This is a genomic window from Sphingopyxis sp. USTB-05 (genome assembly GCF_023822045.1).
In the GTDB taxonomy this organism is placed as follows: Bacteria; Pseudomonadota; Alphaproteobacteria; order Sphingomonadales; family Sphingomonadaceae; genus Sphingopyxis.
The window spans coordinates 4,339,022-4,394,189 of record NZ_CP084712.1; the positions used below are offsets into that span (position 1 = coordinate 4,339,022).

The following is a 55,168-nucleotide window of genomic DNA, read 5'->3' on the forward strand; positions in this document are numbered from 1 at the left end:
CAGCTCCAATTCGCTGACGGCGAGGTGCCGGTCGCTGTCGGTGCGGGCGATGGCGCGCCGCCGCCCACGCCCACGCCCAAGCCGGTGCGCAAGCCTTCGCCGGCGGAGCCCAAACGGGGGCAGGGCGAGCTCTTCTGAGCTTCCGGGGGTGGCTGCGCGGCGCGATGCTGTTATAGTCGCGGGAAAGACGTAACGCCGAATGGATAGAGAATCATGTTGATCGCCAGCCGCAACCGCCTTGCCCGTCTGCAGTACGGACCGAACGGTTTTCGCGTCCTCGCGCCCGGCGACCATGTGTTGTGCGCGGTGAGTGGCGCGCCGATCGGGCTCGACGAGCTGCGCTATTGGTCGGTCGCGCGGCAGGAGCCTTATGCCACTGCCGAGATTTCGGTGCAGGCCGAACTGGACGCCGCGCGCAAGGCATGAGCTTTGTGAGGGACTGGCGACGGCATGGGGCGGCGCTGACGCTGATGGTCGTTGCTGCCGGATGCGTTCCGGCCGCCGAAACGGACGCCCGGCCCGCGCCGCGCCCCGCGGCCCAGCCCGTAACGCCGCCATCCTCTCCGCCCGCGCCGTCCCGCGCGCCGGTTCGTGCAGATTTCGCATTGGCCGGTCTTGCCGAACAGGGCGCAGTGATGGTCGGAAAGGTGCCGAGCGACACGCGCGCGCTCACGCTCGACGGCAAGGCAATTCCCGTCGCGGCCGATGGCGGCTTCCTGATCGCTTTCGACCGCGACGCTCCGACCAGCGCGCGGCTCGTTGCGACGCTGGGCGACGGGCGCACGGTCGAACGCCCCATCGTGGTTGCGCCCGGAAGCTGGCGGTTGGAGCATATCAACGCGCCTTATCGGGGCAGCGCGGCGAGCGACGCCGATTTCGAACGGCGCCGGCCGGCCGAGCTCGCCCAGATCGCCGCGGCGCGCAACATGGAGGTCGTATCCGACGGCTGGCGTCAGACGTTCCGCTGGCCAGTCACCGGCCGCCTGTCGGGCTTCTTCGGCGCGCAACGTATTTATCAGGGCAAGCCCGGCACCTATCACAGCGGCACCGACGTTGCGGTCCCGGCCGGAACACCGTTCGTCGCACCCGCCGACGGGGTTGTCGTGCTCGCTGCCACCGCCCCATTCACCCTTGAGGGCAATTTGCTGATCGTCGACCATGGCATGGGGTTGTCGAGCGCTTTCCTCCATTGCCAGCGGCTCGACGTGAAAGTCGGCGACCGGGTTGTTCAGGGGCAGCAACTCGGTACGGTCGGGCGGACGGGGCGCGCGACGGGGCCACATATGCACTGGGGGTTGAAGTGGCGCGATACCCGCCTCGATCCCGGAAAACTCGCGGGTCCCATCGGCACTTGATACTGGCAAGGTTGCCGCCGAATTCGTAACCGATGAAACAAAATGTCGCGAAAGCGGCCCTTTTCGCGCATTGTGTTTCGCCGTCTGCCTCGCTTGTTGCAAATACGTCACAATGGCCTTTGAAACGACGGAAAGCGGCGGGAATTCCCTTTACTCACGATGAACGAACAGTCATCCCGCACGCTATCGGGGCATTTACGTGGCGACTTTTGTCGTCGCGTCGGGGGTCCAGGTAGTTCATCCATCAGTAGCAAGGGACTGCACTGTGAAGAAAACTCAATATTCAAAGCTGAAGCTCGGCGCCGCGCCGCTCGTTATGAGCGTGGCGCTGGTTTCGGCTCCTGCCTTCGCGCAGAACGCGCCGGCGGAAGACACCGCCACCACCGGCGAAATCGTCGTCACCGGCACGCTGATTCGTAACCCGAATCTCGAAAGCTCGTCGCCCGTCGCCGTGATCGGCGCGGACGAAGTCGCGCTTCGCCAGACCAACAACGCCGAACAGCTCCTCCGCGAACTGCCGGGCGTGACGCCGAACCTTGGCGGCAACGTCAACAACGGCACCGTCGGCAGCGCACGCGTCGACCTTCGCGGCCTTGGCGCGAACCGTAACATCGTCCTTCTTGACTCGCAGCGCCTCGCGCCGTCGAGCTTCTCGGGCATCGTCGACCTTAACAACATCCCCGTCGCGCTGATCGAACGCGTCGACGTCCTGACCGGCGGCGCTTCGACCAGCTATGGTGCGGACGCTGTCTCGGGTGTTGTGAACTTCGTCACGAAGCAAGATTTCGCCGGCCTTGACGCCGTCATCAGCGAACAGATCAGCGAACGTGGCGACACCAACGTGTTCCGCGCCGACCTCGTCCTTGGCGCGAACTTCGACGATGGTCGCGGTAACGCCGTGCTGGCGCTCAGCTATCAGGAAGCCGACCCGCTCTATTTCGGTGCGCGTCCCTTCGGTGAATTCACCCTCTCGTCGGCAACCGGCGTGGCTTCGGGTGACTCGTTCACCTCGTCGCCGACCGGTATTTCGACTGCGACCGACGATTTCCAGATTGCGCCCGATGGCTCGAGCCTCGTGCCCTTCTACAACGCGTTCAACTTCAACCCGTTCAACGTCTACACGACGCCGTTCGAGCGTTTCAGCTTCTACGGTAAGGCGCGTTACGAAGTTTCGGACAAGCTGGAAGTTTATGCCCGCGGCCTCTTCTCGAAGAACCGCGTCAGCTCGATCATCGCAGCTTCGGGTATCTTCGGCACCGCCGGTCTGACCGTTCCGGGCCAGAACCCCTATCTGAACTCGACGATCCGTAACCAGCTTTGCGGCTTCGCCGGCATCGCCCTGGGTCCGACGTGCGACAACAATCCCGCCATTCCGCTGCAGACGGTGTATCGCCGCTCGGTGGAACTCGGGCCGCGCATCAGCGAATATGTCACGACCTTCTTCGACTATTCGGCTGGCCTGAAATATTCGTTCAACGACTCGCTGAAGCTCGACGTCTATGGTTCGTACGGTGAAAGCGAAAACGCCGAAACCCGCACGGGCTATGTGGCGAACTCGCGCGTCCAGCAGGCGCTGAACGCGACCAACACCACGACCTGCCAGAACACGTCGAACGGCTGCGTTCCGCTCAACCTGTTCGGTCCGCAGGGCAGCATCACGCCGGAAATGGGCGCGTTCATCGGCGGCATCACCAGCACGATCGTCAACCGCACCTCGCTGGCGCAGGTCCATGGCGTTCTGTCGGGCGACTTCGGCGGCGCGACCGTGCCATGGGCATCGGAACCGGTTTCGTTCGCAGTTGGCGGCGAATATCGCAACTACACCGCACAGCGCGCGCCCGATAACCTGGCCTCGATCCCGGGTGAACTCGGCGGTGCCGGCGGCGCGATCCTTCCGCTCGACGGCGGCTTCGACGTCAAGGAAGCGTTCGGCGAACTTATCGTTCCGCTCGTTTCGGATAAGCCCTTCTTCGACGAACTGACCTTCGAAGCGGGTATCCGTTATTCGAAGTACAAGATCGACGCAGCGGGCGATCCGAAGTTCAACGCGACCACTTACAAGTTCGGTTTGAACTGGTCGCCGGCTGATGCGATCAAGTTCCGCGGTAACTTCCAGCGCGCGGTTCGCGCCCCGAACATCGGCGAACTCTTCGCACCGGTGGCAACGGGCCTGACCAACCTGCTGGTCGATCCTTGCGCCGGCGCGGCTCCGACCACCAATGCCAACCTGGCAGCGGTCTGCATTGCCCAGGGTGCGCCGCTGGCCTCGATCGGTTCGATCCAGAACCCCAGCGCGGGACAGGCAAACGCAACGGGCGGCGGCAACCCGACCCTGCGTCCGGAAAAGTCGGACTCCTACTCGTTCGGTGTCGTGCTTCGCCCGCAGGATCTGATCAGCGGTCTCACCGTCACCTTGGATTACTACAACATCAAGGTGAAGGACGCGATCACGGCCGCAACGCCGGGTGACGTTATCGGGGCATGCTTCGGCAACATCACGGCTGCTTCGGCTACCGATCCGGCCTGTACGGGTATCCGTCGTAACGCGATCAACGGTCGCCTCAGCGGTACCTCGACGGCGGCGAACCCGATCCCGGGTCTGCCGACGCCGCTCACCAACAACGGCCGCCTCTGGACCGACGGTATCGACCTTACGGTCAACTACCGCACCGACCTTGGCTTTGCCGAACTGCAGCTGAACTTCGCTGGTAACTATACCATGAGCTCGAAGTTCCAGGCGTCGCCGGGTTCGTTCGCACGCGAGTGCACGGGCTACTACAGCACGAACTGCGGTATCTCGAACGGTCTGACCGTCGGTTCGCTGCAGCCCGAATTGTCGTGGACCCAGCGTACGACCCTCTCGTTCGACAAGATCGATATCTCGCTCCTGTGGCGCCATATCGACGGCATGAAGTATGAAGGTCAGGCCAGCGATTATCTCGATCGCGGCTTCACCGACGCCTCGCGCAACCTGTTCAGCGGCACCATCACGGGCCGTGGCGAACTGGTTGGTCGCCAGGTCAACTTCAACCGCATCAAGTCGTACGATTATTTCGACCTGACGGCGCGCTTCGCTTTCTCGGACAATGTTGACCTGACCCTGTCGGCGTTCAACCTGTTCGACAAGCAGCCCCCGATCGTCGGTTCGAGTGCCGGTTCGACCTCGTTCAACGGCGGCAACACCTATCCGTCGACGTACGACACGATCGGTCGCCGCTACGCTGCTTCGGTGCACTTCAAGTTCTGATCCGCACCGATCGGACGAAAAAGGATGGGGCGGTCTTCGGACCGCCCCATTTTTTTGTGCCGACTATTTTATCGAAGGCTGTGGTGGAGGATTAGCCGAGCAACGGCGCGGGCAATGCCATGTCGATGCCCGCCGATGCCGCGACGGCCTCGGCCCAACTGCTGACCTTCTCGATCTCGTCGGCATGAAGCGCCTCGGCGGCGGTCTGGTCCGCGGCGCGCTGGCCGCTCGCAAAGGCCTTTCCGCTCTTTGAATCGCGCGCGAAGACGTCGGCGACGGTCGACGCAATTTGCGCCTCGGTCAGCGCAATCCCGAACAGGCTGGCCAGCGCCGCAAATGCTTCGCCGGGCCGAGCGACCAGCGTCTCGCTGTCGAGTGTCCGGATCCGGTCGGGCCATTTCCGCGCCATGTCGCTGAACAGGCGATGCTGCGCCAGCCAGCCGACGGCTGCAGCCTGAAGATCGGTGTGCAACAGATAGTCGCGCGGTTCGAAACCCAGGTCGACCATGCCCTCGGCGAGTTGGCGCGAGAGTAGTTCGCGAACCCACAGCCGCCCCCACATGCCCTTTCGGGCGATCGATCCGAGAAAGAGCCGCAGCGGCGCGTGGAGCAGCACGGCCTTTGCCTCGGGGCGGATCGACAGGAGTGCCGTGGCAAGGCCGTTGACGACATTCGATGGCTTGATGACGGTCGCTTCGCCCTCGACGAACGGACGCGCAAGCAGTTGGAGCGCGCTGTCGGTGACCATGCCGATCTCTGCCGGGTTGCCGCCGCGATGTCGCCAGCCGACCATGTCGTTCAATATCTGCGGCTCGCTTAGCGAATGGGCGGCACCGGGAATGTCAAAAGCCTGTGCGAGCAGGGTCGAACAGCAATAGGCCGAATGAAAGATGAAATGCGTTTGCGACGCGCCGCGCGCTGCCGCCAGCGCATCGCCGCGCTTCCATATCGTCGGGGCGTCGGTCGCTTCCAGATATTCGTCGGTCAGGAACGGCACCGAACGGCGCAGCGCGCGCGGCGCGCTCACAAAATGGACGGCGTCATTCCCTTCGTCATAACGGTGGGCAAGCCATTCCGGCGTCATCTTCATTTGTCCCTTTCGCCGGCACCCAATGCCTTGGGTTCCGTCTGCAACGATATCGCCCCTGCTTCAACAGTCGCCTTCGCTTGCGCCCGCGCGGCTAGTGGATTAGCCGGTCCTATGACCATCGATATCCAAGCGATCGAACAGGTGCTGGCGACCGCCATACAGGCGCGGCAACGCGGCGATGCGGCAGCCGAACGTCAGATTCTCGACGACGCCCTGGCGCAATATTCCACGGATCCGCGGCTGCACAACGCACGCGGAATGCGCGCGCTCGCCGACGGCGATTCCGGACAGGCGCAGGCGAGTTTCGCCGCCGCCGCCGCCGCCGATCCGAAAGAGCCGGCGCTGTGGCTGAACCTTGCGACCGCGTGCCGTGCGGCCGGCGATGACGAGGGTGAGCGGCGGGCGCTGCAAAGCGCGCTCGATATCGATCGCCGGCATTTCATCGCGCTGCTCCGCATCGCCGAACTGCACGAGCGGCTGGGCGAGGAAGCCGAGGCGGCACAGCGGTGGAGCAATATCGTGCAGATGGCGAGCGCGATGACCGAGCGGCCGCCGCGCGTCGAAGAGGCGCTGCAGCATGGACGCGCCTTCCTCGAACGCCACAATGGCGCGATCGCCGACGCCGTCGACCGCGAACTGGGTGCCGAGCTGGCCGCCATGGGCGCGGCGGGGCGCCGCTTCACCGCCTGTGTCGACAACAGCCTCGGCCGCCGCCGCATCTATCAGAACGAATGCGCGGGTCTTTTCTATCCGTTCCTGCCCGCCGACGAATTTTTCGACCGGTCGCATTTTCCATGGTTCGCCGAAATCGAGGCGCGCACCGACGCCATTCGCGGCGAGGCGCTGGCGCTGCTCGCAAACGGCAATGACGCGATCCGGCCCTATGTTCGGCAGGAGCCCGGCACGCCCGAGAATAAATGGTCGACGCTCGACAATTCGCTGAACTGGAGCGCCTGCTTCCTATGGGAATATGGCGAGAAGAATGAGAGTGTCTGCGCACTTTGCCCCGAAACGGCGGCCGCGCTCGACGCGATCCCGCAGAACCGCGTTCCGGGCAAGGCGCCGTCGGCCTTTTTCTCAATCCTGAAACCGGGCGCGCATATTCCGCCGCACACTGGCGTCACCAATACGCGCGCGATCGTCCATTTGCCGCTGGTGGTTCCGTCCGATTGTAGCTTTCGCGTGGGCGGCGAGACGCGCGAATGGCGTGTCGGCGAGGCGTTCGCCTTCGACGACACGATCGAGCATGAGGCGTGGAATCGCAGCGCCGAGCCGCGCGTCGTGCTGATCCTCGACGTCTGGAATCCCTATTTGTCGTCGGCGGAGCAGGATCTGCTCGCACGCTTTTTCGACATTACCTCGCGCGATCGCTAGGCTTCCCTTGCCGGACCTTCATCCGCCATCCATGGCCGCCAGCGCTTCCCGGATGGATGCGAGTTCGGTGGCGTAATTTTTCCAGCGTCCCGACGACTGGCTGTGGATCGCCGAGCGTGCTTTCCAGTTGCTCGGGGTGCGAATGACGGGAGCTGCTCCCGTATCCGCAGCCGCCGGATCGATCGGGGGCAGGCCCAGGTCGCGAAACGCATCGGCGATCACCGCATCGGGTGCGTGGACGAGCCTGTCATATTCGACCGTGATGATGTCGGCCCCAAAAATCTGCTCCCAATGCGCCATCAGCCGGCGATATTGACCGACATAGTGGAGCGCATCGTCGAGCCGGTCGCTGTAATTGATCGTTTCGGCAAAGTTCAGGAAGAAGATCGACAGGATATTGTCGAGCGTCTCGCGCCGCGTGTGAACGATGTGTGCCGCCGGGAACAGCGTCTTGATCAGGCCGATATGCAGGAAATTGTCGGGCCGCTTATCGGTGACATAGGCGGCATCGGGGAAGTTGGTGCGGATCGTCTGCAGATATTGGCCGCGCAGTTCGTCCAGCCCGGCGGCGGTCAGGTCGCCGATCGCTTCCGGATAGGGCATCAACCGCTCGTGGACCATCGACGGGATGAGGTCGAGTTCGCCCCCGATCCGGACAAGCGGATGGCGGCCGAGCAATTGTTCGATCACGGTCGAGCCCGACCGGAACATGCCGCAGATGAAGATCATCCGCTCGCCTCCGTCGGCGCCGCCGTCGGCGTCCGTGGCGGCGTTCGGGCGATCGGGAAAGGCGGCGATGAGCTGGTCGACCAGCATTTCCTGCGCGGCGCGATTGTACCGGCGCGGGGCCGGACGGATCGATTCATTGATCCGGTTCGCCTCGGCGACCACCGCGAATGCACGGTCGTAACGGCCGACCGTATCGAGCGCGTTGCCGAGCGCAAAGAGAAGCTCGGCGGCATCGTTTGGACTGTCGGCGCCGCCTTGCAATCTCTCCTCCAGATCGCGGATCGCGGGTTCGACCTCGCCCTTGTGGACGCGGATTGCTGCGAGCCTGCCGCGCGCATGGCCGTTCCCCGGCGCGATGCGCAGCGCCGCGCGGTACGCGTCGGCGGCGGCATCGGCCTTACCGATATCTTCCATCAGGCCGCCAAGGTTGAGCCACGCCGGCAGAAATTTGGGGTTCCGATCGAGCGCGGTGCGAAGTTCGGTTTCGGCCTCGGCCGTCCGCTCCATATATTCGGACAAAATCGCGGCGCGGTTGACGTGTACCGCCTCGGGCCTTGAAACATTGCGGCGCAGCGCTTCGGCATAAGCCTCGAGCGCCTCGGGATAGGCGCGCATCTGGCGCAGCACATAGCCGAGATTGAACCAGCCATCGGCATGATCGGGCCGGAGCACGGTCGTCTGCCGGAGCAGCGCGGCAGCCTCCGCATGGCGCCCCGTTGCAATGCTTCGCCCTGCGGCGGCATCAAGCCGCGCCCACTCATCGTTCACGCAAACCGCTCCTATGCTGGCGCGAGTTTCAGCGCGCCGTCGCCTTCGTCGACCTTGATCGTCGATCCGTCCTTCACTTCGCCTTTCAGGATCAGATCGGCAAGCGGATCCTGCAGATATTTCTGCACCGCGCGTTTCAGCGGCCGCGCGCCATAGACCGGATCATAACCGACACGCCCAAGCCAGGCGCGCGCGGCGTCGGTCAGGTCGAGCGTCACCTTGCGGTCGGCGAGCAGCTTTTGGACACGCGCGACCTGGATGTCGACGATGCCGCCCATATGCTGCTGCGCGAGGCGATTGAAGAGTACGATCTCGTCGAGCCTGTTCAGGAACTCGGGCCGGAAATGCGCGCGAACGACTTCCATGACCGCAGGCTCGGCCTGTTCGACCGGGGCGTCGTCGGGAAGCGCGGCGATCGCCTGGCTGCCAAGGTTCGAGGTCAGGATGATCAGCGTGTTGGTGAAGTCGACCGTGCGTCCCTGCCCGTCGGTAAGGCGCCCGTCGTCGAGCACCTGCAACAGGATGTTGAACACGTCGGCGTGGGCCTTTTCGACCTCGTCGAACAGCACGACCTGATAGGGGCGGCGGCGCACCGCCTCGGTGAGCGTACCGCCCTCCTCATAACCGACATAGCCCGGAGGCGCGCCGACGAGGCGCGCGACGCTGTGCTTTTCCATGAATTCGGACATGTCGATGCGGACCATCGCATTGTCGTCGTCGAACAGGAAGCGCGCGAGCGCCTTGGTGAGTTCGGTCTTGCCGACGCCCGTGGGGCCGAGGAAGAGGAAGCTGCCGAGTGGGCGGTTCGGGTCCTGAAGCCCCGCGCGGGCGCGGCGGACCGCGGTCGAGACGGCGCGGACGGCTTCGTCCTGGCCGATGACGCGCTGCTCGAGCGTGCTCTCCATGCCGAGCAACTTCTCGCGCTCGCCTTCCATCATGCGGTCGACGGGGATGCCGGTCCATTTGCTCACGACCGCGGCGATATCGTCGGCGGTCACTTCCTCGCGCAGCATCGCATTGCCCGCGGCCGCCTGCGCTTCCTCCAGCCGTTTTTCGAGGCCGGGGATGGTGCCATAAGATAGCTCGCCCGCCTTCGCGAGATCGCCGGCGCGCTGCGCCTGATCGAGCGCCGAACGCGCGGCGTCGAGCTCTTCCTTGATCTTCGCCTCGGCGTGGATCTTGTCCTTTTCGGCCTGCCATTTCTGGGTGAGCCCCGCCGACTGCTGCTCAAGGTTTGCAAGCTCGGCCTGCAAACTCGCCAGCCGGTCCTTCGACGCGGCGTCGCTTTCCTTGCCGAGCGCCGATTCCTCGATCTTCATCTGGATGATGCGGCGGTCGAGCGTTTCGATTTCCTCGGGCTTCGATTCCACTTCCATACGGATGCGGCTCGCCGCCTCGTCCATCAGGTCGATCGCCTTGTCGGGCAGGAAGCGATCGGAGATATAGCGGTTCGACAGCGTCGCGGCGGCAACGATCGCGCCGTCGGTGATCCGCACGCCATGGTGCAGCTCATATTTCTCCTTGAGCCCGCGCAGGATCGAGATCGAATCCTCGACCGTCGGCTCGCCGACGAACACCGGCTGGAAGCGCCGCTGAAGCGCGGGGTCTTTTTCGACATGCTTGCGATATTCGTCGAGCGTGGTCGCGCCGATACAGTGGAGTTCGCCGCGCGCGAGCGCGGGCTTCAACAGGTTCGAGGCATCCATCGCGCCCTCGCCCTTGCCCGCGCCGACGAGCGTGTGCATCTCGTCGATGAACAGGATGATCTCGCCCTCGGCGGCCTTCACATCGTCGAGCACGCCCTTCAGCCGCTCCTCGAACTCGCCGCGATATTTGGCGCCCGCGATCAGCGCGCCCATGTCGAGCGACAGCAGGCGGCGGTCCTTCAGGCTGTCGGGGACGTCGCCATTGGTTATGCGCAGGGCTAGGCCCTCGGCGATCGCGGTCTTGCCGACGCCGGGCTCGCCGATCAGCACCGGATTATTCTTGGTCCGGCGCGCAAGGATCTGGATCGTGCGGCGGATTTCCTCGTCGCGGCCGATGACCGGATCGAGCTTGCCTTCGCGGGCGACTTCGGTGAGGTCGCGGGCAAATTTCTTGAGCGCTTCATAGCGGTCTTCGGCCGAGGCCGTGTCGGCGGTGCGGCCGCCGCGCAGATCGTTGATCGCGGTATTCAGCGCATCGGCCTTCACGCCGGCATCGGCAAAGGCTTTGCCGACCGGGGTGCCCGCCGAAACTACCATCGCGAGCAGCAGCCGTTCGACGGTAATATAGCCGTCGCCCGCCTTCGACGCGACCTGTTCGGCCTGATCGAGCAGGCGCACGGCGTCATTGTCCAGGCCCGGCGTCTGCTGCGCGCCCGAACCCGACACGGCGGGAACCTTGGCGAGCAGCGCGTCGATGCCGGCAACCGCGCGCGCGGCGTCGCCGCCGCTCTTGGCGATCAGGCCCGCGGCCATGCCTTCATTGTCTTCGAGCAGCGCCTTGGCGATATGCTCGGGCGAAATCCGCTGATGGTTCATGCGGATCGCGATCGTCTGCGCCGCTTGCAAAAAGCCCTTGGCGCGGTCGGTAAATTTTTCGAGGTTCATTCAGAAAGCCCCTTTCTTGCCCAGCAAGATAGTGTTGCCATTTGGCAACACAAGGGTTGTTGAGGTGGCTAAAGATGCTGGGACAGAAAAGGTTCACGCGGAGACGCGGAGACGCGGAGCGGAAATTTCTCGCAGAGGCGCAAAGGACGCAGAGAAGAAATAGTGGGCGGCGTAGCCGCCGATCTCTTTTTCTCCGCGCGCTCCGCGCCTCTGCGAGAATTTTTTACTCGCTCGACCGCGCGAACCGGTCGAGCAGGCGTACGCCGAAGCCCGTCATGCCCTTGGGGACGAGCGAGGTCGCCTTCTCCGAGCGGTTGACCCCGGCGATATCGAGATGCGCCCACGGGGTCGCCTCGTCGACGAAGAAGCCGATGAAATGTGCGCCCAAGCTGGCGCCGGGACCTTGGCCCGTCGCGGAGTTGCGGATGTCGGCGATGTCGGACTTCATCCGCTCGGCATAATCCTTATGGAGCGGCAGGCGCCATAATTCTTCGCCGCTTGCCGTGCCTGCGGCGGTAAGCCGCGCCGCGAGTGCTTCGTCGCGTGCGAAGAGACCCGCATAGCTGTTGTCGAGCGCGCCGACGACCGCACCGGTCAGCGTCGCGATATTCACGATCGCCTTGGGTTTGTAGGTCTTTGCGACATATTCATTGGCGTCGGCGAGGACCAGGCGCCCCTCGGCGTCGGCGTTGACCATTTCGATCGTCTTGCCCGACATGGTGCGGGTGACGTCGCCCGGACGCTGCGCATTCCCGTCGGGCATATTCTCGGCAAGCGCCGCGACACCGACGACATGTACCGGCGCGCGCGATTTGGCGAGCGACACGACCGCGCCGATTGCCGACGCGGCGCCCGACATATCGCCCTTCATATTGCCCATCCCGGCGCCGGGTTTGAGGGACAGGCCGCCCGAATCGAAAGTAATGCCCTTGCCGACGAAGGCTGTCGGTGCGTCGGGCGCGTTCGCGCCGCGATAGCGGACCAGCAGCAGCCGCGACCCGCGCGGGCTGCCCTGACCGACGCCGACGAGCGTGCCCATGCCGAGCTTGCGCATCGCCGCTTCGTCCAGCACTTCGATGCTGACGCCCGCGACGCCCGCAAATGCCTTGCGCGCCTCGGCGACGAACGTCTCGGGATAGATGACGTTCGCCGGTTCGTTCGCGAGGTCGCGCGACAGGCGCACGCCGTCGGCGAGCGGTTTCCAGCGATTGGTGAAGGCGGCTTCGGCGCCCGACGGATTGGCGCCGACGAAGGTTACGGCGCCGGTTGCCGGGACCTTTTTGCCGACTGTCTGATAGCGGTCGAACCGATATTGGCCGAGCGTGAAGCCATAAGCGACATCGGCGGCGGAGGCGTCGCCAAAGGCGCCCGCGATCGCCACCGGCTGCGCTTCGCTCTTGAGTTCCTGCGCCGCCTTGCCGCCGGCCTCGGCGAGCGCAAGCGACGAGGGCGTGGGCCCTGCGCCGACCAGCAGGATGCGGGGATGCGCGCCGATGCCGCGAAGCGACAGGGTCGATCCCGGCTTGCCGTCGAAGCTGGCTGCGGCGATCGCCGTGGTGATTGCCTGCCGTTCGGCGGCGTTCAGCGATACGCCGTCGAGCGGCGGCAAGGTTGCGTCGGTCATCACGACAACGAGGGCAGCGCCTGCGGGCGCATTCGCGGCAAAGCCGATCGCGCGCTCGGCACTGTTGCCGACAGTTGCGGGAACGACGCCCGATCCGGCGATGTCCTGTGCCATCGCGGCCGGCGCGATGGTGAGCGACAGGCAAGCGGAAAGGAGCAGATGTTTCATGCGCATGGTTCGATATTCCCCGTTGTTCAATGACCTGCACCCTGCATAGCGGGGGAGCGCGCGCCCGCAAATCCGGCTCGACGAACGACAGTCGCTTGCCATCGGACGACATGGCGGTCACATAGCCCTGCGGGCCAAACCGTAAGAGGACCAACAATGCTGCGACGGATTTTTCTGGGGTTCCTGTTGCTGCTGGCGGTTGCCGCCGTATCGCTCGCTTTCTGGGAACCGCTGACTGCCGAGGCGCCCGCAGCGCCTGCCTTCAAGCCCAGCGACGTCCGTATCGCGCGCGATAAATTCGGCGTGCCGCATATCTTCGGCAAGACCGACGCCGATGTGGCCTATGGCGTCGCCTATGCCCATGCCGAGGACGATTTCTCGACCTTGCAGGAAGTGCTGGCGATGACGCGCGGCCGTGCCGGCGCGATGCTGGGCGAGGATGGCGCGAAGATCGACTATGCGGAGGCGCTGCTGGGCGTGCGGGCAACCACCGCGCGCGACTGGCCCCGCCTTCCCGCCGATGTGCGGGCATTGTTCACCGCTTATGCCGCAGGGCTCAACCATTATGCCGACAAGCATCCGGGTGAGGTGCGCCTGTCGGGGTTGTTCCCGGTGACCGGCGAGGATGTCGTTGCGGGCTTCGTGCTGCGTTCGCCCTTCTTCTTCGGGCTCGATTCGGTGCTTGGCTCGCTCGTCGAGGACAAGGCTCTGGCGCGTGAGGGCGGCCCGGCGCTCGACGCGACGGGCAAGCTCGTTCCGCGTGAATTGACCCCGGTCGGCCGCGATCCGGCCGACAATGGATCGAATGGCATGGCGGTGGCGCCCGCGCGCTCGACCGACGGCGCAACGCGGCTCGTGTCGAACTCGCACCAGCCGTGGACGGGCGGCGTCGCCTGGTACGAACTTGTCGTCCATTCGGAAGAGGGCTGGGATTTTGCGGGCGCGAACTTCCCCGGCTCGCCCTATCCCTTCCTCGGGCACAATAAATATCTCGGTTGGACCAACACCGTGAACCGGCCCGATTTGATCGACGTGTACAAGCTTGCTCTCGACGACAGCGGCAAGAATTACCGCTTCGACGGCCAGTGGCGCCCGCTCGAGGAAAAGCGCATCTGGTTGAAGGTCAAGGTCGGCCCCTTCGTGCTGCCCGTGCCGCGGACCATATATCGCTCCGTCCACGGGCCGGTGGTAAAAAATGAAAAGGGCGCTTTTGCGATCCGCTATGCAGGGATCGACCAGGCAAATATGGTCACCCAATATTACCGCCTGAACAAGGCGAAGAATTTCGCCGAATGGCGCGCGGCGATGGCCGGGCAGGGTGTGCCCGCGACCAATTTCATCTACGCCGATGCGAAGGGCAATATCGGGCTTTTCTATAATGCGATGTTCCCCGACCGGCCCGCCGGATTCAACTGGCGCGGCGTGCTGCCCGGCGACACGTCGGCGGATTTGTGGACGAAGACGCTGCCGTTCGACCGTGTGCCCGCGCTGGTCAATCCGCGCTCGGGCTATGTGATGAACGCGAATAACACGCCTTGGGTCGCGGCGGGCCCTGGCGACGAACTTGATGCCGCAGCTTTTTCACCGCTGCTCGGCATCGAGGATGATATGACCAATCGCGCGACGCGGCTGATCGAACTGTTCGAGGCATCGGGGCAGATCGACGCGGCGCGGCTGAAGACGATCAAATATGACACCGCCTATTCAAAGACGGGCTATGCAAAGGCGTGGATGGCCCGGCTGCTTGCGCTCGATACAAAGGGCGATCCTGCGTTGGCGCAGGCGCAGAAACTGCTCAGCGAATGGGACTGGAATCTCGATGGCCGGGGGAAGGGCGATGCGCTGGCGCTGATGGTGCTGCGCCCCGCCAACGGCAGCCATTACCAGCGCCGTGCGGCACCCGATCCGCGGACAGTGCTGAAAGAGGCCGTCGCGCATCTGCAGGATCATTTCGACGGGCTCGATCCCAAGCTCGGGACCGTATTGCGGCTGCGGCACGGCGAGGGGGCGAACCGTGTCGACCTGCCGCTCGATGGCGGCAACGACACGGTGCGGGCGTCGACGTTGTGGGATGCCGAACCCGACGGGCGGTTGAAGGTGCGCCATGGCGACAGCTTCATCATGTTCGTGACCTGGGACAAGGATGGCAAGGTCCAGTCGGAATCGATCCAGCCATTCGGGTCGGCGACGACGCGCCCTGATAGTCCGCATTACAATGATCAGGCACCGCTGTTCGTGGCGCACAAGCTGAAGCCGGTGCTGTTCGATCCGGCGGCGCTGAAGGCGAGCGGGGCCCGATTCTATCGGCCTTGAAAGCCGCGAACCGCTGTCCTAAACCATTGATACAGTGCCGTCCGGCACCCGGTCGCACGCGGGCATCAGGCCTGCGCCCGTACAAGAGGATTCTCATGCCCCGTTTCCATCGTTTTGCCCTCGCTCTGGCGGTCTCCACTTCGCTCGTTGCCGCGGGGCCGGCGCTGGCCAAGGCGAAGGCCGCGAACCCGGCACCGATCGCTGATCTCGTGAAGGCGGTCGATATTCCCTACCAGGCCTTTACGCTCGACAACGGCCTGCGCGTGATCGTGCACGAGGATCGCAAGGCGCCGGTCGTCGCGGTATCGGTGTGGTATCGCGTCGGGTCGAAGCATGAACCGAAGGGCAAGACGGGTTTTGCGCATCTGTTCGAACATCTGATGTTCAACGGCTCGGAAAATGCGCCCGGCGATTTCTTCGAGCCGCTGCAACAGGTCGGTGCGACGGATAGCAACGGGACGACGAACGTCGACCGCACCAACTATTTCGAAACGGTGCCGACGGGCGCGCTCGACCGCGCGCTGTTCCTCGAAAGCGACCGCATGGGCCATCTGCTCGGCGCGGTGACGCAGGAAAAGCTCGATAACCAGCGCGGGGTCGTCCAGAACGAAAAGCGCCAGGGCGACAATAACCCCTATGGCCTGCTGCGTTACGAGATTTTCGAAAATCTCTTCCCGACCGGCCATCCCTATCACCACAGCACGATCGGTTCGATGGGCGATCTGAATTCGGCGAGCCTCGATGATGTGAAAAAGTGGTTCAGCGACAATTACGGCCCGAATAACGCGGTGCTGGTGCTCGCGGGCGACGTCGATGTCGCCACAGCAAAGGCCAAGGTCCAGGAATGGTTCGGCGACATCCCCCGCGGCCCCGAAGTGAAGGCCCCGGCAACGTCGGTCCCGTCGCTGCCCGCGCCGCTGGCGAAAGAAGTGAAGGATCTGGTCCCCACAACGCGAATCTATCGCATGTGGACGATCCCCGGTCTCAACGACGCCGAAGCGGTGCCGCTGCAGATGGCAGCGACCGTGCTCGGCGGGCTGTCGTCGTCGCGGCTCGACAATGCGATGGTGCGCAAGGATCCGATCGCGGTCAGCGTGTCGGCGGGGGCCCAGCCGTTCGAAGACGCCGGATTCCTGATCGTGCAGGCCGATGTCAAACCGGGCGTCGATCCGGCGGTCGTCGGCAAACGCCTCGATGACGAAATCGCGAGCTTCCTTGCCAGCGGGCCGACGGCCGACGAACTGCAGCGCACCGCCGCCAGCTATCTAGCGGGGACGATCGCCGGGCTGGAATCGGTCGGCGGCTTCGGCGGCAAGGCAGTGACGCTGGCCGAGGGCGCGCTCTATTCCAACAATCCCGCTTATTACAAGGTCGAGCTCGACCGGATGGCAAAGGCAACGCCCGAGCAGGTGAAGGCGGTCGCACAGAAATGGATGTCGCGCCCGGCGTTCTCGCTGACCTATACGCCCGGCGAACGCACCGAGGGCGGCGAAAATCGCGGCGGCGCGGTGACGGCTGGCAAGGTGACCGCACCCGTCCAGCCCGACCGCTATTGGAACGAGGCGCTCGGCGATGTCGGCCCCGATACGAGCGGAGCCGCGTCGTTTGCCGATCGCTCGCAACTGCCTGCTGTCGCCGATCTCAAGGCTCTCGACTTCCCGGCGATCGAACGCGCGAAACTCAAGAACGGGGTCGAAGTCGTCTTCGCGCGCCGCACGACGGTGCCGACGGTCAATGTCGCGGTCAGCTTCGACGCTGGCTATGCCGCTGACCCGCATAGCGCGCTGGGTACCCAATCGCTGATGCTCAGCCTGATGGACGAGGGCACGAAGAGCCTCGATTCGATCGCCTTCGCCGAAGCGAAGGAGCGACTGGGCGCACAGATTGATGCGACTGCCAATGCCGATGAAACGGTGTTCAGCCTGTTCGCGTTGAAACCCAATCTCGGCGCCTCGCTGAGCCTGCTTGCCGACTATATCCGCAACCCGGCATTCGACGGCAAGGAACTGGAGCGCGTGCGTGCGCAGCAGCTCAACCGGCTCAAGGCCGAACTCAACAATCCGAGTGCGATCGCCTCGCGCATATTGACGCCGGTGCTGTACGGCGCCGACCATCCCTATGGCATCCCGCCGTCGGGCCTGGGCAATGCGAAATCGGTGGCGGCGGCGACGCAGGACCAGCTTGCGGCCTTCCACTCGGCGTGGATCCGTCCTGACAATGCGCGTATCTTTGTCGTCGGCGACACGACGCTGGCCGAAGTGAAGAAGCAGCTCGATGCGACGCTGGGCCAGTGGCAGGCACCCGCGACGGCCAAGCCGGTGAAGCATTTCGAGGTTGCGATTCCGACGCCGAAGCCGCGCATCCTGCTGTTCGACCGGCCGAAATCGCCGCAGTCGGTGATCCTTGCGGGCAAAGTGCTTGCCGCCAAGGGTGGTGACGAGCTCGAAGTGTTGCGATCGGCGAACGATATTTTCGGCGGCAATTTCCTGTCGCGCTTCAACACGAATTTGCGCGAAACCAAAGGCTGGTCCTATGGCGTGCGCAGCCGCATTTCGGGCGAACAGGACCGGTTGACCTGGGTCGCCGCAGCGCCGGTGCAGGCCGATCGCACCGGCGATTCGATCAAAGAATTGCAAAGCGACCTGAAAAGCTTCCTCGGCGACAAGGGCGTGACGAAGGAAGAGCTCGAACGCACGATCAACGGCAACGTTCGCGAGCTGCCCGGCAGCTTCGAAACGTCGGGCGACGTACTGGGCGGCCTGCGGCAGATCGTGAAGTTCGCTCGCCCCGACAATTATTACGAGACGTTGCCCGCAACCTATGAGGCGATGACTGCGCCCGCGATCGATGCGGCGGCGCGCAAAGCGCTGAGCACCGACGATCTTGTCTATGTCGTCGTGGGCGATGCCGCGGTCGTGAAACCGCAGCTTGACGGATTGGGTTTGCCGGTGGAAACGGTGTCCCTCGATAACTAACATCAGTTTCAGTAAGGAGAGCCCCAATGTCCCAAGTCGATGGCAGCTATGATTGCGTCACCAAGTCGCCGATGGGCGACCAGAAGTCGGTTTTCACCGTCAACAGCAGCGGCGACGGCTTCACCGGCCAGAATGCCGGCGCGATGGGTTCGCTCGATGTCGAAAATGGCAAGGTCGACGGCAACAAGCTGACCTGGACCATGAACATGAAGGTGCCGATGCCGATGACGCTCGAATGCGAAGCGACGATCGACGGTGACGCGCTGACCGGCACGATCAAGGCCGGCGCCTTTGGTTCGATGGCGATGACCGGCACCCGCCAGGGCTGAACCACAAGCCAGGAAATGCGAAGGGCCGTCCTTAAAGGGCGGCCCTTTTTCTTTGCATAGCAATGCCCTTTGGGTTCGCGGGCTATTCGGGACTATCCAAAGCGGCGGCGGGGGCGCATAGGCTGCTGCCATGCACAAGCCGGCCCAATCCCCCCAACGGAGCCTGCCGGGCGACCGTGAAATGGTGGTCATGATGGCGATGGTCATGGCGCTCAATGCGCTCGCCATCGATTCGATGCTGCCTGCGCTTCCCGCGATCGGCGAAGCGCTGGGCGTTACTGTCGCGAACGATCGCCAGCATGTCATCTCGATCTATTTGCTCGGCATCGGCTTTGGCTCGCTGCTTTACGGCCCTCTGTCGGACCGCTTCGGGCGCAAGGGCGTGCTCGTTCCGGCGCTTTTCGCCTATCTCGCGCTCGCGATCGGCTGCGGCCTCGCGACGAGCTTTGCGATGCTGCTCGTGCTGCGCTTCATCCACGGGCTGATCAGCGCAGCGCTCGGCGTCATCGTCGTCGCGGTGATCCGCGACCTTTTTGCCGGCGATGCGATGGCAAAGCGCCTATCGCTGATCTTCCTTGTCTTCATGATCGTGCCGATCATCGCGCCGACGATCGGCGCCGGGATCGCCGCAGTCGCGGGCTGGCGCGCGATCTTCATCGTGCTCGCGGTGATGTCGATCGTCATGCTGTTCTGGCTGCGCCGGCTGCCGGAAACGCTCGCTCCCGCCGATGTGCGTCCGCTCGACCTGCGCACGATGATTGCGGGCTGGGCGACAGTGACGCGGCACCGCCGCGCCGCGGGCTATATGATCGCGTCGGGGATGATGCAGGGCGCGCTCTACGGCTATCTCAACAGCAGCGAACAGATCATCGCCGAGGTGTTCGGGGCGCAGGCGATGTTCCCGCTGATCTTTGCGTGCGTCGCGGTGGGCATCGCGATCGCCAACTTCTCCAATGCGGCGATCGTCGAACGGTTTGGTGCGCGGCGTGTGTCGCAGTCGGCAGTTTTCGCCTTCATGGCGACCTCGATCCTGCAGATCGTCGCGGCGCTGAGCGGTGTCGAGACGCTGTGGATGTTCACCGCGCTGATGATGGTCAACGTCGGCCTCGTCGGATTTATCGGCAGCAACTTCGGATCCATCGCAATGGAGGATTTCGGGCATATGGCGGGCGTTGCGTCGTCGTATCAGAGCTTTGCCAAGACCTTGCTTGCGGCGACGGTGGGCGCGGCGATCGGGCAGCAATATGACGGCACGACGCTGCCGCTCGCTTATGCCTTTCTGATCAGCGCGGTGGTCGGCCTTGCTCTCGTCTTTTGGGCCGAACGTGGCAAGCTGTTCACACGGCCGGGAACGGCGCCGAAAAGTCCCTATTAGGCCGCCGCACCGGTTTGCGATCCCGAGGCAGCTTAGGGGGGTGAGCGGACGTTCCATCGCCCGCTTCCGTCATCCCGGGCTTGACCCGGGATCCCGCTTTTTGATGCATTCACTGGCTTCGACTTCAAGCGGGATCCCGGATCAAGTCCGGGGTGGCGATGATGAAGAGGTTCGCAATTCGTCGAGGCCGGCCGTTTGCGGGCAACGGTACTGGACAAGGCCGCGCTCCTCTGGTGAAGCGCGGGCATGTCTGAGGTTAAACTGCATCCCGACTGGCTTGCACGCATCGGCGGCGAGTTCGAGCAGCCCTATATGGCGGCGCTGAAGCAATTCCTGGCTGACGAGCGCGCGAAGGGGAAGGCAATCTTTCCGCGCCCGCGCGACTGGTTCGCAGCGCTCGACGCAACGCCGCCGCAGGATGTGCGCGTCGTCATTCTTGGGCAGGATCCCTATCACGGCCCGGGGCAGGCGCATGGCCTTTGCTTTTCGGTCCAGCCCGGCGTGCGGACGCCGCCGAGCCTCGTCAACATCTATAAGGAAATGCGCAGCGACCTGGGGATTGAGCCTGCAGCGCATGGTTATCTTGACCATTGGGCGCAGCAGGGCGTGCTGCTGCTCAACAATTGCCTGACGGTCGAGAGCGGGATGGCCGCATCGCATCAGGGCAAGGGGTGGGAGAAGTTCACCGACGCGGTCGTCGCCACCGTTGCGGCCGATCCGGCGCCCAAGGTCTTCATCCTGTGGGGCAGCCATGCGCAGAAGAAGGCGGCTAATGTCGCGGGGCTGGGAGCGGGCAGCCCGCACCTGATCCTGCGCGCGCCGCATCCCTCGCCTTTGTCGGCGTACAACGGTTTTTTCGGGTCGCGGCCGTTCAGCCAGGCTAATGCCTTCCTCGAAGCGCAGGGTCGCGGCGCGATCGACTGGCGGTTACCCGAAACTCCGGACGTCGCCAAAACATGAGCCTGCTTTCCGATCCGCTGACGCTGCTGGTGCTTGCCATTGCGGTGATCCTGCTCGGGCTGGCCAAGGGCGGACTGTCGGGCGTCGGGGCGCTCGCGACGCCGCTGGTCGCGCTGGTGCTGCCGCCGACGATCGCCGCTGCGCTGCTGCTGCCGATATTGATCGTGCAGGACGTCGTCAGCGTCTGGTCGTTCCGCAAGACGTGGGACGGCTGGGTTATCGCGTGGATGCTGCCTGGCGCCGCCGTGGGTATCGCGGCGGGCTATGCCTATGCCGAACGCGTCGACGAAGCGAAGCTGATGGCGGCTCTGGGCGCGATCACGCTGGCGTTCGGCCTCTATCGGCTGTGGGTCGAGCGCGGTGGGCGCGTCGTTGCCGCATCGACCTCCCCGGGCTGGGTCGGCAGCCTGTTCGGGGTCGCGACGGGTTTCACCAGCCAGATTGCGCACGCGGGCGGCCCACCGTTCCAGATGTGGGTAACGCCGCGCCGCCTGCCGCACCTTGTCTTCGTGGGCACGAGTTCGATCCTGTTTGCCGCGATCAACTGGATGAAGGTGCCCGCCTATATCGCGCTCGGCGCCTTCCCGCATGAGGTTCTTGTCGCAGCGCTGCTGCTGATGCCGCTCGCGATCGTCTCGACGTTGCTCACTGTGCGTTGGTTGAAGCGGATCGACGGCGCGCGTTTCTATGTCATCATCTATCTGCTGATGGTCCCGCTCGGCGCGAAGCTGGTCTGGGACGGGCTGGCGGGATAAGAGGCGACGCGGGCAGGCAAAGGGCGTAGACTGGCCGAGGCGGGCATAGGCGTCCGCCACATTTCAAGGTATTGACCATGGCCAAGAGCCAGAAGAAATCGAGCCGCGAAGCCCGCAAGCCCAAGGCGGAAAAGCCCAAGAAGCCCAATGCGAGCAATCCATCGACCAAGGTGGGCGTCGTCGCAGGGCTCGATAATATGAAGAAATAGCCGCGCGCGGCGGAAGCGGGGTCGAGATGGTGCAGGCACGGTGGAACGGTGCGGTGATCGCCGACAGCGACGATACGGTTGTCGTTGAAGGCAATCATTATTTCCCGTTGGATGCGGTCGATGCCGCACTATTGTCCGACAGCGCGACGACGAGCGTTTGTCCCTGGAAGGGGCTGGCGCATTATCATCATGTCACTGTGGGCGGGCAGGTGAACCGGGACGCCGCCTGGTATTATCCCGATCCGAAGGAAGCGGCGGCCGCGATCAAGGATCGCATCGCCTTCTGGAAGGGCGTTGAGGTCGGCTGAATCTTTTCCCATGACCAACGCCATCCAGATTCTTGTCGATGCCGACGCCTGCCCGGTGAAGGATGAAATCTACCGCGTCGCCTGGCGGCATGAGGTGGCGGTGAAGGTCGTGAGCAACAGCCGGCTGCGTGTTCCCGAGCACCCGCTGATCGAGCGCGTTGTCGTGTCCGATGGCTTCGATGCAGCCGACGACTGGATAGCGGAAGCCGCCGATGCGCACAGCATCGTCGTCACTGCCGACATACTGCTTGCCGACCGCGCGCTGAAGGCAGGGGCAACCGTGCTCGGTCCGAACGGAAAGCCCTTCACCCTCGCGTCGATCGGCCCCGCGATCGCGACGCGCGCGATCATGGCCGACCTGCGTTCGGGAATGGGTGAGGGGATGGGTGGTCCGCCGCCCTTTTCGAAGGCCGACCGTTCGCAATTTCTGCAGGCGCTCGATAGCGCATTGGTCCGGGTTAAGCGCCAAGCGTAGATTCTCTCGTTTCTTTTCAGCGGTATATGAAATTTCTCCGGCCGAGTGATGGCGATCACGGCCGCCCGTCCGGCTGCGCGGCATAAGCGGGGCATCGGGACCGACCCGAACCAAATTCAGATCGACGGATGAGAAAAGGAAGAGACGATGACCAAGAAGATGTTTTTCGCCCCTGTGCTTGCGCTCTCCATCGCGCTGTCGGCGACCCCGGCAATGGCGCAGTCGGCGCAGCCCGCACAGGGCAGCATGACGGTGACATCCAACCCGGTGCAGATCCTGATCGGCCTGTTGCTCCCCGCGGTGCAGAAGGTCCGCGAAGCCGCGGCACGCTGATCGACAGATTTTCGTCTCCGGCCCGGCCCACCACGCCGGTCCGGAACACAGCCCTCCCGCCCCTGCGACCCAGGCGGGAGGGCTGTCTTGATTCCGGCACCTTGAACCCCCGGTGCATCGCGCATAGACTTCGACGCGAAGGGTGTGGCCGACGATGCTTTCCATTCTGCCTTTGCTGTTGATCGCAAGCGCGCCCGAAGCGCCGCCGTCCGCCACCGCCGCGGCGTCGGCTGTCCCAAGGGCGACCCCTGTGACGATCGAATATTATTATCGCATCCGCTGGGGCGGCATGGATGAGTTCCGCGCGCTCTATGCAAAGAACCACCAGCCGATCCTCGACGAGATGAAGCGGCTGGGTTTTATCACCCGGATCGAGACGACCACCCCTTTCACCCATATGGCGGGCGGAACGCGATGGGACCTGCGCGTGACGATCACCTATCGCGGCGCCGAGGACGCGGTCGGCGATGGCACCGGATATGATGCCGCAGCAGAAGCTGTCGGTGCGCGCCTGTTCCCCGACCTCGCTAAGTTCAAGGCCGAAGAGGCCAAGCGCTTCGCGCTGGTCGAGGAGCATTGGGACGTGATCGTCAACAGCAAGGAGTGAGCGTGCGGGCGGCCCGAAAGGCCCGCCGATCAGTTCCCGGCGCGGCGGTGCGTGACGAAGGCGAGCAGCAGCACGACCGAGATTACGCCGACCAGCATGCCGGCGGTTGTCGTCACCATCGTGATAGAGCCCGCCGGATCGTTCGAGTTCCACGCGCCGCTTTGCGTCCGGTCGATCATCCACCAGGCGCCGGCGACGACGATAAGATCGAGCAGGACCAGCCCGAGTAGCGCACGCGTCGATTTTTTCATGAAAATTCCTCCCCCGAAATCCCGCCAGCTTTCTTCGCTGTCAGGTGATTGCCGGGCATGTTAGCTTCGGGTCTCGCGAAATTCTACAGGAGTCGGGACCATGGCGGCGCTTCCTACGATCATCCTCGTTCACGGTTTCTGGGGCGGTGCGGCGCACTGGGCAAAGGCGATCGTCGAGCTCGACAGACTGGGGCACAGGGGCATGCGCGCGGTCGAGCTGCCGCTGACTTCGCTTGCGGGCGACGCGGCGCGAACGCGGCAGATCGCTGCGCAGGTCGATGGGCCGGTGCTGCTCGTCGGGCATAGCTATGGCGGCGCGGTAATCACCGAAGCGGGGAGCGCGCCGAATGTCGCGGGGCTAGTCTATATCGCCGCCTTTGCCCCCGATGCGGGCGAGAGCCCGGGCGCGCTGACGCAGCAGCACCCGCCCGCGGGCGCCGCGAACCTTGCACCCGACGCCGACGGCTATCTCTGGATCAAACCCGAGAAGTTCCACGAAAGCTTCTGTCAGGATGTGAGCGCCGACGAGGCGCTGGTGATGGCGGTGACGCAAAAGGCGCCGCTTGCTTCGACCTTCGGCGAGGCGGTGAGCGATCCGGCGTGGCGCGCGAAGCCAAGCTGGTATCAGATTTCGAGCGAGGACAGGATGATCGACCCGGCTAACCAGACGGCGATGTCGGGCCGGCTCGGCGCGCGCAAGATCATCACGCTCGAGGCCGGGCATGCCTCGCTCGCCTCGCGGCCTGTCGAGGTCGCGGCGCTGATCGACGAGGCGGCGCGTAGCCTGTAGTTGACCTCTGCCCTGGCTGGAGGCAGCATCGGGCGATGGCGCGCCAATATACGACCTTTGCCGAATTCTGGCCTTTCTATCTGCGCGAGCACAGCAAGGCGTCGACGCGCGCGCTGCATTATGTGGGGACGAGCCTTGTCGTGCTGATCGCGATTGCTGCGGTCGTGGCGGGCCGCTGGGGGTGGCTGATCGCCTTGCCGCTCGCGGGCTATTTCTTTGCGTGGGTCGCGCATTTCGGGGTCGAGAAGAACCGGCCGGCGACCTTCACCTATCCGCTGTGGAGCCTCGCCGCCGATTTCAGGATGTGGGGACTGTGGCTGACCGGACGGCTGAACTCAGAGCTCGACCGTGCAGGCGTCGAGCGACAAAATCGATCAGACTGACCTAAAGCCGCATCTAGCGCTTTTTGCGAATCATTCTTAAGTTGGTGCCTCGTTCCGTTGGAGATGCGCCATGCCCCTCGATCTGATCAAGACCTTTACTTACCTCTCGATCCACCTGACCATCGGGTTCAGCGTCGCCTATGTGATGACGGGGTCGGTCGCGCTGGCGGGCGGGATCGCGATCATTGAACCATGTATCAATGCTGTCGCATTCTTCTTCCATGAAAAGGCGTGGAAGCGGGTTGGCATGCGGCGCGCCCTTGTCTGACCGAAGGATGGGTGCGGCCATACCTTTGTCGGTATGCCCTTGTCGGCCCCTTGATGTAGAAACAGATACGAGACTCACCCCACAGAGGAGATAAGAGCATGACCGTCAATCGCGCATCCGCCCGCTACGAAGGTTTCGGCAAGGAAGGCAAGGGATCGATTACGACCAAATCGGGAGTGCTCGACAAGCAGCCCTATGGTTTCGGGACGCGCTTCGAGGGGCAGCCGGGGACGAACCCCGAGGAACTGATCGCCGCGGCGCATGCGGCCTGCTTCACGATGGCGCTGTCGTTCGGGCTCGCGCGCGCGGGCTATAATGGCGATACGCTCGAGACGAGTGCGGCGGTGACGCTGGAGCAGCAGGACGGCGGTTTCACGATCACCAAATCGGCGCTGACGCTGACCGGCAAGGTGCCGGGGATCAGCGCTGATGAATTCGCCAAGATCGCCGAGGAAGCCGAGAAGAATTGCCCGGTGTCGAAACTGCTCGATTGCGAGATCACGCTTGAGCACAGCCTTGAAGGCTAGGCGGCGTAACGTAGCGCTGGGGGCAGTTCGTCTTCCATGAAGGCAAAGGCGCCCTGTGCGGGCGCGGGCAGTTGCCAGCGTTGCAGGACGCGGTGCCGGCTGTGGCCGACGTGGCTTTCGATGAGGACGAGGTCGCGGGGCGTCCAGTTCCACGCGAGCGGAACCGGATCGAACGGATGTCGGCCATAGCCGAGCGTGATGTGCGGGCGGAGCCCCGATTGGCGATACAATGGCTCGATCCCATGCGGTGCGAGCAAGGCGACGAGCGTTTCGTATAGCTGACGAATTCCGGCAATGCTGCCGGCCGTGACGAGTTCGGCCCCTGCGTCCTTGCTGACGATACGGCCGAAGGGAATGGGGCTGGCAGCGGGCAGGCCCGCTTCGAACGCATTGGCGACCCGCTGACGCAGAAAGGGGTGCTGGGCCGACGTCTCGTCGATCGTGCACAGCGTGAGATGATAGTTCTGCGGCTTCAAGCCCGCGAACAGGTCGCCCGAAACAGGCGGCAACTGGCGCGCGAGCCAGCCGGCGCGGTCCGCGGCAACCTGAAACCCCAGAAAATAACGGAACATCGCGTTCATCATCCATCCTCCGAATCGGATCAATGTTCCTATTATGTTCTCGTTCCAGGCGAGAGTCGAATCCTTCGGCTATTTGTCTTCCAGCGCCATGCGGGTGACGTGGATATAGGAGGCCTGCCAGCTATCGCCGTGACGGCGAAAGATGTCGGTGAAGCGGATGCGGACGCGGAAGGGCTTGCCGGCCGAACGTCCCGACAAGACCGTCTCGGCGCTCGCAATGCCGGCGTCCTTGCCGAGCGGCTGGATGACGCGGTCGGTCAACGTCACCGGGTCGTAATCGTCGTCGGTCCCGGTCCAGCCGTCGATGAAAAAGGCCTTGTCATAGCGCTTGCCGCTGCCGTCGATGAAGACGAGATCGTCAGCGACCATGCGATCCAGCGCTCCACGATCCTCCGCGATCTGCGCCACGTCGAACGCGTCGGCAAAGGCGCGGAGGCTCGCCACGTCACCTGAAGGCGGGTCGTCAGCGATCGCGGGAGCCGCCATGCCGAAAACCAGCGCAATCGCTATCGTTCCTCGCATGGCGCCTCCTCCGATCGCTGTGCCTCCCCTCATTGGGCGGGACGGCAGTCCTTCAACCAGATCACATGCTTATATTCGTCGAAATCTTCGACAGTGCCGGTCAGTTTGATGCTCTTGTTCGGCTTGAGCTGGAGCGAATAGGCCGCTTGGCCCGGCGCCATATAACATACGATGTCGGTCTTGAACGGTGCCTGGTTCGGCAGGCGGATCGCTTGTTCATACGGCTGGGGGATTTTGTAACCGACGCGGAAATCCTTGCCGTCCTTCGTCACATAATCGACGAGGCCGTCGATCGTGAACTGTTTCCCCTTGTAGCGGGTGAGGATACCCGCGGCGTTGCGCTCGGTATCTTTCGACACCTGCTGCGAGAAGCTGAGCGAGTTCATCTTCACCGGTGCAGCGGCCACGGTGGTCGCGGTCGCGCCCTTCTTCGCTGCGGCGGCGCCCGCCTTGCCGCCCTTGATCTGGTTGAGGATGCCGCACATCTCGGCCTTGGCGGCATCGCCGCCGACCGACTGGCCAGCGCGCAGCTTGGCCTCCATCACCACCGTCCCGATCCCGCCGGTTTGCGTCGCGGTGATCTGGATCGGAAAGGCGCGCACGGTGCCGGTCATCGGCTGTTCGATCAGCATCGAGCCATATTCGGCCTCGTCGGCCATGATGTCATAGCCCTTTGCGGCGACGATACCGCGCATCTGGCCGATCGCGACCGCGGGCGGCAGGTCGGCGACGGTCACCGCGCCGGTAAAGCGCAGCCCGGTGATCGGATTGCCCTTTTTGACAAAGGCTTCTTCGCAGGTCGCGGCGTTGGCGGTGCCGGCGACAAAAAGCAGGGCGGCCGGCGCAAGCGCGGCGGCGAGGCGGGAACGAGGGGTGATGTGCATGGGGGCTCCTGGATCATTATATGGTCTGCGACCTTATGTTATCTTGGCGGTCTGCCGCAGCCGGTGGTCCTCCGCAATGGCTAAGTTACCAAGATGATGGCGCTTTGCGGGACGCGGACGCTTCGCCGATCGGCGCTTGACCTCAACCGGGCTTGAGATTTCATAAGGCGAGGGCAATTGATTCGCGAACGGAGCCCTGTCCATGCTGCACTATCCCGCTGCCTCCCCTGCCGACCTCGACGATACCAACGTCGACGCGCCTGCCGCGTCCTTCCTGACGCGCTATCTGGCGCGTATCGGCTATAGAGGACCGGTCGCGCCGACGCTCGACGTGCTGACCGCGTTACAGGCGGCGCATATCGCGGCGATCCCGTTCGAGGCGATCGACGCGCTGACCGGCGCCGGGATCGACATCGGCGCCGACGCCATCGACGCCAAGCTGATCGGGCAGCGGCGCGGCGGCTATTGTTTCGAGCAGAATGGCCTGTTCCTGCGTGTGTTGCAGGCGATCGGCTTCGACGCAGAGGGGTTGCTCGGTCGTGTGCGCTGGCTGCTTCCCGACGATGCGCCGCCGACGCCGCGCACGCATATGGTCGTGCGGGTGAAGCTCGACGGCCGGCCTTGGCTTGCTGACGTCGGCTTCGGCTCGGCGGTGCCGCCGCAGCCACTTGCGATGGACAGCGAGGAACCGCAGCCGACGCGCCACGAACGCTATCATATTATACGGCAGGGGAGCGAATGGCAGGTGGCAGCTTCGATCGAGGGCGAATGGCGGACGCTCTACCGTATCGAAAACATATCGCCGCCCGCGATCGATTATGAGCTTGGCAACTGGTACACATCGGCGCATCCGGGCTCGCATTTCCGGCATCAGCTCATTGCCGCGCGTACGACCGCCGACGCGCGCTATGGCCTGCGCGACAACCGGCTGACGGTGCGGCTGGCTGACGGGCGGACCGACCGGCGCTATCTGACCGCCGACGAGATCGAGCGCACGCTGTCCGAGATTTTCCTGCTGCCGGTGCGGCGTCACTGGCGCGCGGCGATCGAGCGGGCGGCGACCGCTGAGATAATCGGCTAGTCGCACCGCGGCTTGACTCGCCGCCGCCATGGCTTTCTCATGCTTCCAAAATAACAGCAGGAGCGGAAAGCCATGGCCTTTGTCGCATCGGTCGAATCGACCGCATCGCAGCGGGTTTTCGAACGTCTGACGGTCGCGCCGCTGACGCCGTCGATCGGCGCCGAAATTTCCGGAATCGATCTGGCGCAAGCGCAGGATGACGCCACGATCGCTGAAGTCCGCGCCGCCTTGCTTGCGTACAAGGTGATCTTCTTTCGCGACCAGTTCATCACGCCCGAGCAGCATATCGCCTTTGCGCGCCGTTTCGGGCCGCTCGAAATCCACCCCGCGACGCCGAAGGGTCAGCCCAATCCCGAAGTGCTGCATATCGCGCATGGACCCGATTCGCGCGGGCGCGAGAATGAATGGCATTCGGACGTTACCTGGCGTGCCGAGCCGTCGCTGGGGTCGATCCTGCGCGCGATCGAGGTGCCCGAAGTCGGCGGCGACACGCTGTTCGCAGATATGGCGGCGGCGTTCCGCGGGCTGTCGCCCGCGATGCAGGACTGGTGCCGATCGCTGAGCGCGGTGCACGATATCGCGCGCGTCTTTGCCAAGAGGCTGGGCAAGAGCATCGAGGAATTGCACGAACAATATCCGCCGCAGCTGCATCCCGTCGTGCGCACGCACCCCGAGACCGGTGAGCAGGCGCTGTACGTCAACACCGCCTTCACCAGCCATATCGAAGGCGTGTCGGCAAAGGAGAGCGAGTGGCTGCTCGCGCATCTTTACGCCCAGGCCGCGGTGCCCGAAATCCAGTGCCGTTTTCGCTGGCGCGCGGGTTCGATCGCCTTTTGGGACAATCGCGCGGGCCAGCATTATGCGGCGTCGGACTATTTCCCCGCCGTGCGGCGGATGGAGCGGGTAACCATCGCAGGCGACCGCCCCTTTTATCGCGACGAACGTTGAGGGCTGCGTGGCCGAACCCAAGCCCGTGCTGCTGTCGGGCGGCAATCCGCAAATCCCGAAAGGCTATGGTGATGCGCCGGTCCAGGCCTATATCGCGGCGATGCCGGGGTGGAAGTCAGCGGTCTGGAAGCGGCTCGACACGCTGATCGAAAAGACGGTTCCGGGGGTCGCGAAGGCCGTCAAATGGAACTCGCCGCTCTATGGTCCCCCGGGACAGTCGAGCGAGCCGACGCAATGGTTCCTCAGCATTCATTGCTTCGACCGCTATATCAAGGTCGCCTTCTTTCGCGGCGGGGCGCTGAACCCCGTGCCGCCGGTGGCGTCGAAAAGCGGCGACACGCGCTATTTCCATATCCATGAAGACGACAAGGTCGATGAGGCGGCGTTCGCCGACTGGGTGAAACAGGCCGCGGCGCTGCCCGGCGAGAAGATGTAAGGGGACGACATGGCGGCGGATCTGATCGACGCGAAGATTGCAGGGCTCGGCGACTGGCGCGGGGCGACACTCGCGAAGCTGCGCGCGCTGATTCATGCCGCCGACGCAGAGGTTGAGGAGACGGTCAAATGGCAGAAGCCGTCCAACCCCGCTGGCGTGCCGGTGTGGGAACATGCGGGCATCCTCTGCACGGGTGAAACCTATAAGGACAAGGTCAAGCTGACCTTTGCCAAGGGCGCGGCGCTCGCCGACCCGAAACAGCTGTTCAATTCGAGCCTCGACGGCAACGCGCGGCGCGCGATCGATCTGTTCGAGGGCGACGAGGTAGACGAGGCGGCGTTCAAGGCGCTGATCCGCGCGGCGGTCGAGGCGAACCTCGAAAAGCCGGCGAAAGCGAAAAAGTAGCGCGAAGCAGTGGTGGCAGGGAGCGTGCCCCGTCGCGCACGGCCGGCGGCCCGCTGGAAGTCACCGGCTAGGCGGCCCGGCAGAATCCGCGTTCGCCGCCGGGCAATGGCCAGCGGCCGTGCACGATATGGCGTGCCTGGCTGGTTACGCTTTCGACAAGGAGCATCTCCGTCGCGGTCCATTCGATCGGATCGATCGCTTCGGCGCCGAGATCATCGCCGCGATAGTTGATCGTGACGTGAAGCTCGGGCGGCAGGTTGAATTCCTTGAAGCCATGCCGGTGAAAATATTCGGCAAGCTGCCGCTGGAATTCCCATGCGGCGGAAAGCGGCGCCGAACTGCGCAGCGTCGTCGCCTTGCGGCATTCGATCCGGTCGAACCGCACGGCAAAAGCGCCGGCGTCGAAGTCGTCAAGCCCGCGGATCACAAGTTCGAGAAAGCCGGCAGGGGCTTCGGCCAGATCGCCGAACGCCGCGAGCGTCATATGCAACAGATCGACCCCGCGGCGCCGGTCGTTTCGAGACAGGGCGTCGATGCGCGCTGCGATTTCGGCCGGCGGCTTGACCATCAGATAGAGGGGGCGTCGTGCGAAAATCCTGCGCGGCATGATCGGTTCCTCCTGATGGCGAATCGGCGGGGGTGAGAACGATCATTCTATTAGAACAAATAGCGAACAAATTCCAGTGCGCAGATCGTGAATCAGTCGCAGCCCGTGCCTTCCTTGCGCGCTGCCCAGCCGATCGCGCCGTCGACCATTTTGAGATGTGCGGGATCGCCCCATGCCTCGGCCTGGTGCCCGAGCGCCGAGTAGAAGATGCGCGCGCGGCCTTCGCAGCGCCACCAGATGAGCGCGTGGTCACCCATCCGCAGCCCAGGTTCGAGGCGCATTTTGGTCTCGTCGAGGCGGGCGAGGATATGCGCGTCGGCGGCGGGCGCGGCGTCCCAGCTATAATATTCGTCGGTCCACGGCCAGACCGCGGGCAGGTGGCGCGTAGCCGGATGGCTGCGGTCGGTGACGACCAGCTTCGCCGTCTGGAATTGGTCGACGCCGCCCGGATGGCCAGTGAACCGGCCATTACCGCGCATCTTCACGAACCAGTCGGGATGGCTGCCGTCGCCCGCGCTGTGGAGGCCGACGAAGCCGCCGCCCTTTGCGATCCACGCCTGAAACGCCGCGCGCTGGTCGGGGGTGTAGATGTCGCCGCTGGCGTTGGCGAAGACGATAACGTCGAACTTGGCGAGCTGGTCGGGGTTGAACACCGCAGCATTCTCGGTCGCAAAGCTGCTCCAGCCGCGCGCCTTTACCAGCGCTTCGATCGCGGGCACCGCCTCTGCAATGCTGTCGTGGCGATAGCCGTTGGTCTTGCTGATGATCAGCACGGCGGGGCGGGAGAGTGCGGGCAGGTCGGGCGCGACGCTGTCGAAGGTCGGGGCGGGCCTGCGCGGATCGGGAGCGGCCGGGGCCTGCGCGGTCAGCAGCAGCCCCGCGGCGAGGGCGAAGAGGGCCTTCACTGCGCGGCCGTGCGCGGCTTCATGTGCCACATCGCGTTGACGATCATCCAGCGCTCGCCGAACTTACCCATGTGGAAATAGTCGACGAACCACGGCGTTTCGACGCGCACCGCGGCGGCGTCGCCGGCGACGTCGAGGATCCGGCACGAGCGGTTCCACTCGCCGCGCGGGGTCTTGAGCGCGCCGCGTTTGGTGAGGTCGACAAGTTCCTCGCGGCTCATGCGTTGCAGGCCGAGCCGCTCGTCGGGGGTGTCGCCCGTCACGCGGCGCTTGGCGAGGTCGGGGTGGAGCGCGCGTTTGACGCGTTCGGGATCGCCCTCAAGCTGGCCGTCGACATAGTCGAAGCAGGTCGCCTCGATTGCCGCGAGGTCGGTGGGCGCGGGGGTTGCGGCTGCGGCGGCGAGGGTGAGCAGGGTCGTCAGCATCGGAGCTCCCGGATGTGCAGGATGAACGAACCAATGCGCTACATTTGTAGCGCCCTTTTGGCAAGCCGCTAGTCGATGATCGGCGCGCCCTCCGCCTGCAACCGCGCCAGATTGGCCTTCATCGCCGCGAGCACGTCGGGCGCATGCGGGGTCCAGCTTTCGACTTCGCCGACGATGCGAAGCGGCGACCGGCTGCGATAGCTGCGCGTCGGGTTGCCGGGGAATTTCTTGTCGGTGAGGTTGGGATCGTCGAACCAGTCGCCGGTGGGTTCGACGACATAGATGCGCTCGCGCCCTTCTCCGGCCGCCAGCTCGCAGCCCCAGATCGCCGACTCGAGTGCGGCCGAGAAATAGATCCACGACATCGGCGCGGCCTGATAATTGCTGCCCCAGCCGACGCCAAGCAGGTCGCCGACCGCAAGGTCGGCGCGCGTGCCGTGGTAGAAGGTGGCGCCGGCGTCGGGTCCGGTGGGGGCGGGGCCGGTCATCAATATTCGTTGCGTTCGCTACGCAGCACCGCCTTGCCGCCCTTCCAGTTCACCTCGGCGGCGGGTTCGTCGGCCTTGCCCGGCGCGAAGAGTTCATAGACGACCGTCCCGTCCTCCTGCGTGCTTTCGATCACGCGCGCGGGGGCGAAGGCATCGGCGGCGGCGCCCGCGGCGGCGCGCACCGGGGCGGGCGCGTCGGCCCAGGCGATGTCGCGCTGCATCTCCACGACGCGATATTTCCCCGCCTCTTCGATCAGGTCGAGCTCGACCGGGCTGCCGTCGGGGCGCGTCCCCTCGACATCGTAGAAGATCTTGCCGTCACGCTCCTTGCGCTCGGTCTCGGCGATTTTCATGCCGGGTACCCGGGCGAGCACGGCATCGCGGACGCCGGGGGGTATGTCGGCCGCGGCGATCGTGTCGACCTTGGCCTTGGGTCCTTCGGCGAGCACCGATTTTTCGGGTGCGCCCTCCGGTGCCTGTGCGGGCGCCTCCGCCTTGCCGCATCCGGCGAGCGCCAGCACCGCAACCATCGTCAGCCAAGCCTGTCCACGCATCGCCGCTCTCCCAATATCGCCAGAGACCGCCAGCCTATCGGCGCCGCGCCGCCAAGTCGAGCCGCGTGCGGTTCGCGCTTGCCTATTCGCGGTCGTCGGAGGGGTCGAGCCGTATCGTCCAGACCGGATGCCCGGCTTCGCTCCGCTCGATGTCGTGCGAAGGGACCATGTCGTCGCCGGTCTCGATCCACCCGCGCCCGTCGCATTTGGGGCAGGCGTGACGGATCGAGCGGTGGCTGACCAGGTCGATCTGGGTGTTCCACTGGCCGTAACCGGCGCAGACCGGGCACAGCGTGTCGAGGTCGCCGCTGCGGTGGCGGCGCGAAATGCCGTCGAGCGCGTGCGGATCGCCGGGACCGGTGCAATGGACGATGTTCGAGGCGTGGGACATTGCGGTGCCTTCGAGGGTCGGTTGCCAGCCAAAGTTCAGGAAAGTTCAGCCCATTGGCGATGCGGTATCGGACGTGATGACAGGCGGGACAGGGGCGGCGGCGGAAACGGAGCGGACGCCAAAAAATGGCGTTGCCGCAGCGTCGGACAGAGTGGAGCAGATGTGCACATTATAGGAAAGGGGTTTCTGGCCCGCGCGGCGCGAAATAGGATCGGGCGGTCCGGCGTACCTGACGCGATTTATCGTCACCCCGGACTTGATCCGGGGGCCATGACTTCAGCGCTGCGATGGATCCCGGATCGAGTCCGGGATGACGAATTCAGGATAGTGGCATCCGCGCCGCGCTCCTGATCCCAATCATTTAGCCCGCATCCCCACACAGCGGCCAGCGGCCATGTTCGACATGGGTCGTCTTGCCGACGATGCTTTCCATCAGGATGATCTCGTCCACCGTCCAGCCGATCGGCGGCGTCTTTTTGCCCAGCGTCTCACTGCCCAGCCGGTCGCCGCGATAGTTGATCGTGATATGCGGTTCGGGGGTGGTGCCGTCCATGATCGGCGCCTTTTCGCGCAGCAGATGGTTCACCAGCACCTTCTGGAACGCCCGCGCCCCGGCCAGCGGATCGCGCGTGCGCAAAGTCACCGCCTTGCGGTTCTCGATCCGGTCGAAGCGGAGCGCGAAGGGCGCCGCGGCGAAGCTGTCCAGCGCGGCGATGGTCGCGGGCAGCCACTCGGGCGGCGCATAGTGGAGGTCGTAGAGCGAGATGAGCGTGACATGGAGCAGCTCGGGGCCGCGTCCGCGGTCGTTACGCGGCAACGCGGCGATCGCCGCCTGCACCTCCGGCGGCGGCTTGGCCATGACATAGAGGGGGTTCCGGGCGCGCATGGGTGGGAGTGTAGCATGGTGTGGGGGCGAGGCGGAATGTCCCCCTATATATTGGCTATCATGTGGTCGGCGGTAAGAAGATCAGTGAAGCGCCAGTTGCGGTGGACAAAATGACTGGCCGACAGGGTGAACCGATACAATGTTTCTTCTCTTTTGGCGATCATTCTGCCGATTTTTTTCCCGAAAGGCTTCCAAGGAGGCTTGTAATGTCAATGTCGGCAAAGAGCTCTGCTATGCGCTGCCTGCGGGATTTTACCACAAAGCTTTGATCCAACTTCTCTAGCAAATTTGATCTATTTGCCTTTAGCCATGAAATGTATTCATCGAATATAATGTTGGTCGATTTTCCTTTGCAGAAACCAAGCCACGTCTCGTACTCGCTCGCTGCTAGGCAAGATGCGCCAAGCATCATCGCCGGCTTCTCCCACTCGCTCAAATCTCCAAATCGAGTTTTCGCCTCACGAAAAAAAGCTCGATCTTTCAAGCGCCCGCGCAGCAAAATATTCTGCCTGCGCTCGATCTGAGTGTTCCCGAACTCCAGTTGAGTCATTCGGGCATCCGTGATCGGTAGGGCGCCCGACACGAACAGGTGATTGACCCAAATTCTTACCAAGGCCATATCTTTGAACGGAGAATGGCCGACAATGGAAAGCAGCTTTTCAGCAATCAGTTCGGCATTATTGGGATTTTGCTGGGCCTGAGATCCAAGCACCATGCAAAAATCTCTTGGGGCAAAATAGAGAAGTTCGGAAAACCTTGATATAAAAGACTCAATATCTTCTACGGTGTTTGCTCTTAATGCTTTCAATATAAGTTTAATTGAAGTGTATTCAATCTTATCTAGCTTTAGAACTTTGCTTATCTTTTCGATTAGGATGGGTACGTCAATTTCGTCAGCGATTGTTTCGGCGACGTCTTCTGAATCGTAAATCGCTTTTAGGTATCGATCTAGCCCGTTTCTCTCTTCGTTAGTGAAAACCTCAGAAAAGCTATTGTCAATTTCGTCCTTTACAGATGACGCAGGCAAGATACGGGTCTTCGCGGCGTTAAGAGACAGGCCTTCGGTTAGCATCAGGTGCTCGGCTAATCGGCAAAGGGCGGTGTGAGCCTGCGCCGGGCTCTCAACGATGATGCGGAAGTCGTCGACAAACCGCGTGAACTTAAAGCCTTCTCGCCGCAGCATATTGTCGACGTCAATCAAGACGCCTTCAGCGATAATCCGAGATGCCGCTCCGCCAACGGGAAGGCCATAAGACTGACGCGCCCGTGAATTTTTGATAACATTTTCAATAATTTTACGAGGAGGGCTGGCGGCCTCAATATCGTCGAGCACATGCTCAATGCGATGAAAATATATTCTTCCGTAAAAGTCGGAAATATCAGTTTCTAGTACAAGCGGTTCATTTGAAAACGCTTCGTCAGGCTCGCATAGTTCGGCAATAGAAATTAGCCAGTCGTGATACGAGCACGTGTCAGTGAAGAGGCTTGATGAAGTAGGGTCGTTGTCAAATCGATAAGAGAATGCCCCCTGTTCCGGCCCAAGACGAGCTTCATCGATCGCTTCAGCAACCTCAATCGCGGCGGCGGTAAAAAGAAGAGCGTCCGTAGAATGCAGTTGATGCGCGATCCGGAAGGATGTCTGCGTTTTTGGACTGAGGACCTCAAACGCGCCTACGGGGTTGTAAGAAGCCGCTGAAAATGACGATAGCTTTTTTACTATCGGATCAGCGGCTTCCTTGAAAAATTGAAATTCAAACAAAGGCGGCAGAATGTCGGTATCACCGAGATCGGCTAGATGCAGGATCGCCCGCTTGAAATGTGCTTCTTCCATTTTCTCAGCTTAGGGAAATTTCCTTGGTATACTAGACAAGACTTGCATGTCGTCTAGTCATGCTCCCGCCCACCCGCGCCCATATACAGCTCGCGCCCGGTTTCTTCATAAACCTCGCTCATTTTCGCCATGCCCTTTTCGGCCTCTTCGGCGGCGATAAAGCCTGCGCTGTCCTGATTTTGCAGCTTCGCGAAGTCGCGGACTTCCTGGCTGATCTTCATCGAGCAGAATTTGGGGCCGCACATGCTGCAGAAATGCGCCGACTTGGCGCCCTCGGCCGGGAGGGTCTGGTCGTGGTACTGCTCCGCCGTGTCGGGGTCGAGGCTCAGGTTGAACTGGTCGCGCCAGCGGAATTCGAAGCGCGCTTTCGATAGCGCGTCGTCGCGGACCTGCGCGGCGGGGTGGCCCTTGGCGAGGTCGGCGGCGTGCGCGGCGAGCTTGTAGGTGACGACGCCGACCTTCACATCGTCGCGGTCGGGCAGGCCGAGATGCTCCTTGGGCGTGACGTAGCAAAGCATCGCGGTGCCGTACCAGCCGATCTGCGCGGCGCCGATGCCGCTGGTGATATGGTCATAGCCCGGCGCGATGTCGGTGGTGAGCGGCCCCAAGGTATAGAAGGGCGCCTCGCCGCAGGCTTCGAGCTGCTTTTCCATATTCTCCTTGATCTTGTGCATCGGGACATGGCCCGGCCCCTCGATCATCACCTGCACATCCTGTGCCCAGGCGCGCTTGGTGAGTTCGCCCAGCGTGTAGAGCTCGGCAAACTGCGCCTCGTCGTTCGCGTCATAGATGCTGCCGGGGCGGAGGCCGTCGCCGAGGCTGTAGGCGACGTCATACGCCTTCATGATCTCGGTAATCTCGTCGAAGCGTTCGTAGAGGAAGCTTTCCTTGTGATGCGCGAGGCACCATTTCGCCATGATGCTGCCGCCGCGCGACACGATACCGGTCATGCGCTTTGCGGCGAGCGGGACATACGGCAGGCGGACGCCGGCGTGGATGGTGAAATAGTCTACGCCCTGCTCGGCCTGTTCGATCAGCGTGTCGGCGAAAATCTCCCAGGTCAGATCCTCGGCGACGCCGCCGACTTTCTCGAGCGCCTGATAGATGGGGACGGTGCCGATCGGGACGGGCGAGTTGCGGATGATCCATTCGCGCGTGTCGTGGATGTTGCGGCCGGTCGACAGGTCCATGACGGTGTCGGCGCCCCAGCGGATCGACCAGACCATCTTGTCGACCTCGGCCGCGACGTCGGATGCGACCGCGCTGTTGCCGATATTGGCGTTGATCTTGACGAGGAAATTGCGGCCGATCGCCATCGGCTCGCTCTCGGGGTGGTTGATGTTGCTGGGGATGATCGCGCGGCCGCGGGCGACTTCATCGCGGACGAATTCGGGCGTGACATAGTCGGGGATGCTCGCGCCCCAGCTTTCGCCGTCGCGCTTATATTCGGCGAGGCGCGCGCGGCCGAGATTCTCGCGCTCGGCGACATATTCCATCTCGGGGGTGATGATGCCGCGGCGGGCGTAGTGCATCTGGCTGACGTTCTGGCCCGCTTTCGCGCGGAGCACTTTGCGGCGGACGTTCGGGAAAGCGGGGACGCCGCCGCTGCGGTCGGGGCCGAGCTGGCCGTTGTCCTCGGGCTTGACCTCGCGCTGGGTGACTTCCTCGACGTCGCCGCGGCCGCGGATCCACTCCGCGCGAATTTCGGGGAGGCCGGCGTTGATGTCGATGGTGGCGTTGGCGTCGGTGTAGGGGCCGCTGGTGTCATAGACGCGGACGGGGGGCTCGCCCGAATGCGGGTCGAGGTCGATCTCGCGCATCGCGACGCGGATGCCGCTGCCGGTCTGCGTCGCGACGTGGATCTTGCGGCTGCCGCGAATGGGCCCGGTGGTGACGCCGATGGGGGTTGCGGCGCCCTTGTCGAGGCGGGAATCGATGTCGGCCATGTGCAGTCGCTCCGTTGTTATCGGAGCGAAGACGGGGATTCCGCGTATGGAATACCGACCCTCCCTCCGCCGGTATTAACCGGATCAGGTTCAACGGGTCGCGGTATATTCCGCTCTCAACCGGCCATCACAGACGCGGCTCCCCGGGGATGGTGCGGGTTATAGGGGGCGGTGGCGGCGCTGTCCATTGATGATGGCGATGGGACGATGGTAAAGGGCGGAGAGGGAGAAATTCATGCGGATGATCGCGGCGGCTTTGGCGCTGTTGCTCGTCGCGGCGAGCCCCGCGGCGCGCGTCGAGGATCTCGGCTGGCTCGCGGGCGACTGGGTGAGCGATGCGGACGGGCGCTGGACCGAGGAAAGCTGGGCACCGCCGCGCGGCGGGATGATGATCGGGTACAGCCGGTCGGGGCGCGGCGACATGCTGCGCGAGTTTGAGTTCATCCGCATCGCGCGCGGCGCGGATGGCGCGCTCGCCTATATCGCGATGCCGCAGGGCGGGGCACCGGTGGCGTTCCGGCTGGTCCGGCTGGAGGGGGCGAGCGCGACCTTTGAGAATGCCGCGCATGATTATCCGCAGCGCATCGCCTATGCCCGCACCGGCGACACGCTGACCGCGACGATTTCGGCGATCGACGGGGCGAAGGCGCGTCGCTGGACCTATCGACGGCACTGAGCGAAGCGGAGCATCATGGCGGACAAGACGGGGCGGCTCTTTGCGATCATCGACGGCTTGCGCCGGCGGCGGCGGCCGGTGACCGCCGAGGCGCTGGCGGAGGAGCAGGGCGTGTCGGTGCGCACGCTGTATCGCGATATCCAGGCGCTGATCGCGCTGGGCGCGCCGATCGAGGGCGAGGCGGGGGTCGGCTATATGCTGCGCCCCGGCTTTTTCCTGCCGCCGCTGATGTTCACTGCCGATGAACTGGAGGCGCTGGTGCTCGGCGCGCGCTGGGTCGAGGGGCGGCAGGACGGATCGCTGTCGCGCGCGGCAGGGCTGGCGCTTGCGAAGATCGCGGCAGCGAGTCCCGACGAACTCAAGCAGCGGATCGACGAGTCGGGGCTGTGGCCGGTGAACAGCCGCTGGCGCGAGAGCAATGCGCCGCTGCTCGCAACCGTGCGCGCGGCGATGCGGGCGGAAAAGACGCTGCACATCGATTATGCCGACGAGAAGGGCATGGCGAGCGAGCGTGCGATCTGGCCCGCGGCGCTCGCCTATTTCGAGGATAAGCAGGTCATCGCCGCCTGGTGCCTGCTGCGACAGGACTTTCGCAGTTTCCGCATCGACCGGATCGGCGCGGCGCGGATCGGCGACGAGGGTTTCGGGCGACGGCGGGCGGTGCTGATGGCCGATTGGTGGCGACGGAACGGATATGACGCCGCCTCCTGACATGATCTGTCAGGGGGGTGGGCTAATCCTCCTCGGGTGAGAGGCGCCGGCCTGCGGCGCCCGTCAGACCGGAGGATTTTAGGATGCTGAAGACCCACCATGGTTCGTGCCACTGCGGCGCCGTCAAGTTCGAGGCCGATATCGACCTCGAGGCAGGAACGGGCAAATGCAATTGCTCGATCTGCACCAAGAAGCGGAACTGGAGCGCGCAGATCAAGCCCGACGCCTTTCGCCTGCTGACCGATCCCGCGGCGCTGGAGGAATATGTGTTCGGATCGGGGAGCGCGCATCATGTCTTCTGCAAGACGTGCGGCGTGTCGTCGTTCGGCCATGGCTATGTCGAGGAGATCGGCGGCGCTTATTATTCGGTGTCGATCGCATGCCTCGACGATCTGACCCCTGCCGAGATGGCAGCGTTGCCGGTGACACATATGGATGGAGCGGGCAATAATTGGTGGAACCCGCCTGCGGTCACCGCGCATATGTGATCGGGTGCCGAGGCGCATCCGAAGCCGGGTTGCGGAGTGGCGGGTTGGGGGTGGGGAGCGGACGTTGCGTCACCCCACTTCGTCATCCCGGGCTTGATCCGGGATCCCGCTTTTTGACGCGCTCACTGACTTCGGCCTCAAGCGGGACCCCGGATCAAGTCCGGGGTGACGAGGGTGGGGAGGTCCGCAACCGGTCGAAAACCGTCAGAACTGGTACGCCAGCCCGCCGCCGAAAAGCCATTGGTCGACGCTGCCCGCGTCCTTCACGATCGGCGAGTCGGCGAAGCGTGAGATGAGGCGGCCATATTGGGCGCCGCCGATCAAGACGAAGCCTTTGCGAAGGTCGCCCGAGAGCGCATAGGCGCCCGCCATACCGAGCGTATATTTGCCCGCGGTCGCCTTGGTCCCCGCGCGCGAATAGACCGGAAGACCGCTCGCGGCGCTGCCGACGGGGTCGATGTCGTAATAATAGCGGCCGAACCCCTTGCCGTAGAAATTCACCGACGCCGACACACCGATATAGGCGCGTTTCGAAAGCGGAGTGCCGTAGTCGATCGTCGGCGACGCGGCCCAACTGCCGTGGCGGCCCGAAACATCCTTGGTGGCAACCAGGCGAAAGCCGATCTGGTCGTAGGCGCTGGTGACCACGCCGGTCTTGGTGACGCCCGTGAAGAAGCCGGCCTCGATCGCCATCTTGCGGTCGGGGAGCAGGTCGACCTGCGGATCCTTGACGCTGCCGGTGCGATCGCCGCGCAGGCTGACGATCGGGCCGAATTTCCAGTCAACCTTTTGCCCCCGGCGGTGGCGGATCAGGTCGACCTGGAGATTGGTGCCGCGCGTCGAAAAGGAAAAGCCGCTGATCCGCCCGCGCAGGTAAAAGGCGGGCAGGAAGCGGCGGTCGTCCGAGCCATTATAGTCGGGCGTGTTGAGCACGCCCGCGGCAACCGCGAAATAATCGCGCGACCATTTGCGCTCGCCCTCGTCATCGTCGGTGCGCGCGCCGGGAAGCAGGATATTCTCGTCGATATCGGTGTTCTGGAGGAAGCGCGCGGGTTCGTCGTCGATCCCGGTCGCGAGGCCGGTGTCGGGGGTGGTGACGGTGATTTCGTAGGGCAATGGTGCGTCTTCAGCAGCGGCGGGCGCGGCGAAAGCGAAGGCGGCGAGGAGCGGGAGGAGGTGCGCTGGGCGGGTGATGCGGAAGAGCTGGGTCAAATCGGGCATGGTCATCCGCTTAAACATCCTATGGTCTTGCCCCTCTTTACGGGGGTGTAAGTAAACATTCTGCCGTTGCAACGGCTTCGTCTTGCCGAAGGATGCATTTGGCCGCATGTGACTTTCATGCACCAGCGCGCCTTCATCGCTTTCATATTCCCCCACATCGCCATTGGTTCCCGAGCGGGCGCAGCGTCATGAGCCGCATTCCCCGCTTGATCGGCTATGCCTTCATGGCCGCCGCGGCGGTGCTTGCGGCCGCGATGAAGAAGGAGGGCGTCGACAGCGTCGGACCGCTCCCCGCCGTCGCGGTCGCATTGTTCCTCGGCATGGTCGGGGTGATGCTGGTGTTCACCGACCTGATGGTGCGCGGGCTTTATGCGCAGGTCGATGCGGCAAAGGGCCGCGAGAAAGAGAGCGAGGAAGTGAGCGAAGGGGGCGCTGGCGACTGATCCCTTTTCGTTCGACACCCCATCCGCTTGGCAGTATGACGGCGCGATGACTGATCGTCCGCATACGCCGCTGCTCGACACGGTGGATGTCCCCGCTGACCTCCGCAAGCTGAAGCCCGAAGACCTCCGCCAGTTCGCTGACGAGCTGCGCGCCGAGATGATCTCGGCCGTGGGCACCACCGGGGGTCATCTCGGCTCGGGACTTGGCGTCGTCGAGCTGACGACCGCGCTCCATTATGTGTTCGACACGCCGCGCGACAAGATCGTGTGGGACGTCGGGCATCAATGCTATCCGCACAAGATCATTACGGGGCGCCGCGACCGGATTCGCACCCTTCGCACCGGCGGCGGCCTCAGCGGTTTCACCAAGCGCAGCGAGAGCGAGTATGACCCGTTCGGTGCGGCGCATTCGTCGACCTCGATCAGCGCGGCGCTGGGCTTTGCGATCGCGAACAAGCTGAAGGACGAGCCCGGGCGCGCGATCGCGGTGATCGGCGACGGGTCGATGTCGGCGGGCATGGCCTATGAGGCGATGAACAATGCCGCCGCGGCGGGCAACCGGCTGATCGTGATCCTCAATGACAATGACATGTCGATCGCGCCGCCCGTCGGCGGGCTCTCGGCCTATCTGGCGAAACTCGTGTCGTCGCGGCCGTTCATCGAGCTGCGCGAGATTGCGCGGCGCTTTGCGCGCAAGCTGCCCGAACCGCTGCACAAGGCGGCGAAGAAGACCGACGAATATGCGCGCGGCATGGCGATGGGCGGGACGCTCTTTGAAGAGCTGGGCTTTTATTATGTCGGGCCGATCGACGGGCATAATCTGGAGCATCTGATCCCGGTGCTGGAGAATGTGCGCGACAGCGACCATGGCCCGGTGCTGATCCATGCGGTGACGGTGAAGGGCAAGGGCTATGCCCCCGCCGAAGCCGCCGCCGACAAATATCATGGCGTGCAGAAATTCGATGTGATCACCGGCGAACAGGCGAAGGCGCCGCCGGGACCGCCAGCGTATCAGAATGTCTTTGGCGAGACGCTGGCGAAACTCGCCGAGACCGACAAGCGCATCGTCGCGATCACGGCGGCCATGCCGTCGGGGACGGGCGTCGACAAATTCGCCAAGGCGCATCCCGACCGGACGTTCGACGTCGGGATTGCCGAGCAGCATGCGGTGACGTTTGCGGCGGGGCTTGCCGCGCAGGGGATGCGTCCGTTCGCGGCGATTTATTCGACCTTCCTCCAGCGCGCCTATGATCAGGTCGTGCATGATGTCGCGATCCAGAATTTGCCGGTGCGCTTTGCGATCGACCGCGCGGGGCTCGTCGGCGCTGATGGATCGACGCACGCGGGGTCGTTCGACGTCACCTATCTGGCGACGCTCCCCAATTTCGTCGTGATGGCGGCGGCTGACGAGGCCGAACTGGTCCATATGACCTATACCGCCGCCGAATATGACGATGGGCCGATCGCCTTTCGTTATCCGCGCGGCAACGGCACCGGGGTGGCATTGCCGACGGTTCCGCAGAAGCTCGAGATCGGCAAGGGGCGCGTCGTGCGTTCGGGCAAGACCGTCGCGATCCTGTCGCTCGGCACGCGTTTGGCGGAGGCGCTGAAAGCGGCCGATACGCTGGAAGCGCGCGGGCTGTCGACGAGCGTGATCGACCTGCGGTTCGCCAAGCCGCTCGACGAGGAACTGATCCGCAAGACGCTTAGCGGCCATGAAGTCTGCGTGACGATCGAGGAGAATAGCGTCGGCGGGCTCGGCGCGCATGTGCTGACGCTGGCGAGCGACGAGGGGTTGATCGACGCGGGGCTGAAGCTGCGGACGATGCGCTTGCCCGACGTTTTTCAGGATCAGGACAAACCCGAGCTGCAATATGACGAGGCAGGGCTCAACGCGCCACAGATCGTCGATACCGTGCTGAAAGCGCTGCGACACAATAGCGCGGGCGTCGAGGAAGCAGGCGTGCGGGCTTGAGCGGCTGGTGGTTCGCCGCTGGCTGCGTCGGACTGTTCCTGCTGTTATGGGCGATATTGGCGCGCCGTTGGCGAAGCCAGGCTGCGAAGCTCGCGGCGTCGCGGCCCAATCTCAGCGAGGCTGAATTCCTGTCGGCCGTCACGGAGGTCTCCGATCCTGATATTGCGCGATATTTGTGGGAGGAGTTCGCCGACTATTGGTCGCCGGCGACGCCGCACCCCGACGACGATTTTCTGAACAGTCTTCCGATCGATCCCGAGGAGCCGCAGGACTGGCTTGAACGCTTTTGCCAGCAGCGGGGCTACGACTGGCGGGCATGGCCGGCGTGGGAAGAAGGGCGCCCGACGACAGTGCGCAGCTTTGCCCTGTGGCTCGCCGAGGGACGCCGCCGCGCAGAGGCGTCGGCATGAACTTCTTCAACCTCTTAAAGTCGCTCGACGAGTTGCTGTACGAGGTGATGTCGTGGCTGATCTTTTACCCGGTCACTTTGTGGCGCACGCTGGTGCGGCCGCTGAAGATGATGGATTATTCGGATCTCGAGCAGCATGATGCCGAGGACAAGCAATATACCGACACGCTCGCGCCGCCGCTGTTCCTGCTGTTGACCCTGATCATCGGGCACGGAATCGAGCTGTCGCTCGTTGGGCAGGCGGAGGAAATCGGAAGCAAGGTGGGCCTCAGCGCACTTATCAGCGACGATTCGAGCCTGATTCTGCTGCGCACCGCGACCTTTAGCCTGTTTCCGCTGGTGCTCGCGGCGCGGCTGCTGCGCGCGAAACGCAAACCGCTCGACCGCGAGACGCTGCGCGGGCCCTTTTACGCGCAATGCTATGTCGCGGCGCCGCTCGCTTTGATGAGCGGATTGTCCGAGGTGCTGATCCGCCTTGCGCATACATGGTCGGTGCTGACAGGCGCGGGGCTTTATCTGTTCGCGCTGCTGTGGTTCGGAACCTTGCAGATATTATGGTTCCGCCAGCATTTGCGCGCGGGCGCGCTCAAGGCCTTCGGTCATGCCTCGCGGGCGATGATCGAAAGCCTGATTGCGGTGGCGTTTCTGGCGTGGCTCTTTTGAGCCGAAGCGCCGCCTAGCTGGTCGGGATTGCCGCCGATGCGTCGCGGCCGTCGCCTTCGGGCGCGGCGAGGATGTCACGGACGACGAGGCCCTTGTCGACAACCTGCGTGTCGGGGCTGCCGATCTGGCTGCGGATGCCGGGGTCGGAACGTGCGCCGTCGGCGCTGCCGATGATCTGCGTTTCGCTTGCGCTACGCTGCGACGGGCCGCCGAAGAGGGCGCGGAGCGTTTGTTCGGCGGTCGATTCGCCGCCGGGGCGCGCGGTGCCAGGCGCCGGCGGGGTCAGCGCGAAATCGGGCGGCACGACGAGCGGCGCCTGACGCGACACCATCATTTCGTCGGGGCGGTCGCGGCTGAACAGGCTGTTCGACCCACAGGCCGACAGCGTCGTGGCGAGGATCGAGGCGGCCAAGATGGCGGTGGTCCGGTTCACTTTACTATACTCCCAATGCGCCCCGTTAATCGGCGGACGGCTGACCGTCCGTGTTCGCGGCCTTTTCGCCCAAGAGCAGCGCGCGCGCAACCAGCAAAAGCACGCCGAGCGTGATGCACGCATCGGCGACGTTGAAGATCATGAAGGGACGGAAATCGCCGATGTGCAGGTCGGCGAAGTCGACGACATAGCCGAAACGCACGCGGTCGACGATATTGCCGAGCGCGCCGCCGAGGATCATCGCGAGCGCGATCACATCGCCCTTCGCCTGCTCGCGCGTCATCCAGAAGGCGACTGCGGCGGCGACGATCCCCGTCACCGCGACGAGCGTCCAGCGCGTCGTGTCGGTGCAACTGGCGAACATCGACAGCGAAATCCCGCAATTTTCCGCCCAGGTCAGGTTGAAGAAGCTGGTGATTTCAATCTGCCCCTTGGGTTCCAGCGACAGCGGCACCGTCACGACCCATTTGGTGATCTGGTCGAGGATGAAGGCGACGGCGGCGAAAATCAGGCCGAAGCGCAGATAGGGGGAACGGGTTCTGCTCATGCCGCGGTCAATACCGTGTCGCAGCGATTGCACAAGGCGCCGTCCTCGGTCACCTCGGGCAGGTGGCGCCAGCAGCGGCCGCATTTGTGGTTTTCGGTGCGGGTGACCGCGAGTTCGTCCCCGGCGCGTGCGACCGACACGATGAAGATTTCCTCGAGCGCCGCGGGATCGAGCGTCGGATCGGGGATCGTGACTTCGGCCTCAAGGCTCGAACGGATCGTCTTTTCGCGGCGATAGGGCTCGATCGCCTCGGTCACGGCCTCGCGCTGGGTGCGGACGCCCGCCCATTTGGTCGCGAGCGCGGCGTCGTTCCATGCGGCGTCGACGCTCGGCCATTCGAGCAAATGGACCGAACCGGCTTCGGGATAGCGCGTACCCCACACTTCCTCGGCCGTGAACACCAGCACCGGGGTCGCGTAGCGGACGAGCGCGTGGAACAGGATGTCGAGCACGCTGCGATAGGCGCGGCGCGTGTCGGTGCCGAGCGGTGCTGCAGGGCCGAGGTCGCAATAGAGGACGTCCTTGCGGATGTCGAAATAGAAGGCCGACAGATCCTCGTTGCAGAAATCGGCGAGCAGGCGCGTGTAGCCGTTGAAGTCGAAATCATCGACCGCCCGATGCATCTTGGCGTCGAGGTCGGCCAGCAGCGAGAGCATATAGCGCTCAAGCTCGGGCATCGCCGCGACGTCGGTGATGCGTTCCTCTTCGCTGAACCCGTCGAGCGCGCCGAGCAGGTAGCGGAAGGTGTTGCGCAGCTTGCGATACTGGTCGGCAACGCCTTTCAGTATCTCGTCGCCGATGCGATGGTCCTCGGTGAAGTCGACGCTGAGTGCCCACAGCCGGATGATGTCGGCGCCGTTGGTTTCCATCACCTTGACGGGATCGGTCGTGTTGCCGAGCGACTTCGACTGTTTGAAACCCTTGCTGTCCATCGTGAAGCCGTGCGTCAGCACCGCCTTGTACGGCGCCTGGCCGCGCGTGCCGCAGCTTTCGAGCAGCGACGACTGGAACCAGCCGCGATGCTGGTCGCTGCCCTCCAGATAGAGGTCGGCGCTGTGCGTGCCGCCGTCGTGGCGGACGAGCGCGGGCCAGCGGCCGCTTTCCAGAACGAAGGCGTGGGTGCAGCCCGAGTCGAACCAGACGTCGAGAATGTCGACGATGCGTTCGTAGTTCGCGGCGTCATATTGATCGCCGAGATATTCCTGCGCGCGCGCGTCGTTCCACGCGTCGACGCCGCCCGCCTTCACCGCCGCGACGATGCGGTCGTTGACGGCGGGGTCGTTCAGATATTGCCCGGTCTTGCGATCGACGAAGAGCGTGATCGGCACGCCCCACGCGCGCTGGCGGCTGAGCACCCAGTCGGGGCGGCCCTCGACCATCGATCCGATGCGGTTGCGGCCCTTTGCGGGGACGAAACGCGTGTCGTCGATCGCCTGCATCGCCGCCTGACGCAGCGTCGGCGCGTCGCAGAGATCTTCCTCGTGCGGGTTGAGCGCGCCGCCCTCATTCTCCCAGCGCTTTTCGCGCGGGGTCTTGGGCTCGATATGTGTCATGACCTTGTCCATCGGCACGAACCATTGCGGCGTGCAGCGATAGATGACCTTGGCTTTCGAGCGCCAGCTATGCGGATAGCTGTGCTTGTAATCGGCGCTGGCGGCGAGCAGCGCGCCGGCCTCGCGCAGGTCGGTGCAGATCGGGCCGTCGGGGGCGTTGAACTTGGGGTTGATTACCGACCCCTGACCGCCGAGCCAGCCCCAGTCGGCGCGATATTTGCCGTCGCCCTCGACCGCGAAAACGGGGTCGATGCCGTTCGCCTTGCACAGGTCGAAGTCATCTTCGCCATGGTCGGGCGACATATGGACGAGCCCGGTGCCGCTGTCGGTGGTGACGAAATCGCCCGCGAGGAAGGGACGCGGGCGCGCGAAGAAGTCGCCGAGCGCGTGCATCGGGTGGCGGGCGATGGTGCCGGCGAGGTCGGTGCCTTTGCCCTGCCAAAAAATCTCGGTCGAATCTTGGTTCAAGAATCGGCTGTAAAGTGCGCCCGAGAGTAGGAGCGGTTTCGCCACAAGATATTTGGCGCCACCATGTTCGCCGACCAGAACATATTCTACTTCCGGCCCATAGGCCAAAGCCTGATTGACTGGGATCGTCCACGGCGTGGTCGTCCAGATGACGGCATAGGCGCCGACCAGTTCCTTGATCGGGCTTTCGACGATCTCGAACGCGACGTCGATCTGCGTCGAGACGATATCCTCATATTCGACTTCGGCTTCGGCGAGCGCGGTCTTTTCGACCGGCGACCACATCACCGGCTTGGCTCCGCGATAGAGCATGTCGTTCGCGGCGAACTTCAGCAGTTCGCGCACGATCGTGGCCTCGGCCTCATAATCCATCGTCAGATACGGATGATCCCAGTCGCCGCCGATGCCGAGGCGCTTGAGCTGTTCGCGCTGGGTGTCGACCCAATGCTGCGCATAGGCGCGGCATTCGGCGCGGAACTCCTCGACCGGAACCTCGTCCTTGTTGAGCTTTTTCTTGCGATATTGCTCCTCGACCTTCCACTCGATCGGCAGACCGTGGCAGTCCCAGCCGGGGACGTAGGGCGCGTCCTTGCCCTTCAGCGTTTGCGTGCGGACGACCATGTCCTTCAAGATATGGTTGAGCGCATGGCCGATATGCATGTCGCCATTGGCATAGGGCGGGCCGTCGTGGAGGATGAACTGGTCGCGGCCCTTGCGGCTTTCGCGGATCTGCCCTTCCAGATTGCCCTCGATCCATTTGGCCAGAATCAGCGGTTCCTTCTGCGGCAGGCCGGCTTTCATCGGAAAGTCGGTCTTGGGCAGGAAGACGGTGTCGCGATAGTCGCGCTGTTCTGCGATGGAGGGCGTGTCAGTCATGGTCGCGGCGCTTAGCGTAACAAAAGGAGATTTTCACCTTTTAAGTGGTTGCTCCCTTTCGAAGTCGGTTTGTGGCGCGTGGGCCCCGGCCTTCGCCGGGGAACATGAAGGGGTAAGCGCATTTTCTGTTCCCCGGCGAAAGCCGGGGCCCATGCGGCGTCAAACAAGATTTGCAGACAGATCACGCCAGTCAGGATTTAGCGTTTCGATCAGCTCGATCTTCCATGCGCGCTTCCATCCTTTCATCTGAAGTTCGCGGCGGCGCGCGTCCTGAAGGTCGTCGAAATGTTCGAACCAGACGAGCGTGCGGAGGCCGTATGTTTTGGCAAAGCCTTCGACCGTTCCTGTGAGGTGTTGCCAGATGCGTTGCGGCAGGTTGCTGGTCACGCCGATGTAGAGCGTGCCGTTGCGCTTGTTGGTGAGGATATAGACGTAGCCTTGTTTCAACATGACCCGTCATACTGGGCCCCGGCTTTCGCCGGGGAACAATTGGGTCCAATCTGACCCAAACCTCAGAGGAGCGGGGCTATTTCTGCCGCGGACGCAGTGCCGGCCCTACCTCGCGGATATCTTCGACCCAGATATAGCCGTTGAAGCTGGCGGGCACTTTCGCGAGTTGTTGCGGTGTCGTGAGACCCTCGTTCGACTTGCCGCTTTCATGCGGGCCGAGCACGATGACGCGCGCGCCGACGCTGTCCATCCGTGCGATCAGCCGGTCGGGCCAGCCCCAAAAGGCCCATTGATAGTTGATCGGGATCGCGATCACGCCGTTCCGGCAGCTTTCGGGGACGATACCTGTCCAGCCATAGGTGACATAATCTTTGGTGCAGGCTTTCGCGCCGTCTTTCAGGTCGAATGACCAATTGGCGGGCAGCAACTGCCGCATCCGCTTCACGGGGCGTTCGCCGCCATAGAAGGCATCGCCGATATTCCGGCTGTCGCGGCCCGCGGCCTTCAGGATCGTAAAAAGCTGCTCGGCCTCGGCGGCGTAGTTCGACTTGAAGTTGAAGAGGATCGGGTGGACGGGCAGCGCGGCGAGGCCTTCCTCGACCGTCGGCATCTTGCCGACACCCTTGCCGCGCAGCGGGAAGGTCTGGCCGCCGTCGGCGGTATAACCATAGCCGATGTCGAGCGCTTTCAACTCGGCCAGCGTCAGGTCGCGCGTCTCGCCCTTGCCGTCGGTTCGGCAGTCGACGGTCCAGTCGTGGAAAAGGACCATGCGCCCGTCCTTCGTCGGCGCGACGTCGACCTCGACCATCGCCGCGCCGAGCCCGACTGCCCAGCGCATCGATTCGGGGGTGTTTTCGAACACGTCGTGGCTTGGCGGGAGCGCGTGCGCGGCGGTGCAGGTGTCGCGGCCCGCCGCGGCGCGCTTGTCATAGAGATGATAGACGCCGCGGTGCGCGATGAGCTTTGGTTTGCCCGCGGGGTCGGGGGCGAGGAAACTGGCGTTCGAGAGAGTGAACCAGGCGACGATCGCGGCAAAGACCCATAGCAGAATCTTCGTGCGGCGCTTCATCGGCTTTTTCGGCGGGCCTTCGAGGGCTGATGCCCAATCGTCGCTGTCGGTCATCATTCCCCCTTGTCGCCCCTCTCGCGGCGAGGGTCAGATGTCCGCCAGTAGCGCCTTTGCCGCGTCACAATCCACAGCGATTTGAACCATTAAGGCGTCCATATTGTCGAACTTCGCCTCGGGCCGGATGAAGGCGTGGAAGGCGACGTCGATTTCCTGGCCGTAAAGATCTTCGGCGAAGTCGAAGAAATGCGGTTCGAGCAATTCCTTGGGCGGATCGAAGCTTGGGCGAATGCCGAGGTTCGCGGCGCCCTTCAGAACGCAGCCGTCGGGCAGCCGGCCAGTGACGGCATAGATGCCGTAACGCGGGCGCAGATATTGGCCCATTTCGAGGTTTGCGGTCGGGAAGCCGAGCAGGCGGCCGTTCTTGTCCCCATGCTGCACGACATTGCGCACGGTGAACGGCCGGGTGAGCAGGCGCGTCGCGGCGGCGCAGTCGCCCACCTGCAATGCTTCACGGATGCGGCTTGACGAGATTACCTCTGCGCTATCGCCCAAGGGCGCGACCATTTCGGTGAAGAAGCCAAGGCGGCGGGCATGATCGGCCAGGGTGACAACATTGCCGCCGCGGCCCTTGCCAAAGACGAAGTCGGCGCCCGTGACGACGCCCGCAGCACCGTAACGATCGAGCAACAGCCCGGTGATGAAATCCTCGGCCGTCGTTGCGGCAAGCGTCGCATCGAAGGGCAGAACGAGCATCGCGTCGGCACCCGCCGCAGCGAACAGTTCGAGCCGCTGGGCGAGTGTCGTGAGGCGGAAGGGCGGGACGTCGGGTTTGAAAAAGCGTACCGGATGCGGGTCGAAAGTCGCGACGATCGCTGGGCGGCCCTCGTCGCGCGCGTGGCGCACCGCGCGGCCGACGACCGCTTGATGTCCCGCGTGGAAGCCGTCGAAATTGCCGAGTGCGATCACGCCGCCGCGCAGATCGCCCTCGATACGGTCGTGGCCGTCGAGGCGGATCATCGATTGCTCTTTCCCCGTTCGTGCTGAGCTTTTCGAAGCACTGTTCTATTCTTCGACGGCGCTAGAAGGAAGAACGGCCCCCTTCGACTGCCTTGCAGGCGCTCAGGACAGGCTTCGCCAAGCTCAGGGCGAACGGTTTTGGGAAGCAAGGCCATCCCTCAGCCTGCTGGCGGGGTGAGCGGCACGAGCCCCGCCTTGAGCACGCGGATCGCGTTGCCGCCCATCGCGGCGCGGACTTCGTCGTCGCTGAAACCGGCGTCGATCAGTGCCTGCGTTACCTGCACCAGCTTCGACGTGTCGAAACGCACGGTCGTCGCGCCGTCATAGTCGCTGCCGAGCGCGACGTGATTGATGCCGACGAGGTCGCGGACATGCTTCATCGCCTTTGCGACGCTCGCGGGCGAGGTGTCGCAGACCGCGGCGTCCCAATAGCCGATGCCGATGAGCCCACCGGTCGCGGCGACCCCCTTGATCTGTTCGTCTGAAAGGTTGCGGTTGACCTTGCACGTCGCCTGCACCCCGCCGTGGCTGGAGACGACCGGGCGGCGCGCGATCTTAAGGATGTCGGCGACGCAGGCGTTCGAGCAATGCGCGATGTCGACGATCATGCCCTTCGCTTCCATCGCCGCGACAACCTGCCGCCCGGTCGGGGTGAGCCCGCCCTTTTTGAGGCCGTGCATCGATCCCGCGAGATCATTGTCGAAGAAATGGGTGAGCCCCGCCATGCGGAAGCCGGCGGCATAGAGCTTATCGAGGTTCGCGAGCTTGCCTTCAAGGCCGTGCAGTCCCTCGATGCTGAGCATCGCGCCGACGGGCGGCACTTTGCTGCGGCGGTCGGCGAGCAATGTGTCGATATCCTCTGGCGTATCGACCGCGCGCAGCTTGCCCGCCGATGCGGCGACCGCGCGGTGCAGCTTTTCAGCGTGCCACAGCGAGCGTTCGAGCAGCGAGCTCCAGGTACGGATCGGCTGGAGCTGGGCGATCACCAGCGCGGTGATATTGTCGGTATCGGCGCCGTTCGCGTCGTAATTCTGGCCCTTGGGCGATTTGGTCGTGCTGGCGAGGATTTGCAGCGCGACGTTGCCGTCTTCGAGCCGCGGCAGGTCCATATGCCCGCGCTCGGCGCGGTCCAGAATGTTCCGCTTCCAGAGAAGGGTGTCGCTGTGCAGGTCGACGATCGTCAGCGTTTGGTGAAGCGCCCTGGCTCGTTCGCTGACCGCCGGCAGCGGCTTGCCGTCGACCTTGTTCATCCCGCGCTCGAGAATGCCGGGCGCAAGGGTGAAGAAAGCGAGCGCGGCAACCGCGACAACGAGCAATATGCCGATCAACCAGCGACGCATGGGCCTATTTCCTTGTCAGCGTGACGAAACTGTACGCGGGGCGGCCGGCGTCGTCGGCGGGATGATCTTCGCGCGCAATCTCGCGCCAGTCGGCGGCGGCGGGATAGTCGATCGCCGCGTTGCCGTTGGGCTCGAGCGCGACCTCGGTCAGTTCGATGCGGTCGGCGAGCGGCAGGAAGAGGCGATAGATTTCGGCGCCGCCGATCACCATCACATGCGGCGCATTCGCGAGCTTCAGCGCCTCCTCGATCGTCGCCACGGGCTCGGCGCCTTCGTCCTGCCAGTCGGGATCGCGCGTGAGGACGATGTGGCGGCGGCCTTCGAGGATGGCGGGCAGGCTGTCGAAAGTCTTGCGCCCCATGATCATCGGCCGGCCCATGGTGAGCTGCTTGAAGCGGCGAAGATCGGCGGGGAGGTGCCACGCCATCTTGCCGTCAGCGCCGATCACGCCGTTGGCGGCGCGCGCGAGGATCAGCGTGATTTCGGGACGGTTCATGCGGGAGCGGCTCCAACCCAAGTGGCGTGACCAAGCTTGCGCCCCTCGCGCACCTCGGTCTTGCTGTAATGATGGACGTGGCAGTTTTCGTCGGCGAGCAGTGCGGGGATGTCCGCGATATCGCCGCCGATCAGGTTGCGCATTGTCACGGGCAGCGCGCGCGTTGCGGTGCTGCCGAGCGGCAGCCCGGCGACCGCGCGGATATGGTTCGCGAACTGGCTGGCGACGGCACCCTCGATCGTCCAGTGGCCGCTGTTGTGGACGCGCGGCGCCATTTCGTTGAAGACAGGACCATCGGCGGTGGCGAAAAATTCGCCGGTGAGAACGCCGACATAGTCGAGCTCTTCGGCGATCCGCGCCATTAGCGCGCGCGCTTCGTCCTGCTGGTCGACGACGATTTGCGGTGGCGGCAGGCTGGAGGTTGCGAGGATGCCGCCTTCGTGGATGTTGACGGAGCTATCCCAGAAACGGACCTCGCCATCGATCCCGCGCACGAGGATGACCGAGAATTCATGCGCGAAGGTCACGAAGCCTTCGAGCACCGCGGCATGGCGGTCGATGCCGTCCCACGCGGCGTCGGCGTCGGCGGGGGTCATGATACGCGCCTGCCCCTTGCCGTCATAACCCATGCGCACTGTCTTGAGGATCGCGGGTGCACCGATTTCGGCAAGCGCCGTATCGAGCGATGCGCGGCCCGGCACCGCCGCGAAAGGCGCGGGGCGTCCGCCGAGCCCGGCGACGAAATTCTTTTCGGTCAGCCGGTCCTGCGCGATTTCGAGCCCGGCGGCGCCGGGGCGCACGGCCACGTGGCCCGAGAGGAAGCGCACCGTGTCGACGGGTACATTTTCGAACTCATAGGTGACGACGTCGCACGCTGCGGCAAAGGCGGCGAGGCGCGGCTCGTCGTCCCATGCGGCCTGGCTGTGGTGGGCGGTAACCTCGGCAGCGACGCTTTCGGCGTCGGGCGCATAGATATGGACCTTGTAGCCGAGCTGTGCCGCCGCGACCGCAAGCATGCGCCCGAGCTGGCCGCCGCCCAAGATACCGATCGTCGAACCGGGTGGCAGCAAAGGGTCAGCCCTCGCGAACCGGAGTGGGGGCGACGCTGTTCGTTTGCGCCTCGCGCCAGCCGTCAAGCCTGTCGGCGAGGGCCGCGTTTTCGTTTGCGAGCAGCGCTGCGGCGAACAGGCCGGCGTTGGTCGCGCCCGCCTTGCCGATCGCGAAGGTCGCAACGGGAATGCCGCCGGGCATCTGGACGATGGAATAGAGGCTGTCGACGCCGCTGAGTGCCGCCGACTGGACGGGAACGCCCAACACGGGAACGCGCGTCATCGAAGCGACCATGCCGGGCAGGTGTGCTGCACCGCCTGCGCCCGCGATGATCGCTTTCAGCCCGCGCTCCGCTGCGCTCTTCGCATAGGCGACCAGGCGATCGGGGGTGCGATGCGCCGAGACGATCTGCACTTCATGCGTGATGCCCAGCTCTTCGAGGATCTGGACCGCGTGCGCCATCGTCGGCCAGTCCGACTGGCTGCCCATGATCACACCGACTTGCGGCGCGCTATCGCCCATCACCCGATCCCTCCTGTGGGCCGCGATGAATCGCCGCCGCATTCCCCCTAGCGACTGCTTGGCCTGC

General features: G+C 64.1%; 59 protein-coding genes and 1 riboswitch (1 of these 60 only partly in view). Of the genes, 31 read left to right on the forward strand and 28 right to left on the reverse strand.

The window, feature by feature from the left end; all coding sequences use genetic code 11:
* From xseA to KEC45_RS20135, 4 genes are all read left to right on the forward strand, one after another.
* A protein-coding gene (xseA, locus tag KEC45_RS20120; RefSeq protein WP_062185944.1) for an exodeoxyribonuclease VII large subunit crosses the window boundary here: on the forward strand, positions 1 to 138 show its 3' portion. The gene continues 1,296 nt to the left of window position 1, outside the view; 138 of the gene's 1,434 nt are visible here — the last part of the coding sequence; its start codon lies off the left edge, out of view; the stop codon is at positions 136 to 138.
* Between the two features lie 75 nt (positions 139 to 213).
* A complete protein-coding gene (locus tag KEC45_RS20125) occupies positions 214 to 426 on the forward strand; it encodes a DUF2093 domain-containing protein (RefSeq protein WP_039576993.1) in 213 nt (70 codons plus the stop codon).
* The gene (locus KEC45_RS20130; protein ID WP_062185942.1) at positions 423 to 1,355 is read left to right on the forward strand and encodes a M23 family metallopeptidase; all 933 of its coding nucleotides are present in this window, start codon (positions 423 to 425) and stop codon (positions 1,353 to 1,355) included. The genes KEC45_RS20125 and KEC45_RS20130 overlap by 4 nt, the downstream gene beginning before the upstream one ends.
* A gap of 316 nt (positions 1,356 to 1,671) precedes the next feature.
* The gene (locus tag KEC45_RS20135) at positions 1,672 to 4,602 is read left to right on the forward strand and encodes a TonB-dependent receptor (RefSeq protein WP_062186998.1); all 2,931 of its coding nucleotides are present in this window, start codon (positions 1,672 to 1,674) and stop codon (positions 4,600 to 4,602) included.
* A gap of 91 nt (positions 4,603 to 4,693) precedes the next feature.
* Here KEC45_RS20135 and KEC45_RS20140 read toward each other — a convergent pair whose 3' ends face one another.
* A complete protein-coding gene (locus KEC45_RS20140) occupies positions 4,694 to 5,692 on the reverse strand; it encodes a hypothetical protein (RefSeq protein ID WP_062185940.1) in 999 nt (332 codons plus the stop codon).
* 111 nt (positions 5,693 to 5,803) lie between these two features.
* Here KEC45_RS20140 and KEC45_RS20145 point away from each other — a divergent pair, with 111 nt between their 5' ends.
* On the forward strand, positions 5,804 to 7,066 hold the full coding sequence (locus tag KEC45_RS20145; RefSeq protein ID WP_062185938.1) for an aspartyl/asparaginyl beta-hydroxylase domain-containing protein: 1,263 nt from the start codon (positions 5,804 to 5,806) through the stop codon (positions 7,064 to 7,066).
* Between the two features lie 18 nt (positions 7,067 to 7,084).
* Here the strand turns inward: KEC45_RS20145 and KEC45_RS20150 are convergent, their stop codons facing one another.
* The 3 genes from KEC45_RS20150 to KEC45_RS20160 form a co-directional block, all read right to left on the reverse strand.
* Entirely contained in the window at positions 7,085 to 8,563 is a 1,479-nt protein-coding gene (locus KEC45_RS20150) for a sulfotransferase (RefSeq protein WP_062185936.1), read from the reverse strand.
* An 11-nt stretch (positions 8,564 to 8,574) separates the two neighbouring features.
* Positions 8,575 to 11,154, reverse strand: a complete 2,580-nt coding sequence (clpB, locus tag KEC45_RS20155; RefSeq protein ID WP_252171262.1) for an ATP-dependent chaperone ClpB — start codon at positions 11,152 to 11,154, stop codon at positions 8,575 to 8,577.
* Positions 11,155 to 11,377: 223 nt separating this feature from the next.
* Positions 11,378 to 12,946 carry a leucyl aminopeptidase gene (locus KEC45_RS20160; RefSeq protein WP_062186995.1) on the reverse strand — a complete coding sequence of 523 codons (1,569 nt, stop codon included), beginning with the start codon at positions 12,944 to 12,946 and terminating at the stop codon, positions 11,378 to 11,380.
* A gap of 156 nt (positions 12,947 to 13,102) precedes the next feature.
* Here KEC45_RS20160 and KEC45_RS20165 point away from each other — a divergent pair, with 156 nt between their 5' ends.
* From KEC45_RS20165 to KEC45_RS20210, 11 genes are all read left to right on the forward strand, one after another.
* Positions 13,103 to 15,259 (forward strand): acylase, encoded by a 2,157-nt coding sequence (locus tag KEC45_RS20165; RefSeq protein ID WP_193749227.1) that lies wholly within the window; start codon positions 13,103 to 13,105, stop codon positions 15,257 to 15,259.
* Positions 15,260 to 15,354: 95 nt separating this feature from the next.
* Positions 15,355 to 18,234: a pitrilysin family protein gene (locus KEC45_RS20170; protein ID WP_062185931.1), complete on the forward strand. Its 2,880-nt coding sequence runs from the start codon at positions 15,355 to 15,357 to the stop codon at positions 18,232 to 18,234.
* Between the two features lie 26 nt (positions 18,235 to 18,260).
* Positions 18,261 to 18,563, forward strand: a complete 303-nt coding sequence (locus KEC45_RS20175) for a hypothetical protein (RefSeq protein ID WP_062185929.1) — start codon at positions 18,261 to 18,263, stop codon at positions 18,561 to 18,563.
* A gap of 181 nt (positions 18,564 to 18,744) precedes the next feature.
* Positions 18,745 to 19,938, forward strand: a complete 1,194-nt coding sequence (locus KEC45_RS20180; RefSeq protein WP_238586780.1) for a multidrug effflux MFS transporter — start codon at positions 18,745 to 18,747, stop codon at positions 19,936 to 19,938.
* A 246-nt stretch (positions 19,939 to 20,184) separates the two neighbouring features.
* The gene (ung, locus tag KEC45_RS20185; protein WP_062185925.1) at positions 20,185 to 20,898 is read left to right on the forward strand and encodes a uracil-DNA glycosylase; all 714 of its coding nucleotides are present in this window, start codon (positions 20,185 to 20,187) and stop codon (positions 20,896 to 20,898) included.
* On the forward strand, positions 20,895 to 21,653 hold the full coding sequence (locus KEC45_RS20190) for a sulfite exporter TauE/SafE family protein (RefSeq protein WP_252171263.1): 759 nt from the start codon (positions 20,895 to 20,897) through the stop codon (positions 21,651 to 21,653). Before ung ends, KEC45_RS20190 begins: the two co-directional genes overlap by 4 nt.
* 77 nt (positions 21,654 to 21,730) lie before the next feature.
* Positions 21,731 to 21,862 (forward strand): hypothetical protein, encoded by a 132-nt coding sequence (locus KEC45_RS21900; RefSeq protein ID WP_274520282.1) that lies wholly within the window; start codon positions 21,731 to 21,733, stop codon positions 21,860 to 21,862.
* 26 nt (positions 21,863 to 21,888) lie between these two features.
* Complete coding sequence (locus KEC45_RS20195) at positions 21,889 to 22,170, forward strand: DUF427 domain-containing protein (RefSeq protein WP_062185921.1); 282 nt, start codon at positions 21,889 to 21,891, stop codon at positions 22,168 to 22,170.
* Positions 22,171 to 22,180: 10 nt separating this feature from the next.
* Positions 22,181 to 22,645 (forward strand): YaiI/YqxD family protein, encoded by a 465-nt coding sequence (locus KEC45_RS20200; protein WP_062185919.1) that lies wholly within the window; start codon positions 22,181 to 22,183, stop codon positions 22,643 to 22,645.
* Positions 22,646 to 22,792: 147 nt separating this feature from the next.
* A complete protein-coding gene (locus tag KEC45_RS20205; RefSeq protein WP_062185917.1) occupies positions 22,793 to 22,978 on the forward strand; it encodes a hypothetical protein in 186 nt (61 codons plus the stop codon).
* Positions 22,979 to 23,132: 154 nt separating this feature from the next.
* Positions 23,133 to 23,585: a hypothetical protein gene (locus tag KEC45_RS20210; protein ID WP_062185915.1), complete on the forward strand. Its 453-nt coding sequence runs from the start codon at positions 23,133 to 23,135 to the stop codon at positions 23,583 to 23,585.
* A 29-nt stretch (positions 23,586 to 23,614) separates the two neighbouring features.
* Here the strand turns inward: KEC45_RS20210 and KEC45_RS20215 are convergent, their stop codons facing one another.
* The gene (locus KEC45_RS20215) at positions 23,615 to 23,836 is read right to left on the reverse strand and encodes a hypothetical protein (RefSeq protein WP_062185913.1); all 222 of its coding nucleotides are present in this window, start codon (positions 23,834 to 23,836) and stop codon (positions 23,615 to 23,617) included.
* A 100-nt stretch (positions 23,837 to 23,936) separates the two neighbouring features.
* On the opposite strand from KEC45_RS20215, the gene KEC45_RS20220 reads away from it, so the two are divergent.
* From KEC45_RS20220 to KEC45_RS20235, 4 genes are all read left to right on the forward strand, one after another.
* On the forward strand, positions 23,937 to 24,626 hold the full coding sequence (locus KEC45_RS20220; RefSeq protein WP_062185911.1) for an alpha/beta hydrolase: 690 nt from the start codon (positions 23,937 to 23,939) through the stop codon (positions 24,624 to 24,626).
* 35 nt (positions 24,627 to 24,661) lie between these two features.
* Positions 24,662 to 25,009 (forward strand): DUF962 domain-containing protein, encoded by a 348-nt coding sequence (locus KEC45_RS20225; RefSeq protein WP_062185909.1) that lies wholly within the window; start codon positions 24,662 to 24,664, stop codon positions 25,007 to 25,009.
* Positions 25,010 to 25,079: 70 nt separating this feature from the next.
* Positions 25,080 to 25,277 (forward strand): DUF2061 domain-containing protein, encoded by a 198-nt coding sequence (locus tag KEC45_RS20230; RefSeq protein WP_062185907.1) that lies wholly within the window; start codon positions 25,080 to 25,082, stop codon positions 25,275 to 25,277.
* 98 nt (positions 25,278 to 25,375) lie between these two features.
* Entirely contained in the window at positions 25,376 to 25,804 is a 429-nt protein-coding gene (locus KEC45_RS20235; RefSeq protein WP_062185906.1) for an OsmC family protein, read from the forward strand.
* Here the strand turns inward: KEC45_RS20235 and KEC45_RS20240 are convergent.
* From KEC45_RS20240 to KEC45_RS20250, 3 genes are all read right to left on the reverse strand, one after another.
* Complete coding sequence (locus tag KEC45_RS20240; protein ID WP_152682496.1) at positions 25,801 to 26,385, reverse strand: 2'-5' RNA ligase family protein; 585 nt, start codon at positions 26,383 to 26,385, stop codon at positions 25,801 to 25,803. The two genes, KEC45_RS20235 and KEC45_RS20240, sit on opposite strands and share 4 nt — an antisense overlap.
* A gap of 69 nt (positions 26,386 to 26,454) precedes the next feature.
* Positions 26,455 to 26,907, reverse strand: a complete 453-nt coding sequence (locus KEC45_RS20245) for a nuclear transport factor 2 family protein (protein ID WP_252171264.1) — start codon at positions 26,905 to 26,907, stop codon at positions 26,455 to 26,457.
* 29 nt (positions 26,908 to 26,936) lie between these two features.
* The gene (locus KEC45_RS20250; RefSeq protein ID WP_062185900.1) at positions 26,937 to 27,791 is read right to left on the reverse strand and encodes a hypothetical protein; all 855 of its coding nucleotides are present in this window, start codon (positions 27,789 to 27,791) and stop codon (positions 26,937 to 26,939) included.
* Positions 27,792 to 27,993: 202 nt separating this feature from the next.
* Here KEC45_RS20250 and KEC45_RS20255 point away from each other — a divergent pair, with 202 nt between their 5' ends.
* From KEC45_RS20255 to KEC45_RS20270, 4 genes are all read left to right on the forward strand, one after another.
* On the forward strand, positions 27,994 to 28,872 hold the full coding sequence (locus tag KEC45_RS20255) for an arylamine N-acetyltransferase (protein WP_083435998.1): 879 nt from the start codon (positions 27,994 to 27,996) through the stop codon (positions 28,870 to 28,872).
* 72 nt (positions 28,873 to 28,944) lie between these two features.
* Complete coding sequence (locus KEC45_RS20260; RefSeq protein WP_062185898.1) at positions 28,945 to 29,820, forward strand: TauD/TfdA family dioxygenase; 876 nt, start codon at positions 28,945 to 28,947, stop codon at positions 29,818 to 29,820.
* Between the two features lie 7 nt (positions 29,821 to 29,827).
* Positions 29,828 to 30,256: a DUF1801 domain-containing protein gene (locus KEC45_RS20265; protein WP_062185896.1), complete on the forward strand. Its 429-nt coding sequence runs from the start codon at positions 29,828 to 29,830 to the stop codon at positions 30,254 to 30,256.
* A 9-nt stretch (positions 30,257 to 30,265) separates the two neighbouring features.
* Complete coding sequence (locus tag KEC45_RS20270) at positions 30,266 to 30,661, forward strand: DUF1801 domain-containing protein (RefSeq protein WP_062185894.1); 396 nt, start codon at positions 30,266 to 30,268, stop codon at positions 30,659 to 30,661.
* 67 nt (positions 30,662 to 30,728) lie between these two features.
* On the opposite strand, the gene KEC45_RS20275 is transcribed toward KEC45_RS20270, so the two are convergent.
* From KEC45_RS20275 to thiC, 9 genes are all read right to left on the reverse strand, one after another.
* Entirely contained in the window at positions 30,729 to 31,268 is a 540-nt protein-coding gene (locus KEC45_RS20275) for a 2'-5' RNA ligase family protein (protein WP_083435997.1), read from the reverse strand.
* 92 nt (positions 31,269 to 31,360) lie between these two features.
* Positions 31,361 to 32,203 carry a ThuA domain-containing protein gene (locus KEC45_RS20280; RefSeq protein WP_193749225.1) on the reverse strand — a complete coding sequence of 281 codons (843 nt, stop codon included), beginning with the start codon at positions 32,201 to 32,203 and terminating at the stop codon, positions 31,361 to 31,363.
* Positions 32,170 to 32,598 carry a nuclear transport factor 2 family protein gene (locus KEC45_RS20285; protein WP_062185888.1) on the reverse strand — a complete coding sequence of 143 codons (429 nt, stop codon included), beginning with the start codon at positions 32,596 to 32,598 and terminating at the stop codon, positions 32,170 to 32,172. The genes KEC45_RS20280 and KEC45_RS20285 overlap by 34 nt, the downstream gene beginning before the upstream one ends.
* Positions 32,599 to 32,666: 68 nt before the next feature.
* Positions 32,667 to 33,086: an NAD(+)--rifampin ADP-ribosyltransferase gene (gene arr / locus KEC45_RS20290; protein WP_062185886.1), complete on the reverse strand. Its 420-nt coding sequence runs from the start codon at positions 33,084 to 33,086 to the stop codon at positions 32,667 to 32,669.
* Positions 33,086 to 33,640 (reverse strand): hypothetical protein, encoded by a 555-nt coding sequence (locus tag KEC45_RS20295; RefSeq protein ID WP_202966831.1) that lies wholly within the window; start codon positions 33,638 to 33,640, stop codon positions 33,086 to 33,088. Before KEC45_RS20295 ends, arr begins: the two co-directional genes overlap by 1 nt.
* 82 nt (positions 33,641 to 33,722) lie before the next feature.
* Complete coding sequence (locus KEC45_RS20300; protein WP_062185884.1) at positions 33,723 to 34,031, reverse strand: hypothetical protein; 309 nt, start codon at positions 34,029 to 34,031, stop codon at positions 33,723 to 33,725.
* A gap of 361 nt (positions 34,032 to 34,392) precedes the next feature.
* Positions 34,393 to 34,890 carry a 2'-5' RNA ligase family protein gene (locus KEC45_RS20305; RefSeq protein WP_252171265.1) on the reverse strand — a complete coding sequence of 166 codons (498 nt, stop codon included), beginning with the start codon at positions 34,888 to 34,890 and terminating at the stop codon, positions 34,393 to 34,395.
* 187 nt (positions 34,891 to 35,077) lie between these two features.
* Positions 35,078 to 36,748, reverse strand: coding sequence for an RNA-directed DNA polymerase (locus KEC45_RS20310; protein ID WP_252171266.1), 1,671 nt, complete (start codon positions 36,746 to 36,748; stop codon positions 35,078 to 35,080).
* Positions 36,749 to 36,801: 53 nt separating this feature from the next.
* Entirely contained in the window at positions 36,802 to 38,694 is a 1,893-nt protein-coding gene (gene thiC, locus KEC45_RS20315) for a phosphomethylpyrimidine synthase ThiC (protein ID WP_062185878.1), read from the reverse strand.
* Between the two features lie 44 nt (positions 38,695 to 38,738).
* Positions 38,739 to 38,850: riboswitch (TPP riboswitch) on the reverse strand.
* A 79-nt stretch (positions 38,851 to 38,929) separates the two neighbouring features.
* On the opposite strand from thiC, the gene KEC45_RS20320 reads away from it, so the two are divergent.
* From KEC45_RS20320 to KEC45_RS20330, 3 genes are all read left to right on the forward strand, one after another.
* Positions 38,930 to 39,370, forward strand: coding sequence for a DUF6265 family protein (locus tag KEC45_RS20320; protein WP_062185876.1), 441 nt, complete (start codon positions 38,930 to 38,932; stop codon positions 39,368 to 39,370).
* Between the two features lie 15 nt (positions 39,371 to 39,385).
* The gene (locus KEC45_RS20325; protein WP_062185873.1) at positions 39,386 to 40,081 is read left to right on the forward strand and encodes a YafY family protein; all 696 of its coding nucleotides are present in this window, start codon (positions 39,386 to 39,388) and stop codon (positions 40,079 to 40,081) included.
* Positions 40,082 to 40,164: 83 nt separating this feature from the next.
* Complete coding sequence (locus KEC45_RS20330; protein ID WP_062185871.1) at positions 40,165 to 40,569, forward strand: GFA family protein; 405 nt, start codon at positions 40,165 to 40,167, stop codon at positions 40,567 to 40,569.
* Positions 40,570 to 40,773: 204 nt separating this feature from the next.
* On the opposite strand, the gene KEC45_RS20335 is transcribed toward KEC45_RS20330, so the two are convergent.
* Positions 40,774 to 41,790, reverse strand: coding sequence for a MipA/OmpV family protein (locus tag KEC45_RS20335; RefSeq protein WP_193749224.1), 1,017 nt, complete (start codon positions 41,788 to 41,790; stop codon positions 40,774 to 40,776).
* Between the two features lie 188 nt (positions 41,791 to 41,978).
* Between KEC45_RS20335 and KEC45_RS20340 the strand changes: the two genes are divergently transcribed.
* The 4 genes from KEC45_RS20340 to KEC45_RS20355 are packed head-to-tail and all read left to right on the forward strand — an operon-like array spanning position 41,979 to position 45,280.
* A complete protein-coding gene (locus tag KEC45_RS20340) occupies positions 41,979 to 42,233 on the forward strand; it encodes a hypothetical protein (RefSeq protein ID WP_062185867.1) in 255 nt (84 codons plus the stop codon).
* 46 nt (positions 42,234 to 42,279) lie between these two features.
* Positions 42,280 to 44,208, forward strand: a complete 1,929-nt coding sequence (dxs, locus tag KEC45_RS20345) for a 1-deoxy-D-xylulose-5-phosphate synthase (protein WP_062185865.1) — start codon at positions 42,280 to 42,282, stop codon at positions 44,206 to 44,208.
* Entirely contained in the window at positions 44,205 to 44,618 is a 414-nt protein-coding gene (locus KEC45_RS20350) for a hypothetical protein (RefSeq protein WP_062185863.1), read from the forward strand. The genes dxs and KEC45_RS20350 overlap by 4 nt, the downstream gene beginning before the upstream one ends.
* Positions 44,615 to 45,280, forward strand: coding sequence for a hypothetical protein (locus KEC45_RS20355; RefSeq protein WP_062185861.1), 666 nt, complete (start codon positions 44,615 to 44,617; stop codon positions 45,278 to 45,280). Before KEC45_RS20350 ends, KEC45_RS20355 begins: the two co-directional genes overlap by 4 nt.
* Positions 45,281 to 45,293: 13 nt before the next feature.
* Here KEC45_RS20355 and KEC45_RS20360 read toward each other — a convergent pair whose 3' ends face one another.
* The 10 genes from KEC45_RS20360 to purE form a co-directional block, all read right to left on the reverse strand.
* Positions 45,294 to 45,713, reverse strand: a complete 420-nt coding sequence (locus tag KEC45_RS20360; protein ID WP_062185858.1) for a DUF3035 domain-containing protein — start codon at positions 45,711 to 45,713, stop codon at positions 45,294 to 45,296.
* 25 nt (positions 45,714 to 45,738) lie between these two features.
* Positions 45,739 to 46,260 (reverse strand): signal peptidase II, encoded by a 522-nt coding sequence (lspA, locus tag KEC45_RS20365; protein ID WP_062185856.1) that lies wholly within the window; start codon positions 46,258 to 46,260, stop codon positions 45,739 to 45,741.
* Positions 46,257 to 49,157: an isoleucine--tRNA ligase gene (gene ileS, locus KEC45_RS20370; protein WP_238586779.1), complete on the reverse strand. Its 2,901-nt coding sequence runs from the start codon at positions 49,155 to 49,157 to the stop codon at positions 46,257 to 46,259. The genes lspA and ileS overlap by 4 nt, the downstream gene beginning before the upstream one ends.
* 159 nt (positions 49,158 to 49,316) lie before the next feature.
* A complete protein-coding gene (locus tag KEC45_RS20375) occupies positions 49,317 to 49,607 on the reverse strand; it encodes a GIY-YIG nuclease family protein (protein WP_062185854.1) in 291 nt (96 codons plus the stop codon).
* Between the two features lie 76 nt (positions 49,608 to 49,683).
* Positions 49,684 to 50,730 (reverse strand): glycerophosphodiester phosphodiesterase family protein, encoded by a 1,047-nt coding sequence (locus KEC45_RS20380; RefSeq protein WP_193749222.1) that lies wholly within the window; start codon positions 50,728 to 50,730, stop codon positions 49,684 to 49,686.
* A 33-nt stretch (positions 50,731 to 50,763) separates the two neighbouring features.
* Positions 50,764 to 51,693: a bifunctional riboflavin kinase/FAD synthetase gene (locus KEC45_RS20385; RefSeq protein ID WP_062185850.1), complete on the reverse strand. Its 930-nt coding sequence runs from the start codon at positions 51,691 to 51,693 to the stop codon at positions 50,764 to 50,766.
* A 158-nt stretch (positions 51,694 to 51,851) separates the two neighbouring features.
* Positions 51,852 to 53,033: a dipeptidase gene (locus tag KEC45_RS20390; RefSeq protein WP_062185848.1), complete on the reverse strand. Its 1,182-nt coding sequence runs from the start codon at positions 53,031 to 53,033 to the stop codon at positions 51,852 to 51,854.
* Positions 53,034 to 53,037: 4 nt separating this feature from the next.
* Positions 53,038 to 53,529, reverse strand: coding sequence for a dihydrofolate reductase (locus tag KEC45_RS20395; RefSeq protein WP_062185847.1), 492 nt, complete (start codon positions 53,527 to 53,529; stop codon positions 53,038 to 53,040).
* Positions 53,526 to 54,599 carry a 5-(carboxyamino)imidazole ribonucleotide synthase gene (locus KEC45_RS20400; protein WP_083435994.1) on the reverse strand — a complete coding sequence of 358 codons (1,074 nt, stop codon included), beginning with the start codon at positions 54,597 to 54,599 and terminating at the stop codon, positions 53,526 to 53,528. Before KEC45_RS20400 ends, KEC45_RS20395 begins: the two co-directional genes overlap by 4 nt.
* A gap of 4 nt (positions 54,600 to 54,603) precedes the next feature.
* Complete coding sequence (gene purE / locus KEC45_RS20405; protein ID WP_062185845.1) at positions 54,604 to 55,101, reverse strand: 5-(carboxyamino)imidazole ribonucleotide mutase; 498 nt, start codon at positions 55,099 to 55,101, stop codon at positions 54,604 to 54,606.
* Positions 55,102 to 55,168: the final 67 nt, after the last annotated feature.

Coding starts and splice junctions, on each gene's coding strand:
- ileS (WP_238586779.1), bottom strand. CDS start 49,157: ATGACTGACACGCCCTCCATCGCAGAACAGCGCGACTATCGCGACACC.
- KEC45_RS20250 (WP_062185900.1), bottom strand. CDS start 27,791: ATGCACATCACCCCTCGTTCCCGCCTCGCCGCCGCGCTTGCGCCGGCC.
- KEC45_RS20140 (WP_062185940.1), bottom strand. CDS start 5,692: ATGAAGATGACGCCGGAATGGCTTGCCCACCGTTATGACGAAGGGAAT.
- KEC45_RS20395 (WP_062185847.1), bottom strand. CDS start 53,529: ATGAACCGTCCCGAAATCACGCTGATCCTCGCGCGCGCCGCCAACGGC.
- KEC45_RS20215 (WP_062185913.1), bottom strand. CDS start 23,836: ATGAAAAAATCGACGCGTGCGCTACTCGGGCTGGTCCTGCTCGATCTT.
- KEC45_RS20205 (WP_062185917.1), top strand. CDS start 22,793: ATGACCAAGAAGATGTTTTTCGCCCCTGTGCTTGCGCTCTCCATCGCG.
- KEC45_RS20330 (WP_062185871.1), top strand. CDS start 40,165: ATGCTGAAGACCCACCATGGTTCGTGCCACTGCGGCGCCGTCAAGTTC.
- KEC45_RS20225 (WP_062185909.1), top strand. CDS start 24,662: ATGGCGCGCCAATATACGACCTTTGCCGAATTCTGGCCTTTCTATCTG.
- KEC45_RS20190 (WP_252171263.1), top strand. CDS start 20,895: ATGAGCCTGCTTTCCGATCCGCTGACGCTGCTGGTGCTTGCCATTGCG.
- KEC45_RS20235 (WP_062185906.1), top strand. CDS start 25,376: ATGACCGTCAATCGCGCATCCGCCCGCTACGAAGGTTTCGGCAAGGAA.
- KEC45_RS20380 (WP_193749222.1), bottom strand. CDS start 50,730: ATGACCGACAGCGACGATTGGGCATCAGCCCTCGAAGGCCCGCCGAAA.
- KEC45_RS20295 (WP_202966831.1), bottom strand. CDS start 33,640: ATGCGTGGACAGGCTTGGCTGACGATGGTTGCGGTGCTGGCGCTCGCC.
- purE (WP_062185845.1), bottom strand. CDS start 55,101: ATGGGCGATAGCGCGCCGCAAGTCGGTGTGATCATGGGCAGCCAGTCG.
- KEC45_RS20130 (WP_062185942.1), top strand. CDS start 423: ATGAGCTTTGTGAGGGACTGGCGACGGCATGGGGCGGCGCTGACGCTG.
- KEC45_RS20255 (WP_083435998.1), top strand. CDS start 27,994: ATGCTGCACTATCCCGCTGCCTCCCCTGCCGACCTCGACGATACCAAC.
- KEC45_RS20195 (WP_062185921.1), top strand. CDS start 21,889: ATGGTGCAGGCACGGTGGAACGGTGCGGTGATCGCCGACAGCGACGAT.
- KEC45_RS20335 (WP_193749224.1), bottom strand. CDS start 41,790: ATGCCCGATTTGACCCAGCTCTTCCGCATCACCCGCCCAGCGCACCTC.
- KEC45_RS20275 (WP_083435997.1), bottom strand. CDS start 31,268: ATGCCGCGCAGGATTTTCGCACGACGCCCCCTCTATCTGATGGTCAAG.
- KEC45_RS20175 (WP_062185929.1), top strand. CDS start 18,261: ATGTCCCAAGTCGATGGCAGCTATGATTGCGTCACCAAGTCGCCGATG.
- KEC45_RS20145 (WP_062185938.1), top strand. CDS start 5,804: ATGACCATCGATATCCAAGCGATCGAACAGGTGCTGGCGACCGCCATA.
- KEC45_RS20340 (WP_062185867.1), top strand. CDS start 41,979: ATGAGCCGCATTCCCCGCTTGATCGGCTATGCCTTCATGGCCGCCGCG.
- KEC45_RS20270 (WP_062185894.1), top strand. CDS start 30,266: ATGGCGGCGGATCTGATCGACGCGAAGATTGCAGGGCTCGGCGACTGG.
- clpB (WP_252171262.1), bottom strand. CDS start 11,154: ATGAACCTCGAAAAATTTACCGACCGCGCCAAGGGCTTTTTGCAAGCG.
- KEC45_RS21900 (WP_274520282.1), top strand. CDS start 21,731: ATGGCCAAGAGCCAGAAGAAATCGAGCCGCGAAGCCCGCAAGCCCAAG.
- thiC (WP_062185878.1), bottom strand. CDS start 38,694: ATGGCCGACATCGATTCCCGCCTCGACAAGGGCGCCGCAACCCCCATC.
- KEC45_RS20320 (WP_062185876.1), top strand. CDS start 38,930: ATGCGGATGATCGCGGCGGCTTTGGCGCTGTTGCTCGTCGCGGCGAGC.
- KEC45_RS20160 (WP_062186995.1), bottom strand. CDS start 12,946: ATGAAACATCTGCTCCTTTCCGCTTGCCTGTCGCTCACCATCGCGCCG.
- KEC45_RS20245 (WP_252171264.1), bottom strand. CDS start 26,907: ATGCGAGGAACGATAGCGATTGCGCTGGTTTTCGGCATGGCGGCTCCC.
- arr (WP_062185886.1), bottom strand. CDS start 33,086: ATGACCGGCCCCGCCCCCACCGGACCCGACGCCGGCGCCACCTTCTAC.
- ung (WP_062185925.1), top strand. CDS start 20,185: ATGTCTGAGGTTAAACTGCATCCCGACTGGCTTGCACGCATCGGCGGC.
- KEC45_RS20180 (WP_238586780.1), top strand. CDS start 18,745: ATGGTGGTCATGATGGCGATGGTCATGGCGCTCAATGCGCTCGCCATC.
- KEC45_RS20170 (WP_062185931.1), top strand. CDS start 15,355: ATGCCCCGTTTCCATCGTTTTGCCCTCGCTCTGGCGGTCTCCACTTCG.
- KEC45_RS20230 (WP_062185907.1), top strand. CDS start 25,080: ATGCCCCTCGATCTGATCAAGACCTTTACTTACCTCTCGATCCACCTG.
- KEC45_RS20200 (WP_062185919.1), top strand. CDS start 22,181: ATGACCAACGCCATCCAGATTCTTGTCGATGCCGACGCCTGCCCGGTG.
- KEC45_RS20385 (WP_062185850.1), bottom strand. CDS start 51,693: ATGATCCGCCTCGACGGCCACGACCGTATCGAGGGCGATCTGCGCGGC.
- KEC45_RS20165 (WP_193749227.1), top strand. CDS start 13,103: ATGCTGCGACGGATTTTTCTGGGGTTCCTGTTGCTGCTGGCGGTTGCC.
- KEC45_RS20220 (WP_062185911.1), top strand. CDS start 23,937: ATGGCGGCGCTTCCTACGATCATCCTCGTTCACGGTTTCTGGGGCGGT.
- KEC45_RS20125 (WP_039576993.1), top strand. CDS start 214: ATGTTGATCGCCAGCCGCAACCGCCTTGCCCGTCTGCAGTACGGACCG.
- KEC45_RS20310 (WP_252171266.1), bottom strand. CDS start 36,748: ATGGAAGAAGCACATTTCAAGCGGGCGATCCTGCATCTAGCCGATCTC.
- KEC45_RS20260 (WP_062185898.1), top strand. CDS start 28,945: ATGGCCTTTGTCGCATCGGTCGAATCGACCGCATCGCAGCGGGTTTTC.
- KEC45_RS20285 (WP_062185888.1), bottom strand. CDS start 32,598: ATGCTGACGACCCTGCTCACCCTCGCCGCCGCAGCCGCAACCCCCGCG.
- lspA (WP_062185856.1), bottom strand. CDS start 46,260: ATGAGCAGAACCCGTTCCCCCTATCTGCGCTTCGGCCTGATTTTCGCC.
- KEC45_RS20390 (WP_062185848.1), bottom strand. CDS start 53,033: ATGCGTCGCTGGTTGATCGGCATATTGCTCGTTGTCGCGGTTGCCGCG.
- KEC45_RS20210 (WP_062185915.1), top strand. CDS start 23,133: ATGCTTTCCATTCTGCCTTTGCTGTTGATCGCAAGCGCGCCCGAAGCG.
- KEC45_RS20325 (WP_062185873.1), top strand. CDS start 39,386: ATGGCGGACAAGACGGGGCGGCTCTTTGCGATCATCGACGGCTTGCGC.
- KEC45_RS20135 (WP_062186998.1), top strand. CDS start 1,672: ATGAGCGTGGCGCTGGTTTCGGCTCCTGCCTTCGCGCAGAACGCGCCG.
- dxs (WP_062185865.1), top strand. CDS start 42,280: ATGACTGATCGTCCGCATACGCCGCTGCTCGACACGGTGGATGTCCCC.
- KEC45_RS20355 (WP_062185861.1), top strand. CDS start 44,615: ATGAACTTCTTCAACCTCTTAAAGTCGCTCGACGAGTTGCTGTACGAG.
- KEC45_RS20305 (WP_252171265.1), bottom strand. CDS start 34,890: ATGGCCAAGCCGCCGCCGGAGGTGCAGGCGGCGATCGCCGCGTTGCCG.
- KEC45_RS20300 (WP_062185884.1), bottom strand. CDS start 34,031: ATGTCCCACGCCTCGAACATCGTCCATTGCACCGGTCCCGGCGATCCG.
- KEC45_RS20240 (WP_152682496.1), bottom strand. CDS start 26,385: ATGAACGCGATGTTCCGTTATTTTCTGGGGTTTCAGGTTGCCGCGGAC.
- KEC45_RS20375 (WP_062185854.1), bottom strand. CDS start 49,607: ATGTTGAAACAAGGCTACGTCTATATCCTCACCAACAAGCGCAACGGC.